This is a genomic window from Paractinoplanes maris (assembly GCF_023544465.1).
GTDB classification, from domain to species: domain Bacteria; phylum Actinomycetota; class Actinomycetes; order Mycobacteriales; family Micromonosporaceae; genus Actinoplanes; species Actinoplanes maris.
Window position 1 is genome coordinate 339,639 of sequence record NZ_JALPVL010000008.1, and the last position, 57,671, is coordinate 397,309.

The 57,671-nt window shown below is 71.3% G+C and carries 45 protein-coding genes and 1 tRNA gene (1 of these 46 only partly in view); 25 read left to right on the forward strand and 21 right to left on the reverse strand.

Translation table 11 applies throughout. From position 1 onward, the window contains the following. On the forward strand, nucleotides 1-1,955 hold the 3' portion of the coding sequence (gene thrS / locus NAG42_RS24520) for a threonine--tRNA ligase (RefSeq protein ID WP_250033325.1). The gene continues 58 nt to the left of window position 1, outside the view; 1,955 of the gene's 2,013 nt are visible here — the last part of the coding sequence; its start codon lies beyond the left edge, outside the window; it ends in the stop codon at nucleotides 1,953-1,955. A gap of 407 nt (nucleotides 1,956-2,362) precedes the next feature. On the opposite strand, the gene NAG42_RS24525 is transcribed toward thrS, so the two are convergent. The 4 genes from NAG42_RS24525 to NAG42_RS45045 all read right to left on the reverse strand — a co-directional run bounded on the left by NAG42_RS24525 (nucleotide 2,363) and on the right by NAG42_RS45045 (nucleotide 8,291). Then, complete coding sequence (locus tag NAG42_RS24525) at nucleotides 2,363-2,917, reverse strand: nucleotidyltransferase family protein (RefSeq protein ID WP_250033326.1); 555 nt, start codon at nucleotides 2,915-2,917, stop codon at nucleotides 2,363-2,365. A gap of 157 nt (nucleotides 2,918-3,074) precedes the next feature. Beyond that, nucleotides 3,075-5,234 carry a TerD family protein gene (locus NAG42_RS24530; protein ID WP_250033327.1) on the reverse strand — a complete coding sequence of 720 codons (2,160 nt, stop codon included), beginning with the start codon at nucleotides 5,232-5,234 and terminating at the stop codon, nucleotides 3,075-3,077. Between the two features lie 51 nt (nucleotides 5,235-5,285). Then, nucleotides 5,286-5,413: transfer RNA gene (locus NAG42_RS24535), tRNA-OTHER, on the reverse strand. Between the two features lie 61 nt (nucleotides 5,414-5,474). Further along, nucleotides 5,475-8,291, reverse strand: a complete 2,817-nt coding sequence (locus NAG42_RS45045) for a LuxR C-terminal-related transcriptional regulator (protein ID WP_250033328.1) — start codon at nucleotides 8,289-8,291, stop codon at nucleotides 5,475-5,477. Nucleotides 8,292-8,375: 84 nt separating this feature from the next. On the opposite strand from NAG42_RS45045, the gene NAG42_RS24545 reads away from it, so the two are divergent. Further along, nucleotides 8,376-8,624, forward strand: a complete 249-nt coding sequence (locus tag NAG42_RS24545; protein WP_250033329.1) for an SCO4226 family nickel-binding protein — start codon at nucleotides 8,376-8,378, stop codon at nucleotides 8,622-8,624. Here NAG42_RS24545 and NAG42_RS24550 read toward each other — a convergent pair. Beyond that, nucleotides 8,600-9,334: a nicotinamide mononucleotide transporter family protein gene (locus NAG42_RS24550; protein ID WP_250033330.1), complete on the reverse strand. Its 735-nt coding sequence runs from the start codon at nucleotides 9,332-9,334 to the stop codon at nucleotides 8,600-8,602. The genes NAG42_RS24545 and NAG42_RS24550 overlap by 25 nt on opposite strands. Before the next feature lie 40 nt (nucleotides 9,335-9,374). Between NAG42_RS24550 and NAG42_RS24555 the strand changes: the two genes are divergently transcribed. From NAG42_RS24555 to NAG42_RS24570, 4 genes are read left to right on the forward strand one after another with little or no spacing between them, the layout of a single operon-like run. Continuing rightward, nucleotides 9,375-10,376 carry a magnesium transporter CorA family protein gene (locus NAG42_RS24555; RefSeq protein WP_250033331.1) on the forward strand — a complete coding sequence of 334 codons (1,002 nt, stop codon included), beginning with the start codon at nucleotides 9,375-9,377 and terminating at the stop codon, nucleotides 10,374-10,376. A gap of 44 nt (nucleotides 10,377-10,420) precedes the next feature. Further along, nucleotides 10,421-13,438 (forward strand): FtsX-like permease family protein, encoded by a 3,018-nt coding sequence (locus tag NAG42_RS24560; protein ID WP_250033332.1) that lies wholly within the window; start codon nucleotides 10,421-10,423, stop codon nucleotides 13,436-13,438. Beyond that, the gene (locus NAG42_RS24565) at nucleotides 13,435-16,449 is read left to right on the forward strand and encodes an ABC transporter permease (RefSeq protein WP_250033333.1); all 3,015 of its coding nucleotides are present in this window, start codon (nucleotides 13,435-13,437) and stop codon (nucleotides 16,447-16,449) included. Before NAG42_RS24560 ends, NAG42_RS24565 begins: the two co-directional genes overlap by 4 nt. A 12-nt stretch (nucleotides 16,450-16,461) precedes the next feature. After that, on the forward strand, nucleotides 16,462-17,112 hold the full coding sequence (locus tag NAG42_RS24570) for an ABC transporter ATP-binding protein (protein WP_250033334.1): 651 nt from the start codon (nucleotides 16,462-16,464) through the stop codon (nucleotides 17,110-17,112). Nucleotides 17,113-17,125: 13 nt separating this feature from the next. Here the strand turns inward: NAG42_RS24570 and NAG42_RS24575 are convergent, their stop codons facing one another. The 3 genes from NAG42_RS24575 to NAG42_RS24585 are packed head-to-tail and all read right to left on the reverse strand — an operon-like array spanning nucleotide 17,126 to nucleotide 20,567. Next, nucleotides 17,126-18,985, reverse strand: coding sequence for a hypothetical protein (locus NAG42_RS24575; protein WP_250033335.1), 1,860 nt, complete (start codon nucleotides 18,983-18,985; stop codon nucleotides 17,126-17,128). Then, nucleotides 18,970-19,722, reverse strand: coding sequence for an ABC transporter ATP-binding protein (locus NAG42_RS24580; RefSeq protein ID WP_250033336.1), 753 nt, complete (start codon nucleotides 19,720-19,722; stop codon nucleotides 18,970-18,972). The genes NAG42_RS24575 and NAG42_RS24580 overlap by 16 nt, the downstream gene beginning before the upstream one ends. Before the next feature lie 2 nt (nucleotides 19,723-19,724). After that, entirely contained in the window at nucleotides 19,725-20,567 is an 843-nt protein-coding gene (locus NAG42_RS24585; protein WP_250033337.1) for an ABC transporter ATP-binding protein, read from the reverse strand. Nucleotides 20,568-20,636: 69 nt separating this feature from the next. Between NAG42_RS24585 and NAG42_RS24590 the strand changes: the two genes are divergently transcribed. Both NAG42_RS24590 and NAG42_RS24595 read left to right on the forward strand, forming a co-directional pair. Then, the gene (locus NAG42_RS24590; protein ID WP_250033338.1) at nucleotides 20,637-21,575 is read left to right on the forward strand and encodes a ribose-phosphate diphosphokinase; all 939 of its coding nucleotides are present in this window, start codon (nucleotides 20,637-20,639) and stop codon (nucleotides 21,573-21,575) included. Continuing rightward, on the forward strand, nucleotides 21,572-22,492 hold the full coding sequence (locus NAG42_RS24595; RefSeq protein WP_250033339.1) for a glycoside hydrolase family 88 protein: 921 nt from the start codon (nucleotides 21,572-21,574) through the stop codon (nucleotides 22,490-22,492). Before NAG42_RS24590 ends, NAG42_RS24595 begins: the two co-directional genes overlap by 4 nt. Nucleotides 22,493-23,182: 690 nt before the next feature. Here the strand turns inward: NAG42_RS24595 and NAG42_RS24600 are convergent. Next, the gene (locus NAG42_RS24600; RefSeq protein WP_250033340.1) at nucleotides 23,183-24,271 is read right to left on the reverse strand and encodes a lytic polysaccharide monooxygenase auxiliary activity family 9 protein; all 1,089 of its coding nucleotides are present in this window, start codon (nucleotides 24,269-24,271) and stop codon (nucleotides 23,183-23,185) included. Between the two features lie 185 nt (nucleotides 24,272-24,456). Between NAG42_RS24600 and NAG42_RS24605 the strand changes: the two genes are divergently transcribed. From NAG42_RS24605 to tuf, 4 genes are all read left to right on the forward strand, one after another. After that, entirely contained in the window at nucleotides 24,457-25,293 is an 837-nt protein-coding gene (locus NAG42_RS24605) for an SIR2 family NAD-dependent protein deacylase (RefSeq protein ID WP_250033341.1), read from the forward strand. 68 nt (nucleotides 25,294-25,361) lie between these two features. Next, nucleotides 25,362-27,389, forward strand: coding sequence for a response regulator (locus tag NAG42_RS24610; RefSeq protein ID WP_250033342.1), 2,028 nt, complete (start codon nucleotides 25,362-25,364; stop codon nucleotides 27,387-27,389). A gap of 112 nt (nucleotides 27,390-27,501) precedes the next feature. After that, nucleotides 27,502-29,460 (forward strand): serine/threonine-protein kinase, encoded by a 1,959-nt coding sequence (locus NAG42_RS24615; RefSeq protein WP_250033343.1) that lies wholly within the window; start codon nucleotides 27,502-27,504, stop codon nucleotides 29,458-29,460. Nucleotides 29,461-29,754: 294 nt separating this feature from the next. Further along, a complete protein-coding gene (gene tuf / locus NAG42_RS24620) occupies nucleotides 29,755-30,945 on the forward strand; it encodes an elongation factor Tu (RefSeq protein WP_250033344.1) in 1,191 nt (396 codons plus the stop codon). A gap of 43 nt (nucleotides 30,946-30,988) precedes the next feature. On the opposite strand, the gene NAG42_RS24625 is transcribed toward tuf, so the two are convergent. Further along, nucleotides 30,989-32,155: an MFS transporter gene (locus NAG42_RS24625; protein ID WP_250033345.1), complete on the reverse strand. Its 1,167-nt coding sequence runs from the start codon at nucleotides 32,153-32,155 to the stop codon at nucleotides 30,989-30,991. A 106-nt stretch (nucleotides 32,156-32,261) separates the two neighbouring features. Here NAG42_RS24625 and NAG42_RS24630 point away from each other — a divergent pair, with 106 nt between their 5' ends. Then, complete coding sequence (locus tag NAG42_RS24630) at nucleotides 32,262-32,861, forward strand: HAD family hydrolase (protein WP_284045862.1); 600 nt, start codon at nucleotides 32,262-32,264, stop codon at nucleotides 32,859-32,861. Between the two features lie 117 nt (nucleotides 32,862-32,978). Here NAG42_RS24630 and NAG42_RS24635 read toward each other — a convergent pair whose 3' ends face one another. Next, nucleotides 32,979-35,171 carry a carbohydrate-binding protein gene (locus NAG42_RS24635; protein ID WP_250033347.1) on the reverse strand — a complete coding sequence of 731 codons (2,193 nt, stop codon included), beginning with the start codon at nucleotides 35,169-35,171 and terminating at the stop codon, nucleotides 32,979-32,981. 137 nt (nucleotides 35,172-35,308) lie between these two features. On the opposite strand from NAG42_RS24635, the gene NAG42_RS24640 reads away from it, so the two are divergent. Together NAG42_RS24640 and NAG42_RS24645 are read left to right on the forward strand one after the other, a co-directional pair. Next, entirely contained in the window at nucleotides 35,309-36,250 is a 942-nt protein-coding gene (locus tag NAG42_RS24640) for a hypothetical protein (protein ID WP_250033348.1), read from the forward strand. Nucleotides 36,251-36,254: 4 nt separating this feature from the next. Next, complete coding sequence (locus tag NAG42_RS24645) at nucleotides 36,255-37,481, forward strand: hypothetical protein (protein WP_250033349.1); 1,227 nt, start codon at nucleotides 36,255-36,257, stop codon at nucleotides 37,479-37,481. Between the two features lie 9 nt (nucleotides 37,482-37,490). Here NAG42_RS24645 and NAG42_RS24650 read toward each other — a convergent pair whose 3' ends face one another. Next, entirely contained in the window at nucleotides 37,491-37,799 is a 309-nt protein-coding gene (locus NAG42_RS24650) for a PLD nuclease N-terminal domain-containing protein (protein WP_250033350.1), read from the reverse strand. A gap of 110 nt (nucleotides 37,800-37,909) precedes the next feature. Further along, nucleotides 37,910-38,710 (reverse strand): SGNH/GDSL hydrolase family protein, encoded by an 801-nt coding sequence (locus NAG42_RS24655; RefSeq protein ID WP_250033351.1) that lies wholly within the window; start codon nucleotides 38,708-38,710, stop codon nucleotides 37,910-37,912. Nucleotides 38,711-38,929: 219 nt separating this feature from the next. On the opposite strand from NAG42_RS24655, the gene NAG42_RS24660 reads away from it, so the two are divergent. Beyond that, a complete protein-coding gene (locus NAG42_RS24660) occupies nucleotides 38,930-39,310 on the forward strand; it encodes a hypothetical protein (RefSeq protein ID WP_250033352.1) in 381 nt (126 codons plus the stop codon). A gap of 293 nt (nucleotides 39,311-39,603) precedes the next feature. Here the strand turns inward: NAG42_RS24660 and NAG42_RS24665 are convergent, their stop codons facing one another. The 5 genes from NAG42_RS24665 to NAG42_RS24685 are packed head-to-tail and all read right to left on the reverse strand — an operon-like array spanning nucleotide 39,604 to nucleotide 44,660. Then, the gene (locus tag NAG42_RS24665) at nucleotides 39,604-41,376 is read right to left on the reverse strand and encodes a HelD family protein (protein WP_250033353.1); all 1,773 of its coding nucleotides are present in this window, start codon (nucleotides 41,374-41,376) and stop codon (nucleotides 39,604-39,606) included. A 2-nt stretch (nucleotides 41,377-41,378) separates the two neighbouring features. Further along, nucleotides 41,379-41,636 (reverse strand): DUF6510 family protein, encoded by a 258-nt coding sequence (locus NAG42_RS24670; protein ID WP_250033354.1) that lies wholly within the window; start codon nucleotides 41,634-41,636, stop codon nucleotides 41,379-41,381. Between the two features lie 23 nt (nucleotides 41,637-41,659). Further along, nucleotides 41,660-42,415, reverse strand: a complete 756-nt coding sequence (locus NAG42_RS24675; protein ID WP_250033355.1) for a ferredoxin reductase — start codon at nucleotides 42,413-42,415, stop codon at nucleotides 41,660-41,662. After that, on the reverse strand, nucleotides 42,385-42,984 hold the full coding sequence (locus NAG42_RS24680) for a sulfite oxidase-like oxidoreductase (protein ID WP_250033492.1): 600 nt from the start codon (nucleotides 42,982-42,984) through the stop codon (nucleotides 42,385-42,387). Before NAG42_RS24680 ends, NAG42_RS24675 begins: the two co-directional genes overlap by 31 nt. A gap of 41 nt (nucleotides 42,985-43,025) precedes the next feature. After that, nucleotides 43,026-44,660, reverse strand: coding sequence for a S8 family serine peptidase (locus NAG42_RS24685; RefSeq protein WP_250033356.1), 1,635 nt, complete (start codon nucleotides 44,658-44,660; stop codon nucleotides 43,026-43,028). Between the two features lie 166 nt (nucleotides 44,661-44,826). Between NAG42_RS24685 and NAG42_RS24690 the strand changes: the two genes are divergently transcribed. Further along, a complete protein-coding gene (locus NAG42_RS24690) occupies nucleotides 44,827-45,540 on the forward strand; it encodes a hypothetical protein (protein WP_250033357.1) in 714 nt (237 codons plus the stop codon). A 51-nt stretch (nucleotides 45,541-45,591) separates the two neighbouring features. On the opposite strand, the gene NAG42_RS24695 is transcribed toward NAG42_RS24690, so the two are convergent. Next, on the reverse strand, nucleotides 45,592-47,358 hold the full coding sequence (locus NAG42_RS24695) for a S8 family peptidase (protein ID WP_250033358.1): 1,767 nt from the start codon (nucleotides 47,356-47,358) through the stop codon (nucleotides 45,592-45,594). A 133-nt stretch (nucleotides 47,359-47,491) separates the two neighbouring features. After that, nucleotides 47,492-48,727 carry an IPT/TIG domain-containing protein gene (locus NAG42_RS24700; protein WP_250033359.1) on the reverse strand — a complete coding sequence of 412 codons (1,236 nt, stop codon included), beginning with the start codon at nucleotides 48,725-48,727 and terminating at the stop codon, nucleotides 47,492-47,494. Nucleotides 48,728-49,035: 308 nt separating this feature from the next. Here NAG42_RS24700 and NAG42_RS24705 point away from each other — a divergent pair, with 308 nt between their 5' ends. After that, a complete protein-coding gene (locus tag NAG42_RS24705) occupies nucleotides 49,036-49,785 on the forward strand; it encodes a hypothetical protein (protein WP_250033360.1) in 750 nt (249 codons plus the stop codon). 597 nt (nucleotides 49,786-50,382) lie between these two features. Then, on the forward strand, nucleotides 50,383-50,685 hold the full coding sequence (locus NAG42_RS24710; protein ID WP_250033361.1) for a hypothetical protein: 303 nt from the start codon (nucleotides 50,383-50,385) through the stop codon (nucleotides 50,683-50,685). Nucleotides 50,686-50,790: 105 nt separating this feature from the next. On the opposite strand, the gene NAG42_RS24715 is transcribed toward NAG42_RS24710, so the two are convergent. Next, nucleotides 50,791-52,815 carry an IPT/TIG domain-containing protein gene (locus tag NAG42_RS24715; protein WP_250033362.1) on the reverse strand — a complete coding sequence of 675 codons (2,025 nt, stop codon included), beginning with the start codon at nucleotides 52,813-52,815 and terminating at the stop codon, nucleotides 50,791-50,793. A gap of 7 nt (nucleotides 52,816-52,822) precedes the next feature. Here NAG42_RS24715 and NAG42_RS24720 point away from each other — a divergent pair, with 7 nt between their 5' ends. The 6 genes from NAG42_RS24720 (at nucleotide 52,823) to NAG42_RS24745 (ending at nucleotide 57,603) form a co-directional block, all read left to right on the forward strand. Next, entirely contained in the window at nucleotides 52,823-53,035 is a 213-nt protein-coding gene (locus tag NAG42_RS24720; RefSeq protein WP_250033363.1) for a hypothetical protein, read from the forward strand. A 382-nt stretch (nucleotides 53,036-53,417) separates the two neighbouring features. Next, nucleotides 53,418-54,149: an NUDIX hydrolase gene (locus NAG42_RS24725; RefSeq protein ID WP_250033364.1), complete on the forward strand. Its 732-nt coding sequence runs from the start codon at nucleotides 53,418-53,420 to the stop codon at nucleotides 54,147-54,149. 107 nt (nucleotides 54,150-54,256) lie between these two features. Beyond that, nucleotides 54,257-55,036, forward strand: coding sequence for a serine/threonine-protein kinase (locus NAG42_RS24730; protein WP_250033365.1), 780 nt, complete (start codon nucleotides 54,257-54,259; stop codon nucleotides 55,034-55,036). A gap of 14 nt (nucleotides 55,037-55,050) precedes the next feature. Then, nucleotides 55,051-56,007: a hypothetical protein gene (locus tag NAG42_RS24735; RefSeq protein WP_250033366.1), complete on the forward strand. Its 957-nt coding sequence runs from the start codon at nucleotides 55,051-55,053 to the stop codon at nucleotides 56,005-56,007. Beyond that, nucleotides 56,004-57,206 (forward strand): adenylosuccinate synthetase, encoded by a 1,203-nt coding sequence (locus NAG42_RS24740; protein ID WP_250033367.1) that lies wholly within the window; start codon nucleotides 56,004-56,006, stop codon nucleotides 57,204-57,206. The genes NAG42_RS24735 and NAG42_RS24740 overlap by 4 nt, the downstream gene beginning before the upstream one ends. A gap of 103 nt (nucleotides 57,207-57,309) precedes the next feature. Beyond that, nucleotides 57,310-57,603, forward strand: a complete 294-nt coding sequence (locus NAG42_RS24745) for a DUF1540 domain-containing protein (RefSeq protein WP_250033368.1) — start codon at nucleotides 57,310-57,312, stop codon at nucleotides 57,601-57,603. The last annotated feature ends 68 nt before the right edge of the window (nucleotides 57,604-57,671 follow it).

The window sequence follows — 57,671 nt, forward strand, 5'->3', positions numbered from 1 at the left end:
CGGCCGCCGATGCGGTGGCCGCAGCCGGCCTGCCGACGACCGGCCCCAAGGCGATCGTGGTCGTCCGCGACGCCGCCGGCCGCCTGCGCGACCTCGACTGGCGCCCCGAGCTCGACACCGACGCCACCCCCGTCTCGATCGACGAGCCCGACGGGCTGAACGTGCTGCGCCACTCGGCCGCGCACGTGCTGGCCCAGGCCGTGCAGGACACGTTCCCCGAGGCCAAGCTGGGCATCGGCCCGCCGATCGAGAACGGCTTCTACTACGACTTCGACGTATCCAAGCCGTTCCAGCCGGAAGACCTGCAGAAGCTCGAGAAGCGGATGCAGGAGATCGTGAAGGCCGGGCAGACGTTCCGCCGCCGCGAATACAAGTCGCTGGCCGAGGCCAAGGTGGAGCTGGCCGACGAGCCGTACAAGCTCGAGCTGGTCGACCTCAAGGGTGACGTGGACGCCGACGAGGTGATGGAGGTCGGCCACGGCGAGCTGACCCACTACGACAACCTCGACAAGGAGGGCAAGCGCGTCTGGGGCGACCTGTGCCGCGGCCCGCACCTGCCGACGACCCGGCTGATCCCGGCGTTCAAGCTGATGCGCTCGGCCGCCGCCTACTGGCGCGGATCGGAGAAGAACCCGCAGCTCCAGCGCATCTACGGCACCGCGTGGCCGTCCCGGGACGACCTGAAGGCGTACCTGAACCGACTGGCCGAGGCCGAGCGCCGCGACCACCGCAAGCTCGGCACCGAGCTCGACCTCTTCTCGTTCCCCGACGAGATCGGCTCCGGCCTGGTCGTGTTCCACCCCAAGGGTGGTGTGATCAAGCGCGAGATGGAGGACTACGTCCGCGCCCGCCACATCGAGGAGGGCTTCCAGTACGTCAGCTCGCCGCACATCACCAAGGAGGGGCTGTTCCAGACCTCCGGGCACCTGCCGTACTACAAGGACACGATGTTCCCCCCGATGCAGCTGGAGGGGGCCGACTACTACCTCAAGGCCATGAACTGCCCGATGCACAACTTGATCTTCAAGTCGCGCGGGCGGTCCTACCGTGAGCTGCCGCTGCGGTTCTTCGAGTTCGGCACGGTCTACCGTTACGAGAAGTCGGGCGTGGTGCACGGGCTCACCCGGGTCCGCGGGCTGACCCAGGACGACTCCCACTCGTACGTGACCGCTGACCAGGCCCCGGGCGAGATCAAGCACCTGCTCGAGTTCGTCCGATCGCTGCTCGACGACTTCGGTCTCGACGACTACTACCTCGAGCTGTCGACCCGCGACCCCAAGAGCGACAAGTTCATCGGTACGGACGAGCAGTGGGCCGTGGCGACCAAGGTCCTGGAAGACGTGGCCACCGAGTCCGGGCTCGACCTGGTGCTCGACCCGGGCGGGGCGGCCTTCTACGGCCCGAAGATCAGCGTCCAGGCCAAGGACGCGATCGGCCGCACCTGGCAGATGTCGACCATTCAGTACGACTTCAACCAGCCGGCCCGCTTCGGCCTCGAATACCAGGCGGCCGACGGCACCCGCCAGGAGCCGGTGATGATCCACTCGGCCAAGTTCGGTTCGATCGAGCGCTTCTTCGGCGTCCTGGTCGAGCACTACGCCGGGGCGTTCCCGGCCTGGCTGGCTCCGGTCCAGGTGGTGGGCATCCCGATCCGCGACGACCACGCCGATTACCTGACCGGCTTCGTCGACGCGTTGCGCAAGGCCGGGATCCGGGCCGAGGTCGACTACTCCGACGACCGTATGCAAAAGAAGATCCGCACCGCCCAGCAGCAGAAGATCCCCTTCATGGCCATTGCCGGTGACGACGACGTGGCCGCGGGGACCGTCTCCTTCCGCTACCGCGACGGCTCTCAGCGTAATGGTGTTCCGCTGGACGAGGCTGTGGCGCACGTGGCCGAGGTCGTCCGGTCCCGGACCAATGTGGGGCCGTCGGCTCCGGTTGTCGCGGAGTAGGTCGCTCGCTCTCTGGCCCGGGTGCGGCGTGCTGTGCCCGGGTTTCGGCTTTGTGGGTTGGGCTTTCTTGCGCTGGACGGGCGGAGGCGGGGGGGTGCACCCCCGGCCGGGAAGAGACGCGACGGCCATGCGATCTCACCCCCGCCTCCGCCCTTGCGGGCGAGCTCGCCGGCGGCTGAAGACCTTGGTCACCGGCTGCTGGATGCTTGGTCGCGGTGGCGGTCACCTGACGGGTGAGGGGATCTGGCTGCCGCGCTGGGGACGAAACCAGGCGGTCAGCTTCAGCAGGCCGGGCTGGGTGGTGGGGTGCGGGAACTTAACAATGCCGGTCGCTTCCGCCTTCGGCATACGTGGTTAGGCGCGCTTCAGGCGGATGCGTCCTGGTCGCTCCGCACTCACGCCGGAACCTAGATCTCCAGTCGTAGTCCGGGCCACCGGTTGAGCCAGCCCTTGGTTGTCATGCGGTGCCGTATTTTGGCCCGGCCTGCTTCGTTGTCGAAGGTGGGGGACGGGCGGACCACCATTGTCACCAGGTCGTCCAGGCCGTGACAGGCTACGAGATGGACAGCGTCGCGTTGGAGAGTCACTCCCACGCACGTTGCTGTCTCGGGCCACCGCGCCATCGCGGCCAGGGTGGACGGGTAGGGAGCCTCGCCATTGCGCAGGTGCATGCGAGCTTGATTACGGATCTCCCACGGCGTTCCCGGCAAGGCCAGCCGGGCGCGCGCTTCGGCGCTTGTGTCCTGGTGAGGGTCTGGTTTGTCCGGGTTGAAGTAGGCGACATCCACGTCGCGGTCCGGTCGGGGCGGCAGATCGCTGATCGCATCCCAGACGCGGTTGCGGATGAAGCCGGCACCGATCCACCAGTCCGGTAGGTCCAGGCCGGCCGTGACCCGGAGGACTCTCATGGCTCCGGGGTCCGACTCGATCAGGTCCACGACGTCCTGCGTGCTCATGACCATCTTGAGGAAGCTAGACCAAACCGGCGTTGGTTGGTGGTGGGGCCGAGGAGAGCGCGGGCGCTGATTACCGATCCCCCGCTTGCGCGGAGGTTCCCGAGTTGAACGGAAACAGGAGGAAGCGCTCGCATGGCCTCGGCCCCGGTCCGGGGGCCGGCGGTCAGGCCGGGATCAGCTCGTGAAGACGGTCCACAGTGTAGATCTCTGATCCTTCCGGCAGGGTGTCGGGAGCGTGGATGCCGATGTAGGTGACCGGTGACTCCGGGGGGCGGCCATCCCAGGCGCGCACCTCGGTGTGCGGGCGCCACAGGTTGATCAGGTAGGAGACGGTCAGGTAGCGGCGTTCCATCAGGGCCCGTACCCGGTCGGCGGTGGTGGCCTTGTGGTCCTCCACCCGGTTGAAGGTGGGGTGGCCCTGCTGGTAGAGGTGCAGCCAGACGGCCTGCCAGCCGTCGTCGTTCTGGACGAAGACCAGGGGCAGGGCGACCCGGCCGGCGCCGCGCAGGGCTGAGCGGGCTCGGACGGTGCGGGCGTCGAACGGGGCGCCGCGCTGGTCGGGGTCACGCGTCTGGTAGCCGAACATCGACTCGGTCACCTCGTCGAACGACTCGCCGGTGAAGATGTGGACCTGCGGCACCACGTACTTTCCCGGCAGGGCCAGGGGCACGTCGATGAACTCGGTCGCGCCGTCGGGGGCCTCGGTGAGGTCGCCCGAGTGGACCACACCGCCGTGGTGGTAGTTGGTCCAGGAGACCTGACCGGCGGGGGCGAAGTCGTCGTCGAGCAGGAGAACCGACAGGTCGTAGTCGGTGCGCCGGACCGTCTGCCGCCAATACATGAAGAAGCGCAGCAGGCTGCCGGTCACCGAGGCCCGCGAGCCCCGGGGCAGCACCGTGAAGCCGTCCTCGGCCGCCTTGCCGGACAGTGGCAGGGCGACGTCGAGTACCGCGGGATCCACCAGCAGCGGGAACTCCCATCGCGGCCGGCGGGCGCTGATCTCAGTGTCCAGGCGGGCGGACAGCTCGGCGATCAGCTCGGCCGGCAGCGGAGGACGGGTGTCGCGGCCGACCCACGAGCGGCGGGAGCGGTTCGCGTAAAGACGGGCGGATGCGGGCGTCGCGCGGTTGCCGACGTGTTCCCGCAGCGAGCACAGCACCCGGCCCGACGCGGAGCCGAGCGCGTCGGTGACGGCGTCGATGACGGTGCCGCGTTCCGGCCCGGTCGCGGTGCGCAGCAGCCGGTCGGCTGAGCGCAGCAGCAGGCCGGGCGCGGCCGACAGCATCGACGCGGCGGCACCGATCTGCCCGGCGCCGACCGCCGCCTCGGCCCGGCCGGCCAGGCTGCGCACGCGGAGCTCGCCCCGGGCGACGGCGAAGACCTTCTGGGCGTACGGCCACTGGTCGTACTCGTGGGGGTGCAGCCGCTCGCCGAGCCGCTTGAACGGCTCGGCGTGACGGCTGATGTCGCCGAGCTTGGCCGGGTTGGACCGGGCGACCTCGTTCAGCGCGGCCAGCAGGACGCGGCGCTCGGGCCGGCGGAAGGCCCGGAACCGGGTCGGCGTACGCAGGGCGACGTCGCCGCCGGAGACCTGACAGGCCAGGCGGAGCACGTCGATGGTGGTGTCGACGGCGATCAGCGGCCGGCCCAGGACGAGCCGGATGCCGTTGAGGACGGCACGGTTCTCCCGCACCGGAATCTCCGTCGGCTGTGGACCGTCGGCGCAGGCGACGGCGAGTTCACCCAGGATCGCCAGGTTCGCCTCGCCGTGCGGCGTCGTGCTGCCGGCCAGGGCCAGATAGAGCCGGGACGCCTCCACCTCGCCCGGGTCGCCGAGATGCAGGACGGTCACCCGGTCACCGGCCGCGGCGATCAGCTCGTCGTGGGCGGCCAGCAGTTCGGCGTACGTGTGCTGATAGGTGCCGTAACCGGGCAGGCCGAGCAGATCGATGTGCCCCGAGGCGACCGCGTCGCGCAGTTGCTCGCTGGTCGCCGTGCCACCGCCGAGGAGCACGGCCGCCCGGAGCCGTTCGGCCCAGAACTCGACGGTGTCGGGCACGTCGTGCGGGAAGCCGATGAAGTACGCGTTGTGCCGCACGTGATCGCCGACCAGCTCGCGGACCGCGGCGACGACCGTGGCGGCGAGATCCATGGCCGGGCCGTGCGCCAGCGCGCCCACGTGATCGAGCAGGGCTCGCGACGCCGAGAAACCGACATCGAGCAGAGCCGCGTCGAACTGCCGGGCGACGGGTGTGCTGTCTCCGGCCGCGCCGGTGCTCGCCGGGACGCGCAGCGTCTTCTGAATGATCAGGTTCTCCAGCATGCGGTCCTCCGTTCGGGTGGGTGTGGCTCACCGGGGGAAGGCGAGCAGGAGTGGGCCGCCGGGGACTCGAACCCCGAACCCTTCGATCCCGGAAAGAGAAGGAAGCGCCCCCATGGCCGCGCGGGCGGAGGGCGGACGCGCTACTTAGCCGAATGCTCTGCCAATTGAGCTAGCGACCCGGGATCGATCTTCGCACGGGCTCTTCCACCAGGCGATCGAGTTTCCGCTGCCGGCGGCCGGTCAGCCGGCGGTGACGCGGTCGTTGGTGGTCATCCAGGCGGCTATCTGGGCGCGGCGGGAGACGCCGAGCTTGGTGCGGATGTGTTCGACGTGGGCGGCGGCGGTCTTGGGGGCGATGGTCAGCGCGGCGGCTATCTGCGGGTTGGTCAGGCCCTCGGCGACCAGGCGGGCTACCTCGATTTCGCGCGCCGACAGCAAGGGGCCGGCTTGTGCCGGTCCGGCCGCGGCGATCTCCCGGGGCGGTGGGGCGCCTGCTTTCGCGTACGCGTGGAGGGCGGCCGATCGGTAGGCGGCGGCCTCGGCCGGGCGGCGGGAGCGGTGGGCGCAGCGGGCCTGGTCGAGCAGCGCCGCGGTGCCTTCCCAGAAACGGCGCCGGGCCGCCCAGAACGTGGCCGCGGCGGCCAGCGCGTCGCGGGCCTTGCCGGTGTGGCCCTCGTGCAGGTGGATCAGGCCCTCGGCGTGGTCGAGGGCGCCCAGGGTGCCCGGGATGGCCCGGGAGCGCAGCAGCGCGGAGGTGCGGTCGAGCCAGTCGCGGGCCGCGGTCGGGCCGGAGCCGGTCAGGTGGGCGCGAACGCCGGTGACCACGTACGGGAAGAGGTAGGCCGCGTCGCGCACGGCGGCCGACGCGGCGTAGCCCTGCTCGCAGCGGGCGATCGCCGTGGTGGCGTCGCCGCGGGCCAGGGCCACCTCGGCCTGGCCCCACCAGGCGGGGGAGAGGCGTTGGAGCTCGCGCATGCCCGACGCCAGACTCTCGGCCCGGCTCAAGTGGTCCGAGGCTTCCTCGTACGAGCCGCGGCCCAGAGCCAGATAGCCGAGCACATGCCGAGCGGTGATGTCGGTGGTGATCCCGCCGCCGTCGGCCAGGGCCTGCTGGGCGGTCGTGGTGGCGGCGGTCCAGTCGCCGGTGGCCCACTGCACGTGGGCCAGGTGGGCGGCCATGTAGTGGCGGTCGTTGAACTGCTCGACCCGATCGGCGTAGGCGATGCCCTCGTGCAGGGTGTCCTCGGCGCCGGCGTAGTCGACCAGCACCGACATCGACGTGCCGAGCATCCGGTAGGAGCGGGCCGCCTGCGTCTCGAAGCGCAGGGACGACGCGCGGGTGATCGCGTCGCGCAGCAGCCGGGTGCCCTCAGCCGTGCGGCCGGCGAAGAGCAGCACCGAGCCGACGGTGGCGTCGACGTGGCAGCGGGCCTGATTGTCGACGCCCAGCGCGCGGGCCCGCTCGCCGCTGGCCAGGGCCTCGTCGAGGCGGCGGTCGAGCATGTAGGCGGCGGCCAGCTCGGCGTGGAGCTCGGCGCACGTCCGGGGGTGGCCGGCGGCGAGCGGCAGGGCGGCCCGCAGCGCCTCGGTCCGCGTCTCGAGGTCGGCGCCGAGCAGGTGGCGCACGGCCACCCAGTCGCCGACCAGCGCGGCCGCGCCGACCTGGTCGCCCAGTTCGAGCCGGACGGCGTAGGCCTCGGCGTAGCAGGCGGCGGACTCCTCGATCTCGTCGATCGAGGCCAGCTCGCGGGCCAGGGCGGCCAGCAGCCCGGCCCACTCCGACCGGGGCAGCCGGGCCGGCCGGGTGCGCCGCGCCCGCCGGTAGAGCTCGGCCGCCTCGCGGTGGGCGGACAGGGCGGCCGCCTCGCGGGCGGCGGCCCGGGCGTGCCGGAACGCCGCATCGGCCCGGCCCGCTCGCTCGTAGTGGTCGCTGGCGAGCGCGTCGGGCAAGCCGGCGGCCGCCGCCTGGGCGTGCAGCGAGCGACGGCGCAGCGGCGAGATGTCGGCGTAGAGAGCGTCGCGGATCAGGGCGTGGCGGAAGTCGTAGCCGGTCCGATCGGGCTGGGCGCGGATGAAGAACTGCTCGGAGAGCTCGCGCAACTGCTCGTCCACGGCGTCGGCCCCGGCACCGGTCATGGTGGTCAGCAGGTCGAGGTCGAACGAGCGGCCGAGCACCGAAGCCACCTCGGCCAGGCGGCGGGACGCCGGGCGCAGGTGGGCGGCGCGGGCGAGCACGGCGTCGGCCAGGGTGTCGGGCACCGGGTCGGCCGCGGCGCCGGCCAAGGAACCGGTCGGGGGAGCGACGGGCGGGCCGGCGGCGAGGAACTCCTCGACGTGCAGCGGGATGCCGTCGCTGCGCGCGTGCAACGCCGTGGCGGCCGCGGTGGGCAGGCTCGACCCGGTGATGGCGGCGGCCATGGTCGCGGTCTGGGCGATGACGAGGCGGGGAAGCCGCACCTCCTCGGCCAGCCGCTGGGTGAGCAGGCGGGCGCGCCACTGACGCATCGGGACGCGGGGGTAGAGCTCGTCGCTGCGGTAGGTGCCGACGACCAGCAGGCGGGCCGACCGGGCGTGCCGGGCGAGACGGGCCAGCACGTCGAGCGTCAGGTCATCGGCCCAGTGCAGGTCTTCCAGCGTGATGAGCGTGCCGGGCCGGTGCCCGCTCTCCGGCGCGCCGGGCGCCCCGGATACGGCGATCAGGTCGGCCAGGTCGGCCACGAGCAGGCGTCGTCGCCGGGCCGCGTCGCCGTCGGTCAGCTCGCGCAGGCGCTGCCCGAGCCGTTCGCCCGCGGCGGCGGTGGAGGGGTGGCGGCGCAACTCGGCGCCGAGGTCGGCCAGCGGGCCCCCCGCGATCTCGGTGTCGCCGGGCGAGGCGCCGGCCGCGAAGACCTCGTACCCCAGCAAGCGGGCCCGGACGACGATCTCGGCCAGCAACCGGGTCTTGCCGATGCCGGCCTCGCCGGCGAGGAACAGCACCTCGCCGGTGGGCGCGGCGAGCCGACGGTCGGCGAGGGCGAGCAGGTCCTCCCGGCCGACGAGCACGGGGCTGGCCACCACGCCCGCGACTTTAGGTCAGGACCCCGGGCCTTCGTAGGTGCTCTGACCGATGTCCGACGCTGCCGGGACGGCCACTCTGGGGCCATGGCGAAGTTCATGGACGTACACAGCGGATTTCACGGGGTCACGCCGGAGCAACTGGCCGCGGCCCACGACGCCGACCTGAAGGTCGAGGGGGACGAGGGGGTCCATTTCGAGCGGGCCTGGCTCGACCCGGAGCAGGGCAAGGTGTTCTGCCTCAGCAGCGGGCCGAGCAAGGAGGCCGTGCTGCGCATCCACGAGCGGGCCGGTCACCCGGTGACCGAGATCTACGAGCTCACGTCGGAGGTCTGAGCGGACGGGGCCGCCTGCCCGGCGGGTGGCCCCTGCTCGGTCCGCGAGATGCGCAGCCACACCACGAAGCCCCAGATCACGAAGACGGCGTAGACGCCGTAGAGGATCGCCGAGGGGTAGTAGCGGAAGTGCAGCAGCTCGGGGACGCCGACCAGGTCGACGGCGATCCAGCAGAGCCAGAACTCGACCCAGCCGCGGGCCAGCGCGTACGTCGCCAGCATCGACCCGACGAAGATCCACGAGTCGGCCAGGTAATACCACCACGGGACCTCGAAGCCGGCGCCGACCGCGCGGAACACGTAGAAGCAGAGAACCACCGCGAACAGGGCCAGGCTGCCGTAGACCAGGCGCTGCCGCGCCGTCGCCCAGTGCGGCCGCACCGCGGCGCCGTCGTGGTTGCGCCGCTTGTTCTGCTCCCACCGCCACCAGCCGTAGACGCTGGCGATCACGAAGAAGACCTGCCGGGCGGCCTGCCCGAACAACGGCGTGCCCTGGTCGTTGCCGATGGCCTGGCCCGCGAAGACGGTGAACAGCAGCACGTTGCCGACGATGCCGACCGGCCAGGCCCAGACGCTGCGGCGCATGCCGAACAGCGCGGACCCCAGCCCGAAGGCGTTGCCGACGATCTCGCGGTAGTAGATCGCCTGGTCGGCGGTCACCTGCCACTTGGCGTCGTAGAACGCGGTAAGAATGTGATCGGCCCAGGACACGGCTCATCGTAGGCACATGCGGGCGAGGCATAGTGGTGGCGTGACCGAACCCACCTGCCCGATCGAGACCCGGCTCTATGAGAACGGGAAGGCGATCGCCGAGGATTTCGCGTACGACCAGGTGGCCGGACTGCTCGAGAAGCATCCCGACGCGGTGCTGTGGCTCGACCTGTTCGACCCCGGCACCGACGACCTCGGCCTGGTGGCCAAGGATTTCCACCTGCACCCGCTGGCCGTCGAGGACGCCGTGGTCGACCACGAGCGCCCCAAGATCGACCGCTATCCCCAGCACGTGTTCCTCAACGTCTATGCGGTCGACATCGCCACCAAGGACTCGACGACCCAGTTCGGCAAGACCGAGATCAGTGTCTTCGTCACGCCACGAGCCCTGATCACGGTCCGCAAGTCGGCCAGCGACACCTCGAAGTTCGTCACCCGCTGGGACGCCGACGCCGAGCTCGGTGCCGACGGCGGCGGCGTCGGTTTCCTGCTCTACGGCCTGCTCGACGCGGTGGTCGACGGGCAGTACGCGGCGACCCAGCGGCTCGACACGTCGATGGACGAGGTCGAGGACAGGCTGCTCGAGGAGGGCGGCGCCCCGCGGGCGGTCCGGCTGCAGGGGGTCGAGCAGCGGAAGCTGCTGGCCGCGCTGCGCCGGGCGGTCGCGCCCATGCCCGAGATGGTCGGCCAGCTGATGCGCGCCGACCTGGGCCTGGTCGACGCGAGCATGAGGCCGTACTACCGCGACGTCGAGGATCACGCCCAGCACACCGTCGACGACGTCGACCACCTGCGCGACCGGATCGAGTCGCTGCTCCAGGCCGACCTGGCCGAGCAGGGCAACTCTCTCAACGACACCACCCGCAAGCTGGCCGCCTGGGCCGCCATCATCGCCGTGCCGACCGCGGTCACCGGCTACTTCGGTCAGAACCTGCCCTATCCCGGGTACGAGAAGCTCTCCGGTTTCCTCGTGAGCACGGCGGTCATCGTCTCCGTCTCGGTTCTTCTCTATCTCTATCTGAAACGGCGCGGCTGGCTCTGATCGGCGGGACACCGCGGGTCCGGCGGGTGGCGTAGCCTCCCGGCATGGTCGGGCTCATCTGGGGTGCGGTGCGGACCCGCACCGCCCAGGTGCTGACCGTGCTGGTGCTCACCGTGCTCGCCGCCGCGGTGGCCGCGGCCGGGCCCTGGTATGCCTACGCGAGCATCAACCGCGCGGCCGCCTCCGACGTGGCCGCCGCCCCGGCCGAGCAGCGCAACGTGTCGGTGCAACAGGTCTCGGACACCGGCGGCGACCCGCAGTCGGCCATCAGCGAGCTCGAAAAGGTGGCGCGGGCCCAGCTGTCGCTGCCGCTGGCCGACCCGGTCACCGGACTCGCGTCGCCGCTCACCACCATCGCCGGCGGCGCCACCACCGGCATCAACGTCGCCTACCGGGACGGTTTCTGCGCCCACGTCCGCCTCGACGGGCCCTGCCCCGATCAGGACGGGCAGGCGGCGATCAGCGTCACCGCCGCGCAACAGCTCGGCCTCGGCCCCGGCGACACCCTCACCGTCCGGTCGTCGCCCGGCGCCGACCCGCTCGACCTGACCGTGGTCGCGCTGTTCACCTATGTCGATCCGGCCGGTCCTTATTGGAGCAACACGCTCTTCAAGGCCGACCAGGGGCTCGACCCGGCCTTCACATCGGTCCTGACCTTCCGCACCGGGGCACTGCGCCAGCCGACCGTCACCTTCGACCTCACCCTGCCCGACGAGCTGCTCCGCGGCGACGGCGGGTTCCGGCTGGGCCGGGTGCTGCGCAACGCCGAGGCCCGGCTGGCCACCTCGGGGCTGCGGCTGGTCAACCCGACCGCCCCACTGCTGGTGGCGATCGACCGCGACCGGACCGAGATCCGCCTCGGGGTGGTGATCGCGATGGTGCAGACGCTCGTGCTCACCTGGTTCGCGATCGGGCTGGCCGGCCGCTACACCGGGCGCGACCGGCGCGGCGACATCGCCCTGCTCAAGCTGCGCGGCAGCACCCGATCGTCGATGCTGCGGCTGGCCTGGGGCCAGCACCTGCTGCCCTTGGGGGCCGGCGCGCTGATCGGTCTGCCGCTCGGCTGGCTGCTGGCCCGGTGGATGGCCGGCCCGGTCACGGCGGCGGCCCAGCAACGCGAGGCGTTGCTGCTGTCGCTGGCCGCGGTCGGTGCGGTGCTGCTCGGTGGGCTGGTCGTGCTGGCCGCGGTCGAGGCCGTGGTGCTGCGCCGTCCGGTGGCCGACCTGCTGCGCCAGGTCGGGCTGGGGCGGGGCGACTGGCGGGCCGGTCTGACCGACCTGCTGCTGCTGGCGATCGCCGTGGCCGCCGTCTATCAGGCCCGGTCGAGCGCGCCCGACAGCGGGCTCGCGCTGGCCGCACCCGCGCTGGTCGCGCTGGCCGTGGCGCTGCTGCTCGCCCGGCTGCTGGGGCGGGTGGCCGATCGGGGTGGCGGGGTCGCGATGCGGGCCGGCCGTCTGCGGCTCGGCCTGACCTCGGTGCAGGTCTCCCGGCAGCCCGGCGGCGATCGCGTGTTCGCCCTCATCGTGGTGGCCGTCGCGCTGTTCGCCACCACCCTCGGCCTCACCATCGGTGACCACCGGGCCCGCGCCCAGCGCGCCGCGGCCGAGCTGGGCGCCGACCGCGTGCTCTCGGTGCAGGCGCCCAACCGCACCGCGCTGCTCAACGCCGTGCGCCGGGCCGATCCGGAGGGCCACCGGGCCATGGCCGTCGTCGTCGAACGCGAGGGTGACCTGCCGGTGCTCGCGGTGGACAGCTCGCGGCTGGCCGCGGTGGCGCGCTGGCAACCCGCCTACGGTCCGGCCGGTCTGCTGGCGGCGGCCACGGCCGGTGATCCCGGTCCGGCGCCGGTCCCGGCGATCACCGGCGACCGGCTCACCGTCCGGCTGCGCTACGAGGGCCGCGACCCGGCCGAGGTCGCTCTCTCGTTGCAGCACGAAGGCACCGGGTCGCCCACACAGGTGCGCTTCGGCCCGCTGCGCCCGGGTGAGCAGACGCTCACCGCGCCCGTCGACGGCTGCGCCGCGGCGCCCGGCTGCCGCATCCTGCGGTGGCAGCTGAGCAGCCCGCGCGAGCCGAACGGCAACGTCGGACCCGCCTCAGTCGGCAGTGCGGCGACCGTGCGCGGGCTGACCCAGACGGGTCCACCGGCCGAGATCCTCGGCGCCGGGCAGCTCGGCGACGTCGCCCGATGGCGGCCGGGCACAATCGGGGCGGCGCTCGACCTGGCCACTATGGACGGTGCGCTGCGCCTCTCGGTCGACCGCAACATCTCCGGCGTCCCGGACATCGGCACCCAGGTGTACGCCGTCGACAGCCCGCTGCCTCCGCCGGTGGTGACGGCCGGGCCGCCACCGGAGGGCTGGCGCTTCGGCGAGCCCGCGCTCGACCTCGACGGCCGGCCGGTTCCCGTCCGGGTCGGCGGTGTCGCCGGCGTGCTGCCGGTGGTCGGCCGCAGCGGGGTGCTCATCGACCTCGACACCACCCGCCGGATCGGGGGTGACGTCACCGCGCCCGGCGAGTTCCAGGTGTGGCTGGCGCCCGATGCGGGCGCCCCGGTGGTGGACGCGCTGCGCGCGGCGGGACTGACCGTCAGCGGCGAGGACACGGTCGCCCGCCGCTCGGCCCGGCTGGCCGAGCAGGCGCCGACCGCGATCGCCCGCTTCGGCCTGGTCGGCGGGGTGGTCGGGCTGCTGCTGGCCGCGGCCACCATCGCGGTGGCGGGCGCGGTCGACCGGCGCAGCCGTCTCGAGCAACTGCGGGCGCTGCGATTGCAGGGGCTGCCGCTGCGGGCGGCGCTCGGAACGGCGTACGCGGGAACCTGGGTCCTGATTCTGATCGGCCTGGTGGCGGGGCTCGTGGCCGCGGCGATCGCCGATCCGCTGGCCCGGGTCGCCGTGCGCGGCTTCACCGACGGGTGGAATGTGCTGCCCCCGCCGGACGCCCTCGGCTGGGCCGCGCTGGGTCTGGCCGGCGGGATCGCGGGCGTGGTGCTGGGGCTGGTCGGGTGGCTGTCGGTGCTGCCGCTGGTGCGCGGCCTGCGCGGTGGGGTGGCCGGCCGATGATGTCCCTGGTGCTGGCCATGATCTGGACCAGGCGCGGGCAGTCCGTCACGCTCGCGCTGCTGGCCCTGTTCGCGGTCGCGTCGGCGGTGGCGTCACCGGCCTACCTCACCGCGATCGACCGCGCGATCGCCGCCGGCCAGATCGAGACGTCCGCCCCCGGCGAGCGTAGCCTCGTCATCTCGACCACCCAGGACCTGCGGCAGGAAACCGGCGCCCCCGATTTCGCCAACGTCGGCGCCGCCCTGGTCGAACTGCCCGGCTTCACCTACGTCTACGGCTCGTCCTACCCGACCGTCGGGCTCACCAAGGACGACACCTACGCCGACCGGTTCGTGTTCCGCCAGGATGTCTGCACCCGCGTGCGCATCGTCAGCGGCCGCTGCCTGGTCGGCGAGGACGACATCCTGGTCGGGGCGGCGACGGCCGAACGGGCCGGACTCACGGCCGGCGACGCGGTCACGCTGACTTTCGCGTCCTTTGTGGAGAGCGCGCAGGACCCGCACTGGGAACCGGACGGCGAGCCCAAGCGGCTGGTGATCGCCGGCACCTACGAGGTCGGCGACCCCACCGACGTCTACTGGGGCACGCACGGCTACTTCACCGCCATGCCCGGCATCGGTCCCGGCGAGCCGGTCTTCACCGGCGCGACCACGTTCGAGACGATGGACCACGGGATGACCGACCTGTCGATCGACGGTGTGGCCGGCCCGGAGGCGCTGAACGCCGACCGGCTCGACGACCTGCGGGCCGGCCTGCTCGCGCTGCGCGGCAAGGCCACCGAGATCGGTCCCAACTTCCAGGTCGACACGGCCATCCCGGCCCTGCTCGACCGCGTCGAGTCGGGCCGGTCGGCCGCCCATCTGCTGGTGCCGGTGCTCGCCGTGCCGCTGGTGCTGCTGGCCTGTTACAGCATCTTCCTGGCGGTCAGCTACGGCACCCAGGGCCGCCAGCCCGAGCTGGCCCTCGTCGCGCTGCGCGGCTCACGCTGGTGGACCCGCTGGTGGCTGGCCACCGGGGAAAATCTGGTGGCCATCCTGGCCGGCGCCGTGGCCGGCTGCGTCGCCGGGCAACTGCTGGTCAACGCGGTGGCCGCGGCCCGGTTCCCCGGCGTCGGCGTCGACCCGGGCTGGGCTTCCCTGCGGTACGCGCCCTTCGCCGCCCTGGCCGCCCTGGGCGCGGCGATGCTGGCCCAGCGACGGCACCTGCTCAGCCCGGTCGCCGGTCTGCTGCGCCGCAACCCGGCGGTCGCCGGTGGCCCGCGAGCGCTCGCCGTCGAGGCCGTCGTCGTCCTGCTGGCCGCCGTCTTCGCGGTGCAGCTGGTGATCTCCGACGGGTCGCTCACCGGCGTCGGCCTGCTCGCCCCGGCCTTCGTCATGCTCGCGCTCGCCCTGCTCGCCGCCCGGGCCGTGCTGCCGCAGGTCACCCGATATGCCTCCCGTGCGCTCGCGGCCGGCGATCTCGGCCCCGCGCTGGCCGGTTTCCAGCTCTCCCGGCGCCCCGGCGCCCAGCGGCTCTTCGCGCTGATGGTGGCGACCGTCGCCGTGGCGGGCTACGCGGCCTGCGCGATCGACGTGGCCGCCCGGGGCCGGGTGGTGCAGGCCGAGCTGGGTGTGGGGGCGAGCCGGGTGCTCGAGGTGGAGCCGGTCTTCCGCAGCCAGTTGCTGCACGCCGTCCGCCAGGTCGACCCCGAGGGCGCGTATGCGATGGCGACCGTCCGGCTGCGCAACAGCGACGGCCGTGAGCCGCTCGGCCTGGCCGCCGACACGTCCCGGCTGGCCGCCGTGGCGTCCTGGCCGGACGGCGCCGACGACGCCCGCGACGTCATCGCCGAACTGCATCCGGAGGCCGCCGCCCCGCCGATCATCGGCGGCGAGAACCTGACGGTGCGGGCGAGCGCGTCCGGCGTCGTGAAGAACAAGGAGGTCCGGCTCAACGTCGCCCTGTCGTCGCTGACCGATCTGGGCGAGACCGTGGTGCGTCTGGGCGACCTCCGGCCCGGGCCCGGGGTGTACTCGCAGGAGGTGCCCGTCTGCGACGAGGGCTGCCGCATCAACGGGTTCCAGTTCGCGGTCAACGACAACGTGGTCGGCGTGACCGAGGCGGTGACGATCTCGGGCGTGACCAGTGGCAGCGAGGACGACACCGTCACCGCGGCCATGCTGGCCGACCCGAACCGCTGGCGCATGCCCCGGTCGGGCCGGCTCAGTCCGGCCCCCGACGGTCTGCGGGTCGACATCGACGTGGCCGGCAGCCTGCCCGACGGAGCCTGGGTGCGGCCGGCTGACACACCGTTCCCGCTGCCGGTCGCCTATGCCGGGGCCTCGCCGCCGGGCGACGTGCTCACCGGCCTCGACGGTTACCCGATGACCGTCGACGGCGGCACCGAGTTGCCCGCCGTTCCCCGACTCGGCCGGCACGCCAGCCTGGTCGACCTCGAATACGCCGACCGGATGGCCGTCGACGCGTCGCCCGCGTTGCTGCCCGAGGTGTGGCTCAACTCCCGGGCCCCGGCCGACGTGGTCGACCGGCTCAAGGAGCAGGGCATCACGGTGCGCTCCGACACCCGCTCCGAGCAGGTGCGCCGCCAGCTCGACGAGCAGGGGCCGGCGCTGTCGCTCTGGTTCCACGTGCTGGCGGGCGGGCTGGCCGTGCTGCTCGGCGCGATCGCGCTGGTGCTGGCGGCCGCGGTCGACCGGGGCCGCCGGGTCGAGGACCTGTCGGCGCTGCGCGTGCAGGGGCTGAGCCGGGCCATGACCGGCCGGGCGACGCTGTGGACCTATCCGGCGCTGGTCGGCATCGCCGCGCTGGCCGGCATGCTGACCGCGCTGGCCGGGTGGGCGGTGACCGGGTGGGCGCTGCCGCTGGCCGGGGTCAACCCGGTGGACCTGCCGTTGCCGTCGTGGCCGCGGGTCCTGGCCGTGGCCGGCGTGACCGCTCTCGTACTTTTACTGCTGGCCGCCGTGGCCCTGGCCACCGGCCGCGACCTGCACCGCCGCATAACGCCATCCTGAGGGGACCACCACATGAAGACACTCAGCGTCGCCCGGGCCGACCTGGCCTGGGACAGCGACCGTACGGTCCTGCGGGGAGTGTCGGTGGAGGTCCGCCCGGGCCAGATCCTGGCCGTCACCGGCACGTCCGGCGCGGGCAAGACGACGCTGCTCAGCGCCATGGCCGGCCTGCTGACCCCGGTCGCGGGCGAGGTGACCGTCGACGGTGAGCGGCTGACCGGCCGCGACCAGGCGGTCAAGCTCGGCGTGGTGCTGATCCCGCAGGACAACGGCCTGGCCGCGATCCTGACGGCGGCCGAGAACATCTCGGTCGCGGTCATCGCCACCGGCGGCACCGCGGCCGAGGCGCGGCGGCGCACGGCCGAGGCGCTGGAGCCGCTCGGCCTCTCGGGACAGGCCAACCAGCTCATCGAGGAGCTCTCCGGCGGCCAGCAGCAGCGCACGGCGATCGCCCGCGGGCTCGCCTTGCGGGGCGACATCCTGCTGGCCGATGAGATCACCAGCGAGCTCGACGCGGCGAACCGGCAGCGCGTCATGGAACTGCTGCGCGCCGAGGCCGACCGCGGCGCGGCCGTCGTCTTCGCCACCCACGACCCCGAGGCCGCCGCGGCCTGCGACCGCGAACTCCACCTGGGCGACGGGGAGGCGGTCTGGGCGGTCTGAACGGCCGCGGATGTCACTTGGGCGGCGGCGAGGTGGGCTGGGCCCGCTGAGGCTTGCCGCGCAGGAGGCGGACCGCCCGCGCCAGCAGGAGGGCGCCGGTCAGCGTGCAGAGGGCGGCCAGGGCCAAGCCCCAGCCGACGGGGAGGTACATCGCCAGGAACCAGACCTTCGCGTCCACCCCGGCCAGCAGGAAGACGAGCGGCACCAGGCCCTGCGGGAACAGCAGAAGGGTGCCACCGACCAGGCTGGCGACGGTGGCTCCGGCGGGGCGTTCTCCTTGGCCCGGCGCAGGCGCAGGCGCAGGCCCCGGCGCCGGCTCAGTGGCAGCGGGCGCGTGTCCCGTACGCAGATGGCTGAGCATTTCGGGGCCGCGGGCGGTCAGGCGGGTGACCGCCGCATGGCCCAGCCACCACGCGAGGGCGATGCCGGTGGCCAGTCCGACCGGCGCCCCGGCCCACCGCAGTGCGGTGCTGTCCAGCCATTCGCCCAGCAACACCACGGCGAACGCCGGGACGGCCGGCAGGAGGCCCAGCCAGAACAGCACCTGGGCCGGGCCGGTGGTGTCCGCCCGCTCCAGCGGATTGTCCGGGCGCTGGTGGGCGTCCGGGCCAGGCACCATCGCGGCCACCGACGCGTACGCGATCAGGCCCGCGCCGCCGCCCAGCAGTGCCGGCACGGTGGCCGCGATCCACGGCCACGTCCACAGGTGTCCGCTCCACAGCGTGAAACCGATGCCCAGCACGACCGCGATCGGGCCGACCACGACCAGGTAGGCCCACTGCCGCCCGCGGACGTCGGCCCGCTGGCTGGCGGTCGTCAGGGTGAGCCACAGTGCGGTGCCGTCGCGGCCGTACAGATTGCCGAGCGAAGGGATGGCGAACAGCGCGATCGCCGGAGCGACCCAGGGCAGCTGGAGCCAGGCGTCGAAGGTCAGCGGAAGCAGGACGGTGAGCAGAGCCCACGACACCGGCAAGGCGACCGCCGTCCACTGCTGGGGGTCGCGGAACCAGGTGCGCAGCTCCTTGCGGAAGACTGCTCCGGTGGGACCGGCGAACACGCCGCGGGCCGGTGCGCCGCCGTGCGCCGAGCCGCGGATGGTCAGCCGTCGGCGTCGCGGCCTGCCGAGGGACGCCACAAAGGCGAGCCAGAGCAGCGCGATCAACCCGGCCAGCCCGGCGAGCGCCCCGGCCGCCCGTACGCTGTCGCCCTGGCCGGCGGCCTCGACGGCGACCACACCCCAGCCGGAAGGCACAGCGCGCAGCACCGTGGAGAAGCCCGTGGGGAAGCCGTCGTCGAGCACGTCGGAGGAGACGAGGCCGACGACGACCATCCAGCCCGACTGGGTGGCGGTGAGCAGACCGCCGAGCAGGACGCCGGTGATCGCGGCGCCGGTCCGGGACCGGGCGACGGTACCGAGCAACGTGTGGGCGACGCGGGACAGGAGCACCACGAAGATCAGCAACAGCGTGGCCGCGCTGACGGCGGTGAGCGCCGCCCGGGCTCCGAGTCGGAGGCCGTACGCGATCAAGCTGGTGAAAGCGACGGCCGTGACCAAGGTCGTGACGCCGGCGAAGGCGGCGCCGAGCAGACCGGTGGCCAGCCGGCGGCGAGAGATCGGCACGAGCGCGAAATGATCGCCCCGCAGCACGGCGGAGCCGCCCAGCAGCGGCCCGGCCACCCAGCCGAGCGTCCAGATCGCGAGGGCGCAGGCCAGCAGGTCGCCCCGGACGCCGCGGCCGGTGAAGGTCAGCGCGATCGTCGCCGCCGCCGACAGCAGGCCGAGGACCCCGCCGGTGATCATCCACGCGGCCGCGCCGCCGGTCATCGAGTTGCGCAGGACGGCCAGCTTCATCCGGATCAGGACGCCAGCCACGACAGCCCTTTCCAGCGGCGAACGTCACCACCGACCAACCGGACGAAGGCCTCCTCCAACGTGCCGTCGCCGCGCACCTCGGCCAGCGGCCCGGCCGCCACGACGGCGCCCTCGGCCATCACCGCGACGGTGTCACAAAGCTGCTCGACCAGCGCCATGACATGGCTCGACAGCACCACCGAGCCCCCCGCCGCGACGAAGCGGGTCAGGATCGTCTTGAGCGCCGCCGCCGACACCGGGTCGACCGCCTCGAACGGCTCGTCCAGCACCAGCAGCCGCGGCCCGTGCAGCAGCGCGGTGGCCAGGCCGATCTTCTTGCGCATGCCGGTCGAGTAGTCCGTGATGAGCGTGGTCTCGGCGCCGTCCAGCTGCATCACGTCGAGCAGTTCCCGCACGCGGCCGGCCAGCACCGCCGGCTCGATACGTTGCAGCTGACCGAGGAACGTGAGCAGCTCACGCCCGGTCAGCCGCTCGGGCAGTGCCAGGCCGTCGGGCAGAACGCCGATCAGCGCCTTCGCCTCGACCGGCCGCGCCCAGACGTCGAGGCCGAACACCTGGGCCCGGCCGTCGTCGGGACGCAGCAAGCCGGTCGCCATGGAGAGCGCGGTGGTCTTGCCGGCACCGTTCGGGCCGACCAGACCGAAGAACGAGCCGACCGGCACCGTGAGATCGACGCGGTCGGCCGCGACCTTGCCGCCGAAAGACTTGTGCAGGCCTTCGAGCCGCAAGGCGTCCATGGCTACAGGACGTGCTCGGTGCCGCCCGGCACCAGGGTGACCTCACCGTCGATGTGCTGGACGGTGAACAGCGTGCCCGGCGGGTAACTGCCGAGCACCTCGGGCGGCAGCTGCACCGTGCCGTCGCCCGCGACCACGGCGAAATCCTGCCCGTCGCGGCCCTCGGCGCCGACCCGGCCGTCGCGGATCGTCACCGCGCGGCCCAGGCGGGCACCCACCTCGTTGTCGTGGGTGACCACGACGATGGTGGTCTGGCGCTCCGCGTTCACCGTCTCCATCGCGGCCAGCACCTCGTCGCGGCCGGCGGTGTCGAGGCGGCTGGTGGGCTCGTCGACGAGCAGCAGGCCGGGGCCGGTGGCGATGCCGACCGCGAGTGCGGCGCGCTGGCGGCCGCCCGGGGTCAGGTCGGCCAGGCGCTGACGGCCCTGACCGGGCAGGCCGACCAGGTCGAGGATGCGGTCGGGGTCGTCCAGCGTGATGCCGCGCGTGTGCGCCGCCCGGCGCTGGGCCAGCCAGATGTTGCGGTGCAGAGACGCGTACGGCAAGAGATTGCGCGCCGCGCCCTGCAGGACCACACCGATCTCGGTGCCCCGCAGGCGGGAGATCTCGCCGTCGGAGAGCTTGCCCATGTCGTACGTCCCGATGTTGATCCGCCCGGCCGAGGGGCGCATCAGACCCGCGAGCAGCGCGATGAGCGTCGACTTGCCCGAGCCCGACGGGCCGACCAGCGCGAGTGTCTCACCGGGCGCGATGGAGAGATCGACACCGGCCAGCGCGACCACGTCGCCCGCCTCGGCCCGATAGATGTGCACCACGCGGCGGCAGGCCACGGCGAGTCCGTTCATGCCGGTCACGCTAGCGCTTTTCCGTGCCCGGTGAGGACCCGCGGACCGGTCGCATTCTAGGCTGGAAGCGTGCGCGACATCGCCGTTTTCTCCGGATCCGCCCATCCTGACCTCGCCGCCGAGATCTGCGACCACCTCGGAGTCCCGCTGCTGCCGATCCGCACCTCCCGCTTCGCCAACGACTGCATCGAGGTGCAGCTGCAGGGCAACTGCCGGGAGCGTGACGTCTTCCTGATCCAGCCGCTCGTCCCGCCCGTCCAGGAAAACCTCGTCGAACTGCTGTTCATGCTCAACGCGGCCCGCGGTGCCTCGGCCGGGCGGATCACCGTGGTGCTGCCGCACTACGCGTACGCCCGGAGCGACAAGAAGGACGCGCCGCGCATCTCGATCGGCGGCCGCCTGGTGGCCGACCTGCTGACCACGGCCGGGGCCGACCGGGTGCTGGCCATGACCCTGCACTCGCCGCAGGTGCACGGCTTCTTCAACATCCCGGTCGACCACCTGCACGCGCTGCAGGAGCTGGCCAAGCACTTCCGGCGCTACAACCTGGAGAACGCCGTGGTCGTGTCGCCCGACCTGGGGAACGCGAAGGAGGCGGCGGCGTTCGCCCGGCTGCTGGGCATCGGGGTGGCGGCGGGCGCCAAGCAGCGCTACGCCGACGACAAGGTGGTGATCAGCACGGTGATCGGCGACGTGGCCGACAAGGACGTGATCGTGCTGGACGACGAGATCGCCAAGGGCAGCACGGTTTTCGAGCTGCTGGACCGGCTGCGCGAGCGCAACGTCCGCAGTGTCCGCGTGGCCTGCACGCACGGGTTGTTCGCGGCCGACGCGATCCGGCGGCTGTCGGCCGAGAAGGAGATCGAAGAGATCGTCAGCACCAACACGGTGCCGATCCCGGCCCAGGACCACACCGAGAAGCTGACCGTGCTGTCGGTGGCGCCGGCCCTGGCCGAGGCCATGCGCCGGATCCACAACGGCGAGTCGGTCAGCGCTCTGTTCGCATGAACGCCGACGGCTTCGCTGCAGGCGGTGCTCGGGTCGGGCGGGTTCTCGACGCGTTGCTGGCCATGCAGCGGCAGAGCTGGGAGCAGGGGGTCGCCTCGCAGGCGGCGCTCGATCTGGGCCGGGACGATCTGGCTTTTCTGATGGCCGAGTCGGCGGTCGCGCGACAGACGCCGGACGGCCGGCTCGGCGGCCCGGACGACAACGCGGTCAACGGTGCGGCGTGCGGGGAGGCGGCGCTGCGGGCCGGTTTCGCGGACGCCGCCCGGCGCCAACTCGAGTTCCTGCTGCGGGAGGCCCCGCGCCGGCCGGACGGGACGATCTGCCATGTGCTCGGCTCGTCGCAGGTCTGGGCGGACACCGTCTACATGGTGGTGCCCTTCCTCGCGCTGAGCGGTGAACTGGACGAGGCGGTGCGCCAGGTCCACGGGCATCGGGAGCAACTGTGCCGCGACGGCCTGTATTCGGCGATCGCACCGGACCGGCCGGCCCGCTGGGGTGGCGGCAACGGCTGGGTGGTCGCCGGGATCGCCCGCGCGATCCGGCTGGCTCCCGCGCTGGGCTCGACCGACCTGCCCGGGCACGCGCGCGAGGTGCTCGACGCATGCCTGGCCCTGCGCCGCGACGACGGTCTCTTCCACGACGTGCTGGACGACGCCACGACCTTCCGCGAGACCAACGCCGCGCAGATGTTCGCCTACGCCGCCCTGACCGGCGTCGCCGACGGCTGGCTCCCGGATGCCTACGCGGACGCGGGGCGGGAGCTGCTGGCCGCGGCCACCGGAGAGGTCGACGGGCGAGGACTGGTCCAGAACGCTTGCGGCACCCCCTCTTTCGACCGCCCGGGCACGTCGCCCGAGGCTCAGGCTTTCCACTTGCTGGCGACGGTAGCGGCCGAGCGGTTGGGCGCGCATCCGTGAGGGGCGCAGCCTGTGGACAACTCCGCAGTGTGGATAACTCCGGCGACCTGCTGATCAAGTCATAGGCTCGGTTGAGGACGGGCGCTGATCCGGCTTTGGCTCAGCGGGCGAACCGGAATGTGGAGAACGGCCGTGCCGGCACGTCGTCCGCCGGCCGGTTGGCCAGATCGATGTGGTGTTGCTGAAGTGCCAACTGCTGGGTGAAACCGGGGGACGGGGAGGGCAAAACACCGTCCCCCGCAGCTTCGGGTAAACCGCCGGGTCGAGCAGTGCTCCTTTCGCTGAGGGTGTTTTGGGAGCGCTCCCAAACGACTGTAATGGCTTGGGTCGCCGGGCGCCAGAGCGCAGTTGGCGGCAGTCGACGGTGCTTGGCGTGCCGACACGGTCTGCGGTGTGAGTGGTGCGGGGCGCGGGGGCGGGCCGAGCAGGGCGGTGAAGGGCGAGCGCTGCGGGACCAGTAGGGGCGGTGCGGGGCGAGCAGGGGCGGGCCCGAGCAGGGCGGGGCCGAGCAGGGCGGGGCCGAGCAGGGCGGGGCCGAGCAGGGCGGGGCCGAGCGGGGCGGGGCCAGCGCGGCGGGGCGAGCGGTGCGGGGCGAGCGGGGCGCGGCGAGCGGGGCGCGGCGAGCGGGGCGGGGCGAGCGGGGCGGGGCGATGTGGCCGGCCGTGGAGGGGCCGGCCACATCGCGACCGGTCAGGTGGTGGCGGTGCAGGTCACCGTGGGGGTAGTGGCTGTGCCGGAGCCTATGAAGCCGAAGCTGGTCGTGCCGCCCGACGACAGGGCGCCGTTGTAGGCGGCGTTCTTGGCGACCAGCGAGCTGCCGCTGGCCGTGACCGTCGAGTTCCACGACTGCTGCACCGACGGCGCACTGCCGTAGCCCAGCGTCACTGTCCAGCTCTTGATGGCCGCCGAGCCCGCGGTCACCTTGACCTCACCCTGGAAGCCGCCCGACCACTGGCTGCTGGTCGAGTAGGCCGCTGAGCACGCACCCGAGGCCGGCGGCGTGGTGGGCGGCGTGGTCGGCGGGGTCGTGGGCGGCGTGGTCGGAGGAGTAGTCGGCGGCGTCGTAGGAGGCGTGGTCGGTGGGGTCGTGGGCGGCGTGGTCGTGCCACCGAAGTTCACGTCGCTGCAGAAGTAGTAGGACTGGTCGAGGTGGCTGGCCTGCCAGATCGTGTAGACCATGGCCCGTCCGCTGCGGCCCGACACCGACACCGGGACGTCGATCTCGACGCCGTCGCTGCGCTGTGTCCACTGCGCCGCCGGGGTGTTGCCGATCTGGGACACCTGGTCGAGATCCGACCACTTCAGGGCCTGGGTGACCGGGTTGAAGCCGGGCTTCGACACGTACACCCGGATGTAGTCGGCGCCGTGCCGCGCGCCGTCGAACAACTTCACGTTGAAGTTGTTGCCGACGTTGGTGGCCTTCCAGTCGCCGATGGCGTCCATCGCGTTGTAGCGGCCGCTTTCGGTGCGCCCGCCGCTGCACAACTGGCCGTCGGGGATGGCGCCCTGGTGGTTGCCGGCCACGTTCTCCCGGAACAAGCCGTTCCAGTTCCACATGGCGCTCGGGTTGGCCTGCCAGGCCTGCCAGCACATCGGGTCCTCGGTGGCCATGGCCGGGTCCTGGAATTTGCTGCCCCAGCGCTCGAAGCAGCCGTAGTTGCGCGAAGCCGGGCCGGTGACGTTGCCGTGGGCGCTCGCGGGGGAGACCGGCGCGAACAGGACGGTGAGGCCGGCGAGCAGGAGGCCCGCCAGCGCGCTGAAGAGGATTCTGAGTTTCATGAGGGCATGAGCTCCGCATGGTCGGTGGCCCGGTGGACAGGCCAGGGGGATCCGGCCAGAGCTGCCCTCAGCTCTGCGAATCAGGACACCGGCGGGTGTCGTAACAACCTCGCACAAAATCGACGATTGTCAATAGCAAGAGAAGACCCGCGATTCCGGTACGCCGTGACGGGCACACTCGGGCGATGGACTCCCTGCCTACCGCGGCCGATCTGATCACTCGCGCCGAACGGCTCGTCGTGCTCACCGGGGCCGGCATGTCGGCCGAGAGCGGCGTGCCCACCTTCCGCGACGCGTTGACCGGGTTGTGGGCCCGCTACGACGCCGAGGCGCTGGCCACCCCGGAGGCCTTCGAGCGGGACCCGGCCCTGGTGTGGGGATGGTACGAGTGGCGCCGCGAACTGGTCGAGCGCGTCCACCCCAACGCCGGTCACCGGGCCGTCGCCCGGCGCGACTGCACCTTGATCACGCAGAACGTCGACGACCTGCACGAGCGGGCCGGCTCGAAGGACGTGATCCACCTGCACGGCAGCCTCTTCGCCCCACGGTGCTCCGCTTGCCACCAGCCCGCGGCAGACGTGCCGGGCGGCACGGTGGAACAAGAGGCGGCCGACGGCGCGGCGATAGGCGTGGCGAATCGGGCGGCTGGAGGGGTGGCCGACGGCGCGGCGGATCGGAGGGCGGGAGAGGCGGCAGGCGGCGCGGTGGGGGAAGGTGGGCCTCGGACACCGCCGGCGTGTGTCTACTGCGCTTCGCCCGTACGGCCCGGGGTGGTCTGGTTCGGGGAGCAGTTGCCGGTGGCCGCGTTCGAGCGGGCGGTGGAGGTCGCGGCCCGCGCCGACGTGCTGATCACCGTGGGGACGTCGGGTCAGGTCTATCCCGCGGCCGAGATCCCGCAGGTGACGGCCAAGAGGGGTGGCGCCGTCATCCAGGTCAACCCGCAGCCCACCCCGCTCGATCCGTTCTGTGCGATCAACCTGCGGGGCACCGCGGCGGAGGTGCTTCCCGAGATCATCAGATGAATGGTTGCAAACCTGGCGAACCGGCACCACGCACCCCTCGAGACGCGGATCATGTCGTCATGGGTGTCATGGCTTACCCCCTCCGGTACGCGCTCGCCGATCTTGCCCTGGCTCTCAGCCGGGTCTCCCACGAACCTGCCCTCGTCCAGTCCACGGCGGCCCGCGCCGCCGCCGACATGATCGGTGACGGCGCCGGCGTGCAGTTGCTGCGCGACGACGGCCGCTACGACTCGATCACGTACCACCACATCGACGACGGGCGGTCGGCCTCGCTGGCCCGGGTGCTCGACCACGTCGACCAGCTGCCCGACGACGACTTCTCGACCGCGCTCGCGGCCAGCCGCCGCCCGATCGTGCTGGCCGGCGACGGCGTGGAGCCGCTGGCCGGCGAGGAGCACGAGATCCACTCGGCGGTCCTGTGCCCGGTGATCGTCGACAACACGTACGCGGGGTATCTGGTCCTGACCCGCGAGACGCCGGGCTCGTTCTATTCGACGGCGGAGGTCGAGCTGGCCCGGGACATCGCCGGTGAGCTCGCCCTCGCCTGCTCCAGCGCGCGGGCCTTGGAGCGGCTGCGGGCCAGTGAGGAGCGCTACCGGCGGGTCCTCGAGACGATCCCCGAGGGTGTGCTCCAGATCGACCCGGATGCCGTGGTGACGTACGCGAACGAGCCGATCGGGGTGGTGCTCGGCATGCCCCGGTCGCAGCTGGTCGGGGTCTCGTTGCGGGGTTTCCTCAACGACCAGGGTCAGAAGGAGCTGAACCGGCGCATCACCGAGTGCCGGGAGGGCCGCTCGACGGTCGGCGGCACCCGGCTCATGCGGGCCGACGGCTCGCAGCGCAGCGTGCGCATCAGCATGATGCCGCTGATGGACGATCACGGCGCGTTCAGCGGCGTGGTCTGCATGGTCACCGACACCACCGACCACATCGACGCCCGCGGTCTCAAGCGCCAGCTCGACCACCTGCGCCGGCTCGACAGCCTGGGCCAGCTCATCGGCGGCATCTCGCACGACTTCAACAACCTGCTGACCGTGGTCGGCGGCTCGGCCGAGATGATCACGGCGTCGGCCGAGCCCGGCAGCCAGCACCACAAGCTGGCCACCGACATCCTCGACGCCGTCGGCACCGGCCGCTCGCTGACCCACCAGCTGCTCGCGTTCGGTCGCAGCGACGGCAACCGGCCGGAGATCATCCCGATTCCCGACCTGCTCACCGACGTGCAGTCCCTTTTCAGCCGTACGCTCGGCGAGCACATCGGTCTCGACCTGGCGTTCGGCCCGGACGTGTGGGCCGTGCGGGCCGAGCGCGGCCCGCTCGAGCAGGCGCTGGTCAACCTGGCCGCGAACGCCCGCGACGCCATGCTGCACGGCGGCATGTTGCGGGTGGCCGCGATGAACGAGCTGGTCGAGGCGGGCAAGGGCCCCGAGGGCGTACCGCCGGGCCGGCTCGTGCACATCGTGATCACCGACACCGGGGTGGGCATGACCGACGAGGTCCGTCAGCGGGCCCTCGAGCCGTTCTTCACCACCCGCCCCACCGCCGCCGGGCTCGGCCTGGCCACCACCGCCGGCATCGTGCAGGGGCTGGGCGGCCACATCGAGCTGGAGTCGGAGCCCCGGATGGGTACGACCGTCCACCTCTACCTGCCCGCCGCCGAGGAGAAGCCGCTCGCCGCCAGCGGCCGCCAGGGTGCGCCGGCGGTGATCGGCCGGGTCCTGATCGTCGAGGATCAGCCCGAGGTGGCCCAGCTGGTGCAGCGCCTGATCGAGCCGGCCGGCTACGCCATCACGGTCGCGACCGACGCGTTGCAGGCGGTGACCCAGGTGGCTACGGGGGCGCATCCCGATCTGCTGATCACCGACGTCGTGATGCCGACGATGACCGGGCCGGAGCTGGCGGCGGCACTGCGGACCCACCATCCGCACCTGCCGGTGCTCTTCATGTCCGGCTACACCGCGGCGTCGCTCGGCCCGCAGCTGCACCTCGACGACAACAGCATGCTGATCGAGAAGCCGTTCACCCGGTCGACGCTGCTCGGGGCGATTCGTACGCTGTCCGGTACGACTTCGAACGAGACCGCCACGTCCAAGTAACGGCGTTTCCACGACTCCGACCGAAGGTGCGAACTCGGGCGGAGGGGCTTGCCTTTCGAAGCGGACAAACAGCAATATTCCGGGGCATCGTCCGCTCCGGAAGGACCATCGAGTGACTCAGCATGGCACGCGGGACCGGTCGAGCGCCGGATCACGCGCCGACACGCACGGCACGTCGACCATGGACCTGAGCGGACGCTGCGTCGGCAGTTCGTACGTGCTTCAGCGCCCGATCGGGCAGGGCGCGACCGGCACCGTGTGGGAGGCGCTCGACCGGGCCACCGGTGAGCCGGTCGCGGTCAAGCTGCTGCACGAGAGCCTGCTGCGGCAGCCCAAGCTGGTCACCCGATTCGTGCAGGAGCGCACGATCCTGCGGATGCTGCGCCACCGCAACGTGGTGCGGGTGCACGACCTGTTCAGCGTGGGCGAGACCCTGGGCCTGGTGATGGACCTGGTCAGCGGGGGCAGCCTGCGCGACCTGCTGCGCGAGCGGCCGACCGTGGCCCCGGGCGAGGCGGCCCGGCTCACCGCGCAGGTCGCCGCCGCGCTGGCCGAGGCCCACGACCTGGGCGTGGTGCACCGCGACCTCAAGCCCGACAACATCCTGCTGGCCACGGTCGGCGGCCGCCTCGACACCCGGCTGACCGACTTCGGGGTCGCCCGCATCCTGAACACGCCCAGCATGACCACCCCGAACGCGGTCGTCGGCACCCCGCACTACATGTCACCCGAGGCCTTCCACGGCGCGACGGCCAGCCCGGCGACCGACGTCTACGCCCTCGGGGTGCTGCTCTACGAGCTGGTCTGCGGCCGCCCGCCGTACGTCAGCGACTCGATCCCCGACCTCATGCGCCAGCACCTCGAGGGCAACCCGGCCCGTCAGCCGGGCATCCCGGCGCCGCTGTGGGACGTGATCGCGGTGTGCATGGCCCACAAACCCCGCCTGCGCCCGACCGCCGCCGAACTGGTCGCCGACCTCTCCGACGCCGCCCGCCGCCTGGCCGACGTCCCCGCGCTGCCCCCACCGGCCGGCGGGCCCGCGGCCGTCCCCTCCCGGTCCGAGCCCTTCCTGCTGCTGCCACCGCCGGCCGGTGATCCCCGCCCGGACGAGGGGCTGTGGTCCGACGACGGGCCCGGATGCCCGGACGGGCAGCGAGCAGCCGATCTTTCCCCGCTCGCCCGTCACGAGGCCGACGTTTCCCCGCTCGCCCGTCACCAGGCCGACGTTCCCTCGCTCGCCCGTCACCAGGCCGATGTTCCTCCGCTCGCGGGGAGCAAGCCGGCCGAATCTATCGTCCCGCCGCAGCGCCGGCCGGAGAAGCGCAACGCCGTCCCCAGCTGGCGGTGGGCCCGTCCGGGGGCCACGCTGGCGCTGGTCGTCGCGGCCATGGTGGCCTCGGCGGTGGCCACCACGGCCTGGAACGACGGCCGGGCGAAGGACGAGCCCCGCGATCTGGCCGCCCCGCAGATCGTGGTCGCCCCCCGGTCGGCGCCGGCCTCCAGCGCTGCGCCACCCCCGGCCCAGCGCCGCACGAACGTCGCCGCGACCAAGCCGGCCGCCCGGGCGTCGGCCACCTCGCCCCAGGCCACCACGTCGGTGGGCGCGCCGGCTGCTCCGGCGGCGGCTCCTTCCCGCGTACGCCCGAGGGAAGCGCAACCACCGGCCCAGCCCCGGCCGCGCCGGTCACCGCGCCTCGAGGCCCAGCCGTACGGCCCGTGGCAGTGCAACCAGAGCTTCGCGATCGACTTCCGCACCCGCACCGCCGCCCGGGTCCAGCCCTGCCACATGCTCGGCCGTGACGTGCGCTACCAGGCCTCGGTGACCGCGGCCGGTGGCGGCCGGGGCCGCATCACGGTGTCGCTGAAGGACGCCGGCACCGGCCGGCTGATCGGCACCCCGCGGACCTGCGACAACCTGACCTTCGAGGGCGACGCCGCCACCCGCACCTGCGGCCCGGCCGCCACCAGCCCGTCCCGGGGCCGCAGCTACGCCGTAGTCATGTCGTTCAGCTACGACCGCGACGGCCGCACCCTGACCAGCGAAGCCAAGGGCGCCACCTTCACCTGGTGAGCCGCCCGGCCCCGGCAAACCGTCGGCCGGCGGCCGGGGAATTCGGTGGAGGGGGCCGGCGTTCTGGCCTACCGTGATCCGCATGTTCGCGCTCGGTCTGCAGCTGCCCCCAGGGGCGGCTCCCGTGTGCGTGCTTTCGCTCAGCGGCGCCGATACCCGAATCTGACCCTTCCCCACCAGCAGCAGAACCGTAGGGGGAGGGTGGTCCCGCCGTGCGCGGTTCTGGCGCGCTCTGCCTGGCAACGGGCGCGCTCCCCCCATTGCCCTTACATCCAGTGAGGACTGAGAAAAACCATGGCCAAGAGCCAGTTCATCCGCAGCAAGCCGCACGTCAACATCGGCACGATGGGGCACGTCGACCACGGGAAGACGACCCTGACCGCCGCGATCACCAAGGTTCTCGCCGACCGCGACCCGGCCGCCAACCGGTACGTCGCGTTCGAGGGCATCGACAAGGCCCCGGAGGAGGCGGCCCGCGGCATCACCATCACCATCGCGCACGTCGAGTACGAGACGCCGAACCGGCACTACGCGCACGTCGACATGCCGGGCCACGCCGACTACGTGAAGAACATGATCACGGGCGCGGCTCAGGTCGACGGGGCGATCCTGGTCGTGTCGGCGCAGGACGGCTCGATGCCGCAGACCCGGGAGCACGTGCTGCTCGCCCAGCGGGTCGGCGTGCCCTACCTGGTGGTGGCGCTCAACAAGAGCGACGCGGTCGACGACCCGGAGCTGCTCGACCTGGTCGAGCTCGAGGTGCGGGAACTGCTGACCGAGTACGGGTTCCCCGGTGACGAGGTTCCCGTCGTACGGGTCAGCGCGCTCAAGGCACTGGAGGGTGACCCGAAGTGGGTCACGTCCATCGTGGACCTGCTCGACGCGGTCGACAGCTACGTGCCGGTGCCGCCGCGCGAGCTCGGTGAGCCGTTCCTGATGCCGATCGAGAACGTGCTGACGATCAGCGGTCGCGGCACGGTGGTGACCGGCAAGGTGGAGCGGGGCACGCTGCGCGTCGGTGAGCCGGTCGAGGTTGTCGGCCTCGGCCCGACCATCGCCACGGTGGCCACCGGTCTCGAGACGTTCGGCAAGTCGCTGGAGTCGGCCGAGGCCGGTGACAACGCGGCGATCCTGCTGCGCGGCATCAAGCGCGAGCAGGTCGAGCGTGGACAGGTGGTGGCGGTGCCGGGAACGGTGACGCCGCACCAGAAGTTCGAGGCGCGGATGTACGCGCTGACCAAGGAGGAGGGTGGCCGGCACACGCCGTTCGCGACGGACTACCGGCCGCAGTTCTTCTTCCACACCACGGACGTGTCCGGCGGGCTCGACCTGGGCGACGTCGACCTGGTCATGCCGGGCGACACGCTCGACAAGGTCACGGTCACGCTGGGCAAGCCGGTCGCGCTCGAGGTGGGCGCCGGCTTCGCGGTGCGCGAGGGCAACCGTACGGTCGCCGCGGGCACCGTGACGGGCCTGCTCGACTGACAAGGTAGGTAGGGACGGGTGGCCGGTGCGAACCGGCCACCCGTCACTGTTCCGGCCGCGGCACCAGGATCACCAGCAGCAGCAGCGGGATCACGACGGTCATGGTGGCGGCCAGGCCGACGAGTCCGGCGACCCAGCCGATCAGGGCCGGGCCGAGCAGGATCCCGGTGTAGGTGAACGTGGTCAGCCGCGAGACCAGGGCCGCGGTGGACGCGCCGGGCAGCCGGCCGACGGCACTGAACGTCAGCGGCAGCAGCACCGACGAGCCGAGCCCGGCCACCGCGAACCCGGCCACCGCCACTCCGGGGTGCGGCGCCAGGACGGCCACCGAGAAACCGCCGGCTGCGACCACCGCGCCGATCCGGAACAGCCGGTTGCCGCCGCCGCGGCCGGTGAGCCGGTCGCCGGCCAGCCGGCCGAGGGTCTGCCCGCCGGTGTAGGCGGTGATCGCCACGGCGGCCAGGCTCAGCGAGGCGCCGCGCACCTCGTGCAGGAAGATGCCGCCCCAGCCGAGCGCCGCACCCTCGCAGATCATCAGCGCGGTGGCGGTCAGGCCGAGCAGGATCAGCGGACGGCTCCAGCCCGACCGTACCGACACCGGCGCGCCCGGCTCGGCTGCGGCGTGCCCGTTGTCCGGCAGCCGGCGGGCGACGACCGGGCCGGCCACCAGCAGCAGGGCGCCGGCCGTGACGAGGTGCGCGCCCAGCGGTACGCCGAAGTGGGCCAGGGCCGCCGTGGACAGCGACGCGACCACCGCGCTGACACTCCAGGCCGCGTGACAACCGTTGAGGATCGGGCGCCCGGCTGCGCGCTCGACGGCGACCGCGCTCGCGTTCATCGCCGCGTCGGTCGCGCCGTGCGCCCCGCCGAGCACCGCCGCGCCGAGCAGGAACCAGGCCGGGCCGGGGGCGACGGCCAGGCCGGCCAGCAGGAGCGGCATCACGGTGAGAGCGCCGCGCAGGATCACGCGGGTGCCGATCCGCGCGGCCAGCGGACCGACGGCTTGCATGCAGGCCAGCGCGGCCGCCGCGAAGAGCAGCCCCGACAACCCGAACCAGGCGTCACTGAGGTCGTGGGCGGCCTTGAACGAGGGGGCCCGCACGATGTACGTGGACAGCGTCAAGCCGTTGAGCAGGAAGACGGCGGTGACTGCCCACCGGTCGTGCTCCGCCCGGACACGATGCTGCGGGTCGAGGTGGCTGAGGGTCACGCGGGCCTCCCGGTCTCGGACACGGACCCCGTTTCGGTGGTCCATGTCTCCGACGAACGGCGCCGCCACGAATCGGACAGCGGCCGGGATTATCGTGACGGGCGTGATGTTGCCGCTGCCTGAGGGCGAGTTCGACGCCTACCTGTTCGACTGTGACGGCACCATCGCCGACTCGATGCCGATCCACTTCCAGGCCTGGCAGCTGGCGCTGAAGGAGTGGGGCGCCGAGTTCGGCGAGGAGCTCTTCTATGCCTGGGGCGGTCGCACGCCGGTCTCGGTGATCGCCGATCTGAACGCCCGGCAGGGGCTCGCGATGCCGGTCGCGGTGGTGGACGAACGGCGCGAGCAGATCTTCCAGGAGCTGCTGCCCACCGTCGCGGCGGTGCCCGAGGTGCTCGAGCACATCGAGGACGCGTACGGGAAGCTGCCGTTCGCCGTCGTCTCGGGGAGCAGCCGGGAATCGGTGACCGCGTCGCTCACCACGTTGGGGCTGCTCGACCGGTTCGAGGTGATGGTCTGCGCGGGCGACTACCTGAACGGCAAGCCCGACCCGGAGTGCTTCCTGACCGCCGCCAAGCTGCTGGACGTGGCGCCGGAGCGCTGCCTGGTCTTCGAGGACACCGATTTCGGCATGCAGTCGGCGGCCGCGGCCGGCATGGCCGCCGTCCGGGTGCCGCCGCCGTGGCAGCGGCACCGGGACGGCTGAGTTTTCGGGTGCCGCCGCCATCGCAGCGGCGCTCGACCGGCTGAGCTTCCGGGTGCCGCCGCCGTGGCAGCGGCTGAGTTTCCGGGTGCCGCCGCCGTGGCCGCAGCACCCGGTGCGTCAGGTCAGCTGCAGGTAGTCGATGTTGAAGCCGCCGGTCTCGCAGAAGACGGTGACCAGCTGGTCGCCCGCCGCGAGGGTGACCGGCACGTGGACCGACTGGTAGGACGCCCAGCCTCCGGTGTCGGGCACCGACACCGTGGCCAGCTTTTCGCCGGCCGCGTTGCGGAACGAGATGGCGTCCGCCGCCACCGCGCCCGTGCCGTTGGCGACGCGCAGCTCCAGGTCGTACGTCCCGGCCTGGGCGACGTCGGCGCGGTAGCTCAGCCAGTTGCCGGGGGCGGTCCAGCCGATGTTCTTGCCACCGCTGGCTCCGGCATTGCTCTCGACGAAGTTGGCCCCGCCCTCGGTCCAGCCGTTCTGCGCCGCATAGGACTCGGCTTCGACCCGGACGCCGATCGGAGCGCCCTTCGGCACGACGGTGACCGGGACCGTCACCTCATCGCGGGACGCGCCGTCGGTGACGAAGAAGGTCAGCTGCTGGGTGCCCGCGGTGGTCGGGCTGAGCGTGACCACACCGGTGGTCGCGTCCAGGGACACGCCGGCGGGCAGGTCGGTGGCATAGAACGAGAGCCGGTCCCGGTCGCGGTCGGTGGCCGACAGGCGGAACAAGGTCGTCGCGTACTGATCGACGGTCAGCGCGGGCACGGCGCGCAGGACCGGGGCGTGGTCGCGGCGGGGAGGATCGGCCTTCCACCGGTACGTGGCGTAGGCGTCGGCCGGGACGCCGACCACAAAGGACTGGCGGCCGAGGGTGATCCGGACGTTTCGTGCGGTCGCCGCGGAGTTGGCCAGGATCGCCGTGAACCGGTTGCCGTCGCGGTAGACGACGTTGCTGACGCCGGCGGCCGGGGCGCTCGACTCGACGCGGACGTCGGCCGGCGACAGGTAGCGGGCGAACTGCCCCAGGGGGTAGAGCTCATCGCGTACGGAGAAGGTCTTGGTCTCGGTGTTGACCTTGACCAGCCGATCGGGCCACTTGGTGGTGCGGCCGACCTCCTCCCAGTCGACGTTGTTGTCGCGCTGGTCGGTCCAGTGCAGCGTGCCGCCGGTCTGGTCGGTCGCCTGCGCCCAGAGCGTGTAACTGCTCGCGTCGAGGCGGAAGTAGCTGAGCACGGTGGCCGGGTTGAGATCACTCGTCTCGGTCATGTGCACCGGCTTGCCGAACTCCTGATAGGCCTCGCGCATGACCGCGGGGTCACCCCAGTACGGGTGGAAGGCGATGGCGTCGGCGGCCCGGCGGGTGGCCGGGTCGTTCATGATCCGGTGGTAGTTCTTGGTCGCCGTGCTGTTGGGGTCGCGCCAGTCCCAGAAGTTGAAGTCGTGCACATACAGCTGCGTGCCCAGGCCGGCCCGGCGGAATTCACGCTTGATCGCGACCGCGAGCTTCTGCTGCTGCTCGACGCTGATGTCCATGGCCGGGTAGACGACGTCCATCCCCGGCTCGTTCAACATGGTGATCGCGTCAATGTTGATTCCATGTTGACGCATTGACTGTATGTACTTGACGTAATAGCGGGCGAACACATCGATGCAGTCATCACGGAGCTTGCCCACCTGATAGTGCTCGGTGGTGCTGCCCGGTTTGAGCGCGACCTCGCCGGTGAACCGGTTGTTGGTCTTCATCCAGGCCGGCGCGCTCCACGCCGACGCGAAGAACGTGGCCTTGGGGTTGTACTTCTGAATCAACTTGACCGCCTCGACCATGTGCAGGTCGATGTCGCGCTGGATCGAGAAGTGCTTCAGCGCGAAGTCCTCGGTGACGCCCGCGGGCAGCTCGTCGTAGGACCAGAACGGCAGGTGCTCGATGAGGTCCGGGCTGCCGATGGTGAGCCGGAACCGGTCGAAGCCGGCCCCGTTCTCGGGGTCGACGAGCAGGCGTACGGCCTTCTCGCGCTCGGCCGGGGTCAGCTTCCACAGGTTGGAGACGCTGGTCTCGTCGATCGACATGCCGATGCCGCTGTAGTGCTGCCGCTGCCGGCCCGGATCGACGACCACGGTCGCGTCGACGGCCCGGCCCGTGCCGTCCCCGACCCGCGTCGTGGGCAGCGACGCCCAGGCGTTGGCCGCGCCGGTCGAGTACGTGCCCGTCACCAGCTCGCCGCGCGGCTTGTGGGCCGTGGCCGGCTGCCCCGCCAGCAACGTCACGGCCGTCGATGCCACGGCGAGGGCCGCGGTCAGTGGTCGCTTCACCAGACCTCCCAGAGATAGATCAAGCGCGATTCGTTCAGGAGTTTATTAAGACCCTTAACTAATAAGCAACACTCCGGAAACGCGCGCGCCGACGATCTTCGGGCTACGTTGGACATTCATCGTCGTGAGGGGTCTCGATGGTGTGGTTCCGGTGGGTGGTCGCAGTCGCGCTGCTGGCTGCCCTGGCCGGATGCTCAGGCCCGTCACATCTGTGCGACTACGCCGCCGGCCTGGTCGACGATCACCACCTGACCGAGGCGGCTCGTGCCTACGCCGAGGCCCAGCGGGTCGGTGAAGGCTCCTGCGCCGACGACGGCCTCGACGAGGTGGTCGAGCAGCAGGCCGCCGGGCGGCGATCCTATGAGCAGGGAATGGCGGCGGCCCGGGCCGGGGACCTGCCCAAAGCCAAGGCGTCACTGCAGGCGGCGCTGCGCACCGACCAGGGTGACGTGCAGGCCGCGGTGGAGCTGCGTCGCCTCGGCCAGACTCCGTCGATCCGAGCCGTGCCCTCGTCAGTGACTGTCACCAACGGAGGCTCCGGCGGTCCCGGCGGCCCGCTCGTCTGGGCGGCGGTGGCCGGCGCGGCGCTCGCGTCCGCTCTGGTCCTAGCGGCGTGGTTCCGACGCGAACGGTGGGCGGCCGAGATCGTCGCGAGCGTTTCCGGTCCACTGAGGACCGACATGTCGGTTTTTGGGCGGAAGGTCACCGACATCGATGCCGACGACCTCCGGCGGCGACTCGAGGAGACGAGACAGCAGCTCGCCGGCATCGATGCCGGCGGCCTTCGGCGACGACTCGACGAGACGAAACAGCAGCTTGCTGACCTTGGCATGAGGCTAGGGGCGCTGGAGAAGAACTCGCCGTCGGGGGCGCTGTCGATGCTGCGGACGGCCGAGGCCGACCGTGTGGTGCGCGGCCTCATGGCGCAGCTGAAGGCGCATGAGCTGGCTCTGGACCGGCTGGCCGGAAGCGACGAGTCGGCTCGGCGGCTGATCGCGGGTCTCGCCGAGATCGTCCGGGCGGAGGAGCGCTTTGTCGACGAGCACTACGGGACGAGATCGGAGGGGCATGGAGACTGATCCGTTGACCGTGCAGCTCTTTTGGGCCCGCAGCGGCGACGGCGGGAGCCTCCTCGTGCGCCGCCGGATGCCTGAGCCATCGCCCTACGACGAGTTCTGGAGATCCGATCACCTGGTCGAACACGATCTGGCCGGTGGTGACCCGGCCCAGGTGGTCAGCGGATCCTGGCGGTCGCTGCTGGAAGGCCTGGAAGTCGGTGAAGTCGTGCAGATCGATCTCGCCGGCACTCCGCGGCCGGTCACGCTGACCACGTCGGACAAACCGGCGGATCCCGGTGCGCTGCTGTTCGACGCCAGCGTCTGGTGGACCGAGGAAGCCCACCGGCTGGTGACGCGCCGGGCGGGCCTGCGCACGTCCGAGCGGGATCTGGTGGCCCGCTACTTCCGGCCCGGTATCCAGTCGGCGCTCGCCGGCCTCGGCCGCCGGCTCGCGCTGGAGGTGATCGAGTGGCGCTCGGCCGACCAGGTCCACGCAGGACTGGGTGAGACCCGGACCGGCCGGCGCGGCGATCACAACGTCCCCGCATATCGGTTCCTGTCGGACGGGGAGCTCCTGCGCGACGGCGCTGAGGCGCTGCGCCGGCCCGAGATCAAGTCGGCGATCGACCACCTGCTCGACAGGCCTCAGGACCGCACCCGCGCCGAGGGGCTGACCGGCCGGCTGAAGCCGATCGACCCGAGCGTGCAAGCGGAGCCGGTCCTGTTCGCTCCGGGTCCGGAGAACGAGATGGTCAGCCGGGTAGTGCTGTTCGGATCTCGTGGGGTCCAGATCGGCGACCAAAATGTTCAGATCAACGGCGAAGTGAACGTTGAAATCAACATCGTGCTCTGTACGCACGATCCCGAGGTGGCGGAGGCGTTGCGGAACGACGAATCGCTCGGCCCGTGGATCGCCGACCGGATGAACGGCGTCGGCGACCAGGGAGTGAGCCCATCAGTGATTCGGGCGCTGGGACTGGGCGAGCGGATCAGCGGCGATCTGGCCGCGTTCCGGGTTGAGCGCGGCGATCAGGGCCGAGGGGTGAGCGAGATTTCCCTCCGCCATGGACCTGACGAACCGGGCCGAAATCCCCGTAGCCCGGCTGAGGGCCCACGCCACGCTGGAGACGATGTGCGTCACCCGGGAGACGATCTGCGGCAACCGGGGGACATCACGCGCCTGCCGGGTGACTGGCCGGGGCGCGGTGGCGGCGGGTTCGGGCGGGACACCGGTCGGCCCGGACGATTCTGACGTGAACGGTCACGGCTGCTGCTGGTGCCCGGCGTCCGGGTTGTTGTCGCGGATGGCGGTGGCGAGGGACTTCAGGAAGTCGGGGTTGTCGTCGGGGGCCACGAAGACCGGGCGGGGGCGCAGGACGACCTGGGGGACCGGGCGGCCCTTGACGAACCAGGCGATCGCGCCGAACGGGGAGAGCAGCAGGATGGCGAACATCCAGGCGGCCCAAGGGGCGGTGCGGATCTCGTCCTCGTGGGCGCGGAGGCAGTCGACCAAGGCGATGATCACCAGCGCGAGGTCGAGCAGGAGCAGGAGAACGAAGACGCTTGCCATGCCTGCAGACGATCCCCGGCGTGGGGGCCGCCGGACGGTCGCGAACAGGTGCTTTCCGGTGGCGGCCGGGCGGGTGCTGGGGACGGCACCCGCCCGGGGGCGTTGTGGGGCTAGAGCGCGCTCGCCAGGGCGGGCAGGTAGCCGTACGTGTAGCCGTTGACGTTGGGGTGGAAGGAGTTCTGTGGGGGGACGACGGTGAGGCCGTTCAGGTAGGGGGTGGGGGCGCAGATGCCGTGGCCGGCGAACTCGTCCCGTACGTCGGAGAACGTGAAGCCGGCGGCCTGGGCGCGGGCGGCGATGACGTCGTTGAGGGTTTGCGCACCCTCGTTGAGCGCCCGGCGTTTGGTCAGGCTCATGCCGGTGAGGCCGCACGACGCGGACGAGGTGTCGAAGAGGATCGGGTAGCCGAGCACGACGACCTTGGCCTTGGGTGCTTTGCGCTTGATGGCCGCGTACGTCGCGTCTAGCTTGCCCGGCAATGAGCCGGTGATGTCGGTGCGGGCGGTGGCTACCTTGTCGAGGCAGGCCGCGTCGCTGCCGACCTGGCAGCCGAGCACCGTGGGGGCGAAGCCGGCGTCGTTGCCTCCGATCGTGATGCTGATCAGGTCGGCGCCGCTGCTCAGGAACGGGACCTGCAGGTTGCGGACGTCGCTGGTCACGGCGCCGCCGCAGCTGAGGTCGGTGAACGACTTGGGCTTGTTGCGCGCCGTCCACTGACCGGGGTAGCCCTGCTTGCTGCGCAGGCAGAACACGCTCTGGCCGGGCGCGCCGACTCCCGAGGAATAGGAGTCGCCGAGCGCGACGTAGTCGGTCACGGCAGGGTCGACCGCCGCGGCCGCGGGTGCCGCGACGGCCAGCGAGAGTAGTGATGTTGCTATGAGACAGCCGAGAAGGGATAGACGTCTGCCCATGGAGTGGCCTCCGGTCCGTGGGGGAGAGGAAGCCGGAGCGCTCCGGTTACTGAACGGTAAGTCAGCGTGCCGAGAAAAGAAACACGGTGACATTCCTGTTACGGAGTAGTAACGTCCATCGATGTGACCTGGGTCGATGTCAGTGGGTGACGGCATTTTCACAAGACCGGCACAGCTGATCCTCAGGGTGCCTTCAGACGGCGTGACTACGGTCCTCACATGGAAGAAGAACGGGCACGGCGGATTGTCGACACGCTGCGGACGCGCAATGTCTTCGCCCATGTGAAGCTGCCCCAGGCCGGCATCACGCAGTACGGCATCCGCGTCGTACTGCCCGACGGCCGTGAGGCGATCTGGGACAACGACGGCACGGCCGGTCTCGAGGCGCAGATCATGCGTAACGGCATCCTGGTCGGCTTCGTCGCCTCGATCCCCGACTCGGAGAACTTCGGCGACGGCCAGATCGTCGAGTCCATCGCCACGGCCGATTACGACCGTCCGGTCGGCCGATCCATCCCGTCCAAGCCCCGGCCCGCGGCCACCCGTCCGCCGTCGCCGGTCACCCTGGCCCAGCGCCTGCGGGGCGGCTTCCGCTCCTGACTGTGCGGCGCGGATCAGCTCGGTGAGGTGGCCCTGCCGTGGGCTGGTCAGCTGGGTGAGGCGGCTCTGTCGTGGGCTGACCGCGCTTTGTGGGGCGGCGCGGGTGTGAGCTGACCGCGCTTTGTGGGGCGGCGCGGGCGTGGGCTGACCGCGCTTTGTGGGGCGGCGCGGGCGTGAGCTGACCGCGCTGCTTGGGGGCGGCGCTGTCGTGGGCTGGTCGGCAGGGATAAGTCGGTGCGGTCGCGGCTCTATCGCGCTTGGAGAGCCGGGGCTGCTCGGCTTGGCGTGTGGTCCTACTCCGGGCTGATCAGCTCGATGAGGCGGTCGAGTGCGACCGGCCACAGCTCCGGGGTCAGGTTGCTCAGCAACGTCTCGGCCAGCGTGTGCGCCACCACGTTGATCTTCTCTTCCACGGCCGGATCGAGCGCGACAGGCGGCGGCAGAAGTACTGGGGCCGGGGCGACGGGTTCCGGAGCGGGTGCTTCCGGTTCGGGTGCGACCGGCAGATCCTCGGGCGCCTCCGACGGGTGGCCCAGCGGCGCGGCTGTCAGTTGGCCCGGTGGCGCGGCCGGCAGGTCCTCGGGTGCGCCGACCAGGTGCAGGTGGGCGGTGGCCCGGGTCAGGGCGGTGTAGAGCAGCCGATGCCCGCGCGGGTCGTCGTCGACGATGAAGCCCGGCTCGACCACGATCGTCGCGTCGAACTCCAGGCCCTTCGCCTCGTGCGGGCTGAGCAGGGTGATCGCCGGGCCGCGCTCGTCGCCCGGTGCTGTGCCCCAGGGCAACTCCTCCGCGCGCAGCGCCGCCTCGATCTCGTCTCGGCAGCGCGCCGGGCAGATGACCGCCACCGAGCGCCCGTCCGCGGCGTGGTCGGCGGCCGCCGCGACCACGACAGCCGCACGGCCGGCCGGCTCGACCGGTGAGATCGCCGGGTCGGCCGGCCCTTCCCGTACGGTGGTCGGCGGCTGGACGCTCGGGGCTGCGGTGGGCAGCAGCTCGGCCGCCAGGTCGAAGATCTGCCGCGGCACGCGGTAGCCGAAACGCAGCTCCCGGTGCACGTGCGGCATCTCCGACGGCAGGTGGGCGAGCACGTCGTGCCAGTCGTCGCGGGCCCACGGGCCGGTCGACTGGGCCATGTCGCCGACCACGGTCAGCGAGCCGTTCGACGAGCGGCGGGAGATCGCGCGCAACTGCATGGGCGAGAGGTCCTGGGCCTCGTCGACCACCACATGGGCGTACGTCTGGGGTCCGGCCCCGGACAGGTGCTCGGCCTCGTCGAGCAGGGGCAGGTCGGCGTCGCTGAACGGCGGGTCGGCCGCCGCCATCCGCTGCAACGCGTCGATCTCGCGGTCGGTGAACTCGCCCTCGGCCGCCTCGGTCAGCAGGGCCCGCGACGAGAAAAGCTCGGTCAGGAACGTCGTCGCCTCGAACTCGGGCCACAACCGGTCGGCCAGCTGGTCGGCCGCGTCGAGGATCAGGCGCGGATCCTGGGTGCCGGCCACCAGCGCCGCCCGCAGCAGCCGCCGCCGGTCGCCGGCCGGCGCCTCGCTGGCCTTGGCCGTCGTGATCACCCGTTCGATCTGCGCCGGGTCGAGCCGGACGACCCGGCCCCGCACGGTGATCACCGAGGGCACGAGGGCCTGCCGCTTGCTCCGTTTCTCGAGCGCCCGGGCGAGCAGGCCGGCCATCCGGGCCTCGCCCTTGAGCCGGGTCACGTGGGGCGCCTCGGGACGGCCGGTGACCGCCTTGGGCAGCAGCCCGTCGATCGAACTGTGCGCGACGCCCTCGTGGCCCCACTCGGCGAGCAGTGCGCGGGTGCGCCGGGCGAACGCGTGGGACGGCCCGACAACCAGCACCTCACCGTCGGTCAGACCGAGCTCGGGGTCGTCGAGCAGCCAGGCGACCCGGCGCAGGGCCGTGTCGGTCTTGCCGGTGCCCGGACCGCCCAGGATCATCAGCACGCTCTCGGGGGCCGCGCGGATCAGCTCGTCCTGGGCGGTGCGGATGGTCGCCGCGAAGTCGCCGGCCTCGGCCAGCAGCGGATCGTCCGGCGCCGCGACGCGGGTCAAGGTCAGCTGCCTTCGAGGGGCACTTCGAGGCGTACGCTGCCGCGCAGATCCAGGTAGACCCGGTCGGGGGCTCGAACGACTCGGATCACCACGTCGTCGCAGTTGGGGCAGCGGGCCACCAGCCCGGGGGACTGGTGCCACACCATCAGCGTGGCCACCGCGTCGGTGTGGGTGCAACCCGCGCACATGTAGCGGGCCGCCGTCACGTCGACCGCGAAGATCTCGCGGAGGTCGCCGGCCATGGAGTTGCCGTCGAGCATCGGCCCCCTGTGCCCGGGTTGTGTCACGACGTCCCTCCGAAGCGTTCGGTGCGGATCCGGCGCGGGTCGTGGCCGAGCGCGACCAGGATGTCCGCGGCGGTCTCGACGAACGTGGTGGGGCCGCACACGAAACAGTCCGGTGTGAAGTCCGGCGGCCAACCGTACGTGTTCACGGCGGCCACGTCGATCCTCTTCGGGGCCGAAGGCCAGTTGTCCGGCGTTTTCCGCGTGTAGACGTAGTGGACGTCGAGCCCAGCGTCGTCGCGCACGCGGCGCCGCAACTCGTCGGCGTAGAGCACGTCCTCCGGCGTCCGCACCGAATAGATCAGCCGGAACGGTTGCTTGGAACCGGCGATGGCCCGGGCCCGCACCATCGCCATCAGCGGCACCACCCCGGAGCCGCCGCCGAGCAGCACCACCGGTGCCGTCGACTTCTCGCGCCAGACGAACCAGCCGCCGACCGGGCCGCGCAGCTCGATCTGGTCACCGGCCTGCACGGTGTCGGTCAGATAGGGCGAGACCTCACCGTCGTCGAGCCGCTGAACGGTCAGCTCGACCTTTCCACCCGGCTCGGGCCAGGCCGAGGCGATCGAATAGCTGCGCTGCGCGCTGTATCCGTCCTCGGCGGTCAGGCGCACGTCGACGTGCTGGCCGGGCAGGTGACCCGGCCAGTCCGGAACGTCGAGCACCAGCGTGCGTGCCGTCGGCGACTCCCAGCGGGCTTCGGCAATCGTCGCCGCCCGCCAGATCAGTCGCCCTGATACCGCTGTTCGCGCCATGGGTCTCCGTACATGTGATAGCCGGCGGCCTCCCAGAAACCAGGCTCATCCTCGGGCATCAGCTGAATGCCGTTGACCCATTTCGCCGATTTCCAGAAATACAGGTGCGGAATGAGAAGCCGGGCCGGGCCGCCGTGCTCAGGCTCGAGATCCTCACCATCGAACTTGTACGCCACCCAGGCCTTGCCGTCGAGAAGATCTTCCATCGGGACGTTGGTCGTGTAGCCGCCGAAACTGTGGACCATCGTGTAGTCGGCGGCCGACTCGACGCCGGCCAGCAGGGTGTCGAGCGAGACGCCGCGCCAGGTGGAGCCGAGCTTGGACCACTTGGTGACGCAGTGGATGTCGACCGTGACGTCCTCGGCCGGCAGCGCCTGGAACTCCGTCCAGTTCCAGCTCGTCCTGTCGCCGGTCTCCGTGGTGACGGTGAAGCGCCAGCGATCGAGCGGGACGCGCGGGGTCGGCCCGGCGGAAAGCACCGGGAAATCGTGGGTGAGGTACTGACCGGGCGGCAAGCCGGGCACCGACTCTCGTCGGCGGCCGCCGAATCCCCTGGAAATGATGCCCATAGGTGATGAGTAAACCGGATGATCTTGCACCTGGACAGCGCTCAGAGCCGGATCACGCCGCTTGTGGTGCCCGACACGACAACGCGGTGCTCCAGGCCCGGGACGAGATCGACGAACCGGGTGATAAGGGTGGCGGGGTACGTGCGCACCGTCCGCCACTCCTCGCCGGCCTCCTGCTGGATCTCGACCGGTACACCTTCGGCCCCCTTGATCACTACGGTGAGCTCGCCGGCCCCGGTGCGGACGAGCCGGATGATCGGCTTGGCCGAGGCGCTCGGCGTCGGGGTGGCCGGAGCGCTGGGCGTCGGGGTGGCCTGGGTGCTGGGCGTCGGGGTGGCCGGGGTGCTGGGCGTCGGGGTGGCCGTCGGCATCTCGCTCGGGACGGGCGAGCTGGTGGTCGGCTTCGGCTGGTCGGTCGGTGTCGCGGGCGAGCTCGATGACGCCGCCGGTGACGGTGTCGCCGCCGGAGCCGGAGTCGTGACGATGGCCGGGGCGGTGCTCGGCGGGACGATGCGCGCCAGGGCGGCGGCCGCGTCGAGCAGGCCGGCGCCGAAGTCGTCGTCGCGGCCGGGCGCGCCGAGGTCGACGGCCGAAGTGGTCAGCGCCTGCTCGACCTGGTCGGGGGTCAGTGCGCGGTCGGCCCCCTTGAGCAGCGCGGCCACCGCGGCGACGTGGGGCGCGGCCATGGAGGTGCCGTTCATCCGTACGTATCGGTTGCCCGGAAAGGTGCTGAGGATGTCGCTTCCGGGGGCGGCCACGTCGACGTACCCGCCGCGGTTCGAGTAGCCGGCGACATCGTCGTTCGAGGTCGTCGCGGCCACGGCGACGACACCCGCGTCGGCCGCCGGGTAGCTGACCGGGCTGCCCTGGGCGCGCGCGTTACCGGCCGCCGCGACGACGACGACACCCTTGCTGCGGGCGTAGGCGACGGCGTTGCTCACCGCGCTGACCTGCCAGGTCGAGCTGATCGACATGTTGATGACGTCGGCCCCGTGGTCGGCGGCGTAGGCGATGCCGTTGGCCACGTCGGACATGTAGCCCGAGCCGTCGGGCCCGAGCACGCGTACGGGAAGGATCCGGGCCTGGGGAGCCATGCCGGCGACGCCCTCGCCGTTGCCGGTGAGCGCGGCGATCGTGCCGGCCACGTGGGTGCCGTGGCCGTGCGGGTCGACCGACGGGCCCTCGGTGCGGGTGATGAAGTCGGCGCCCGGCAGCACCTGCCCGGTGAGATCGGGGTGCGTGGCGTCGACACCGCTGTCCACGACGGCGACCGTGACGCCGGCGCCGGTCGACCGCGGCCAGGCGCCGTCGACCCGCACGCGGGCCAGGTCCCACTGGGCGGGCAGGTACGGGTCGACCTGGGCCACCGTGACCGGGGCGTCCAGCTCGACGCTGACGGCGCCGGGCGCCTGCTGGCCCTCGGCGACCAGAGCCTCGGCGGCGTTCCGGTCGGTGACGGTGCGGGCGGCGATCACCGGACGGCCGTCCCGGCCGACGCGGGTGCTGACCACCCGTACGGGAAGGGTCTGGGAAACGACCGGCGGAAGAAGCCCGGCCGGGCTCGCCGAGAGGTTGTGGGTGATCGGCCGCCAGGCCGGCTCGTCGAACTTCAGGGTCAGCGCGGCCCCACCCGCGACGGCGGCCAGGACGACGGCACCCACACTCAGCTTCTTCATGTCAGACCGATTCGGCTGCGGGGGTTGGCGGGACGGGAAGCGAAGCGGTGCAACTCGGTTCCGACGAGTCTTCGGTGGTTTTAGAGCGCTTTGTCCGTCTCGGTGACACGATCGGATCGAGGTCGCCTCGCGGCCGATCCGCTAGTCGACAGGGAACCGCGCACCGATGACAGTGCAGGACGAGAACGGCGTCTACCGATCGCTGGCCCGTGAGCGCCGCAACCAGCGGCGCAAGCAGCTCGGGGTGGGACTGGCCGGGGTGGCCGTGTTCGCCGGGGCGGGCTCGTTCGTGATGCAGAGCCGGCTGATCGATCTCTCGCGCCACACGGAGACCCGGGAGCCGCTGGCCGTCGCGCCGCGTCCGGTGCCGGCGCCGTCCTCGTCCTCGCCCTCGCCCTCGCCGTCGGTCTCGTCGGGGCTCGCGGCCGGGCCCGGACGTGTGACCCGGGACGGCGCCCGGCAGCGGGTCAGCCCGGCGCCGCCACCCTCGTCGACGGCGGCCACCTCGGTGGCGTCGCCCAGCATCGCGGCGGCCACCTCGGCGTCGTCGCCCAGCATGGCGGTCGCGGCGTCGCTGAACCGGCACGAGGAGACCACCCGCTCGAGCAGGATCCGGGTGACCTCGGCCGGGTTCGACCTCACCGGGAAGCCGGAACTTTCCATCGTGGGTGACCCGGGCTGGGAGGTGGGGGCGGCGCGGTGCACCAAGACCGTGCGCTCGGCCACCGGGGAACAGGTGCGGGTGATGCCGTCGGTGCTGGTGTGCTGGCGTACGTCGCCGCGCCGCAGCGTGGTCACGGTCGCCACGGCGAAACGAGGCCGTCCGTCGTCGGGCGAGAGTGTCGCGGTGATCGATCGGGAATGGGCGCGGCTGCGGTGATGCGCCGGACCCCGAGGCTGGGGGCGGCCTCGGGGTCCTGTTCTCGCGGTTCTACTTCTTCTTGACCGTGGCGTTCTTTCCGGTCGCCTGTCCCTGGACGGAGAAGGTGGTGACCGGCGAGACGACCTCGACCGAGGTGGCGGTCGCGGGGACCACGAGCTTGATCTGGAATCCGCCGTAGGCGGTGACGGAGAGGTTCACTCGGCCGTTGCCGTCGGTCTGGACGGTCTTGTAGTCGAACTTGGCTGAGCCGGTGGCGGCCAGACCGACCTGCACGGTCTTACCGGCCCAGGGGGCGCCGGCCGCGGTGACCGTGTAGAGGACCGAGGCCGGGCGGCCGGGGGCGACTGTGGTCGACGGGGTCGAAACGCTCACCGTGGGGGTGAGCTTGGCGGGCGTCGTGGTCGGTGCCGCGCTGGGCGTGCTGCTCGTGGTCTTGCTGGCTGACGGGGTGGGCGTGGGCGTGCTGCTGGTGGTCTTGCTGGTCGACGGGGTCGGGGTGGGCGCGCTGCTGGTGGTCTTGCTGGCTGACGGGGCCGGGGTGGGTGTGCTGCTGGTGGTCTTGCTGGCTGACGGGGTGGGGCTGGTGGTCTCGGTCCGGGTGACGGTGGCGAGCGCGGCGGCGGCGTCGATGCGGCCGGCGCCGAAGTCGTTGTCCCGGCCCTTGGTGCCCAGGTCGACGGCCGAGCTCTTCAGTGCGGCCTCCACCTGGTCCGGCGTGAGCGACGGCTGGTAGGCCTTGAGCAGTGCGGCCACCGCAGCGACATGCGGGGAGGCCATCGAGGTGCCGCTCATCGACACGTAACCGGTCTTGCCGCCGAGCGCGGTGGGGTAGGTGCTGAGGATCGACGTGCCGGGCGCGGCGATGTCGACGTAGCTGCCCGCGTTGGAGTAAGTGGCGACCTTGTCGGCCGAGTCGGTCGCGGCGACGCCGATGACACCCGCGTCGGCGGCCGGATAGCTGGTCGGGCTGCCCTTGGCCCGCTCGTTGCCGGCGGCGGCGACCACCACGACACCCTTGCTGCGGGCGTACGTGATGGCGTTGGTGACCGCACTGACCGCCTTGGTGGCCCCGAGCGACATGTTGATGACGTTCGCGCCGTGATCGGCGGCCCAGATGATGCCCTCGGCCGCGTCGGACATGAAGCCCGACCCGTCCTTGGCCAGAACCCGTACCGGAAGGATATTGGTGTGGGGCGCGATGCCGCTGATCCCGACGCCGTTGCCGGTGACCGCGGCGATGGTGCCGGCGACATGCGTGCCGTGGCCGTGGGGGTCGCTGCTGGCCTCGGCCTTGTCGGCGATCGCGTCGTAGCCGGGGAGCACGTTGGCCGCGAGGTCGGGGTGCTTGGCGTCGACACCCGAGTCGAGCACGGCGACGGTGACGCCGGCACCCGTGGACTTCGTCCAGGCGGAGGCGGTGGAAATCTTGCTGAAGTCCCACTGCTGGCTGCGGTACGTGTCGCTGCCGGTGGGCACGTCGAGCGCGGTGGTGACGGCGTCGAGCTCGACGCCGACGGCGTTGGTGGCCGACTGGCCGGCCTTGACGGCCTTGGCGGCGGCGGTCTTGCTGGTAGCGGTGGTGACCTTGATGACCGGCTTGCCGCTCGCGTCGAGGCTCGTGGTGACGACGCGTACGGGCGCCTGGGTCGACACGGTGGTCGGCAGGATCTGCTCGGGCGTCTCGGTCAGGTTGTAGGTCGCGGGCTGCCACTCACTCGCCGAGGTGACAGTCGCGGGCAGGGCGATCGCGGCGCCGCCGGCCACCGCACCGACAGCCAGGGCGCCAATTGCGTACCGGCGCAGATGCTTCTTCATCGTCGTCCTCCCCTTAGGTGGTCGACGAGAACGGTCGGCGGCCCGGCAGCAAATGGGCAGACCTTTGCTTGGTGCAGTTCGGGAGCACAGCAAAACGGCCCGGGGCGCGCCCCGGGCCGTCATACGTGGTGGATCAGAAAGGCCCGACCGTGAAGGTGGCCCCGCTGCTGAGCGCCGTCGGACTGGCCAGCTCTCCGGCATCGGTGGCGCCGTTGGCGACCACAGTCACCGTGTAGGTGCCCTCGGGCACGGGACCGTCCGCCGCCGTCCCGTCCCCAGGGTTGAGGCGCGTACCCAGCAGGTCGAATGTGCAGATCAACTCGGTGTTGCTGACCACCATGACCTTCTTGCACTCCTGCACGCCACGGTTGGACCCCGGAACGTACGCGTCCTTGACCAGGAAGACGTGGGCCGTGGTGTCGGTCGGCGCGGCCGACTCCTTGAAGGTCAACGACTGGAAGCCGACGCCCTTGAGCGACACATCGACCTTCGACCCCGCCGGTGCGGTGTCCGGGGTCACGGCGACGGCGTTGCGGTAGGTGAAGAAGAGGGGCTCGTCCGCCGTGTCGGCTTCGGCGTCCTGCTCGAGGCCGTTGTTGTCCGGATCCGAGCTGATGACGGTGCCACCGGGCGTGTTGACGGTCAGAGTGAGGTTGGCGGCCGCTGAACGAGACGAGGTGACGGCGGTGAAGCTGTTGCCGTTGATCGCCACCTTGATGCCGGTCAAGGTGGCTCCTCCGATCGAAGCCGTGGTGGTGTTGGCCGCACCGAAACCCACGCCGGTCACCGTGATCAACTGGCCGCCGGAGGAGGGGCTGCTAGCCGGGATGATCTTCGCGATGCGGGGCCGGACGGCCAGCGTGTACGCCGCGGTGGCAAGCAGGGTGCTGGTGGTCGTCGACGGGTCGTCATAGACGCAGACGTTCCACTTGGCCGTGGTCTGAGTCCCGGCGAGCACCAGCCCGGTCGTGTTGATCTCCGCATCGGCCGGATAGGGCCCGCTCGGCACCCGGAAGGCGATCTTGTTGGACGCCACTCGTTTGACGTCCTCGGGGTTGACGGTCAGCACGCCGGCCGTGGTGGCAGCGCCCGTCGCCTCGATGTTGGCGTCGGCCTTAGCCGTCGCGGCGCAGGCGGTGACTCCCTTGCCCGTGAACTGGAACTGCACGGTGGGTGTCGTGCCCGCCGGGAACGGATTGAGGTTCGCGGCGGTGACCGTCGCGGTGATCGAGTTACCGCCGCCGCTGGGCCCGTTGGCGCTGCTGAGCGTCATCGTCGGGGGTGCGGCGCCGGCGGCCACCGCCGTGCCGGTCAGAACGACCGCGCTCACAGCGAACGTGGCCAGGCCGCCGCGAACGAGCTTGCTCATGGATTCGCCTCCCGTGGACCGCTCATGGTCGCCTGCCCAGGAGCGTATCGGCGCAAGAGCCGCGGAACTGGCCAAAGGTTCATAAGTGCCTGAGAGCTTGTTGGATCAGACCACTGTCCGGATGTTGGTGCCATGAAGAATCTGGGCCGTCATACGACGTCCGTGGCCGGCCTGACAGTTGACCGTAAGGGCCGAAGTGCCGGTCTCATCCACTGATTAGGCCATTTTGCTGTTCTATGTCCCCTCTGTTGCCACCATGAAATTGGGAAAGGTGTGCCGTTCAGCGGCACGTCGAGCAGCAGCACTAGGTGAGCGAGGTTATCGAGATGAGCACTCACGACGATGACCGGGAGACACACGCCGCGCAGTCGGCGACCGAGGCGATGCCGTGGTGGCGCCGGCGCCGGACCGCCGTCGGGGCGGTGGGTCTGCTTGCGCTATTGGGGGGCGGGACTTATGCGCTGACTACGGAGCTCAGCGAGCCGGCCGCGGTGCGGCCGCCCGATGCCGGAGCAGTCGGAGCGCTCGTGCCGGCGCCGACCGAGCCAGGCGCGACCTCGACCGGACCGTCGACTCCACCGGCCACGGAGGCGTCAACGTCCTTGGAGCCGAGCAAGCCGCCCGTGCCGGCGCCTGTGGCGTCCGCGTCCGCCAAGGTCGAAAAGGAGATCAAGAAGGCGAGAATTGCCGCAGCCAAGGAGGGCTATCCGCTGGTGCGTCCGTTGCCGACCAGCACCGCACGTCCGGCGCCGCAGCAGCGCGAGACGCAGAAGCGCGACAAGAACGGCTCGGTGCGGATCATCACCGCGAAGGGCGACCTGACCGGCCAGCGGGAATTGCGGTGGGTGGCGGACAAGGGGACGCCTGCCGGAGACGCCCGGTGTTCACGGAAGATCCGGCTCAGCAATGAGCAGGCACCCAACGTCCTGCCGAACATGCTGATGTGCTGGCGTACGTCGGCGGCCAAGAGCGTGGTCATCATCAACGTGCGCTACCACGGCAAGCCGACGCCGGCCGACACAGTGGCGGTTCTTGACAAGGAGTGGGCGAAACTCTGATCCCGGCGTCCCGGGTGACGAACGCGGCGTGCGCACAATCGCGCACGCCGCGTCTTTCATTGCGACGGCACGATAACGCACGTCCCCGTATGTCAGGGCTGGATCGGCAGAACTGGGACAACGGCGTCGTCGCCCGCGCGAGCATGGGCTTCCGGTCGGGCGGTTGCCTGGGTGCGCCCTGGGCACTGCCACAACGCCAGCCTGGGAGGAAGCACTATGACGGGACGAGAACGCGACGGCGGCTTTGAGCCGCGCACGCATCGGTCTGCCGGCCGGCGGCAGGTGTATGCCGCGGGAGGCGTAGGTGTCGCTGCTGTGCTGGGCGCCGGGCTGCTGGTGGCCACGGCCGGCCACGACGACCCGCCGTCGGTGGCCGTGCCCGCTGGACCTGCTCGATCGCTCGACCAGCCACGTACTGAAGCGGTGGCTCTGACCGAGGCGGCGACGCTTACCAAGGCGACACCGCCGAGTGCATCGCCGCCGTCCCTGACGCCGGCACAACAGCAGCGGGTAGCCGCCGTCGAGAAGGCAGCGAGGAGTCAAGAACCGATCACACGTGCGCTGCCGCAGACCGTGCGGGACTACCCGGAGGTGACCGTGACGAGCAGGCGTACCGCCGAGCGGACCCTGCGAGTCGTCTCGGGGCACGGGGACCTGACGGGTTACCGCGAGCTCGCGTGGGTCGCCGACCGGGGGCGCCAGGAGGCGCACGGTGTCCGGTGCTCGCAGACGATTCGGCTCTCCCTGGACGAGAAGCCGGCGCGGCACCCGACTCTGCTGGTGTGCTGGCGGACCAGCGCGCAGCGCAGTGCGTACACAGTCATGGTCGATCAGGACGGGCGGCCGTCCGCGAAGGTGAGTGTTGCCGCGCTCGACGCCGCTTGGCGCCGGCTCGACTGAAGGCGGAACCGCAGGCGGCGGCCGACTCGGTCAGCCGCCGTCGTATATGGGTCGGCGGCCCGGAGCAGATGCTCCGGGCCGCCGGTTAATGTGTCGGGGCGTCGGTCAGGACGGGGCCACCGTGAAGGTGGAACCGCTGCTGACGACCGACTGGGTGTAGGCGGGGTCCGACGTGGCCGCGCCCACGGCCGCGTTGCTCACCACGGTGAGCGTGTACGCGCCGTTCGGGACCGGCGCCGCCGCGCGCAGCGTGCCGCTGTCGCTCGCGTCGACAACCGCGTTGGTGGGCTGGTTCAGGTATGCCGTCTTGCCATCCGCCGAGACAGACAGGATGACGGTGCCGTCCGCGATGTCGCCAGTGGTGAACGCGTTGAAGGCTCGGCCGACGTCGGCCTGTGTGAACACGGCGCTGGCCGAGGTGACCGAGGTGGCGCCCGAGCTCGCCGTAAGGGTCGTCACGCCGGTGCGCACCGGTCCGCCGACAACGGCGTCGGTGACCGCGCCACCCGCGCCCGTTCCAACCTGCGACACGACAATGCGGGTCGGGCTCAGAACCGCGGTGATTGTGGTGCCGGCCGCGATGAGCGTTCCACCGTCGGAGATGGGCTGGCCCACATCGTCCTGGGAGAACGTGCCATCGGTGACTTCCCAAACGGTGCTGGTGGTGCTGGCGGTCACGTTTGGCTTGTTACCCGTGCCGGTCGTGTTCGCATATGTAAGCGGGAACGCTGCCTCGGCGCCCGCCGCCGCGGTAGCGGCGGCCCCGCCGAAACGGCGGTCGAGAACCAGGCTGCAGACCAGCGTCTCATCGTTGATCACGAGGACGTTCCAGCACTCCGACACCGGCGCGTTCGCCTTACGGTCGGTAGACACTGCCGCCGCACCGTTGTAGGTGCCTCGGACGAGGTAGACCCGCGAGTCGGTGGCGGTCGGGCTCGAGGTGCCGTAGGTCGTCGGGTTGGTCGGCCAGTTGTAGCTCAGGAAGCCGGTGCCGGTGACCTTGACGTCGAGCGAGCCGATCGTGTTGGGCGCGGTGCGCGGCGCGACGATGATCTCGTTCTGGAACGAGAAGGCGTTCGTCAGAGTCCGCACGCCCGACGAGGTGGTGACAACCAGCGGCGAGTTGGCCTGCACGCTGTGCGCCGGAGTCGTGGCCCGGAACGAGTAAGCGCTCAGCGGCCGGATGTTCTCCAGGGCGACACCGCCCAGGGTGGCGGTGATGCTTCCCGGGGTCGTCGGAAAGTCCGTGCCGGAGACGACGATCTCGGTGCCACCGGTCGCGGGTCCCGCCGAGGGCCGGATGGCGGCCGGGATCGCCGCGGCGATCGTCGTGTAATCCGCCGAGGCCACGACAGATCCGCCGCCGTCGTTGGTGGAGTTATAGGTGCAGACAGTCCAGCTGCCGACCCTGGCCACCGTCGGGACCGTGAACGCGACCTGCGTGTCGCTCAGCTTCCGCACCTTGGCGGTGGCCACGCGGTAGAGGTACGTCGGATCAGTCGTGTCATCCGTGGTCTCATAGGTGGCGTTGCAAGGCTGACCCGAGACCAGCAGGATGCCCGGCGTGAAGCCGGAGTAGGTGGTGGCGTCCGTCGCCGTGATCGTGATGCCGTTGCCGCCGGCCGACGGGCCGCTGGTGTTGCTCAGGTAGACCTTGCCCACCGTGTAGCTCGTGGACGACAGCAGCGTGGACGCGGCGGTGGCCCCGTTGTAGAGGCAGAGGGCGTAAGACTTCGGACCCACGCCGGTGGACGTGATGGCGGCCGGCACGGTCAGCGACGTCTGTGTGTTCGAGAGCCGGTTCACGTTCGAGGCGACCAGCGTGGCCCCAGGCGTGCCGTAGGCCGTCGGGCAGGTCGAGGAGGAGAAGTACGCTCCGACGGCGGCGACACCGGTGAAGATCGCCGCGGTGTCGGCGGCCGTGACGGTGAGGCTGTTGGTGCCGCCGGAGGGTCCTGCGGCGTTGTTCAGCCTGGGCGCCAGACCCACGTTGAACAGATAGCCGGCGGTGTTGGTGGTGGGCTGCAACGAGCTCGTGTTGACAGTGTCGCCGCCGTACACGCAAGCGCGGTACTGCTTGACGACACCGTTGGGGCCAGGGGTGGCCTCGGCCGGCACCTTGAAGGTCACAACGGTCGTGGAGCTGGTGGAGTCGGCGGCCGAAACCGGGAAGACGGTGCTCGACGCGGCCTGGTACTTGGCGTTGCACGTGGTGGCCGTCGTCACCTCAACCCGACTGCCGTTCGAGACGGTGAATGGCGCCGGGCTCGTCGTCGTGTCGGTGATCGTCACGGTGTCGCCCGGCATCACGAGGTCGGTGGTGACGCTGATGACGGCGAACGCGGGCTGAGGCGCGAAGAGAGCGGCGGCACCGACCGCTCCGACCGCCACACCGGCTCCGAGCAGCCGGCTTCTCGAACTGGATGTGGTCTTGCGCATGCGAGGTCCTCCTACGGGTCCGTCTGGACCACGTCGCTGATTGGTGAGGCCCGGGGGCTCGGTGAACCGTCGCGGGCCGTCTCGCCGGAAGCGTAACCAGTCGTAGCGGGGCAATTGCGTAGAGTCATAAATATCGTTGTCTAACAGTTTTTCGTGGCGTTTACCGGTGCGTATGTGCTGCGCGTCAGAGTGCGTGAGATCTAAGCGCGCTCGCTGTGGCCGGCCTTTGACAGCTAGGAAGCCCCGTTGTAAGTTATGCTCAAGTCGAGTTTTTCTCATAGGGAGAGTAACGAGTGGTGAACGAACGCGAGTTCTTGGCCGACTACCAGCCGGCGGCTTACCCGGCGGTTGCCGTCACGGTGGACATTGTCGCTCTGACCATTCGCGACGGCCGGCTCTGCGTGCTGCTCGTCGAGCGCGCCGAGCACCCCTACGCGGGGCGGCGGGCTCTGCCGGGCGGGTTCGTCCGGGAGGAAGCACTGGATGGTGCGGCGCTGCGGGAGCTCAATGAAGAGACCGGGTTGACGCGCGTTCACCTCGAGCAACTCAAGACCTACGGCGATCCCGGCCGCGATCCGCGCATGCGGGTGTTCTCGGTGGCCTACTTAGCGTTCGCGCCGCTTCTGCCCGAGCCGGAGGCCGGTTCGGATGCGTCCGGTGCCGCGTGGGTCCCGGTCGAGCAGGCCACCGGCTTGGCCTTCGACCACGACACGATTCTGGCTGACGGGCTCGACCGGGCGCGGGCAAAGCTCGAATACACCCCGCTGGCCACAGCTTTCGCGGGCGACGAGTTCACGATTTCGGAGCTTCGGCAGATTTACGCCGTGGTCTGGGGGGAGGAGCTGCACGCGGGCAACTTCCACCGCAAGGTGCTGTCCGTACCCGGATTTGTCGAGAGCACAGGCCAGACCGCGACGCGCGGTGGGGAGCGGGGTGGGCCCAAGCCGAAGCTTTATCGCGCCGGGGACGCCAAGCTGCTGCATCCGGCGTTGTTGCGGCCCGGGCGTGAGGAAGACGTCCGATGAGGTTCGCGGAGGCTGTGGCTCGGATCGAGCGGGCCGGCAGCTTTGCCGAGCTGGGAGACGGGGAGGCGGCCTACCGGGCGTACGCGAAGGCCGTACATCCGGACGCCGTGACCGACGCGCAGAGCGCGACCGCCAACCGGGCTTTCGCTCAGCTGTCGAAGCTTTACGAACAGCGGAGCCGGCGGGTGGCCGTCGGTGACATCGCCGATCTCGTCGCCGATCCGAAGGGGCTGCTCAAGATCCCGCGCAGCCCGGCCGACAGCGACCTCATGGAGGCCGAGGCCGTTGCGCTGAAAGCCTTGCGGGACAAGGGCGACCCGAAGTATCGGGCCTACGCGCCCCGGCTGATCGACAGCTATCTGCACGAGGACGGGGAGCGGAAGCGGCGGCGCGTCAATGTTTTGGAGCGGCTCGACGGTTTTGTTCCGCTCAGTGTGATCGGCGCGCGCCGGGATCCGCGGGACGTTGCCTGGATGTGGCGGCGGCTGCTGGTCGGGCTGGGGTGGGCTCATCGGGCCGGCGTCGTGCACGGGGCTGTCCTCGAAGAGCACGTTCTGATCCATCCCGAGCAGCATGGTGTCGCGCTGGTCGACTGGTGTTACTCGGCGACGCGCGTGAAGGCGGTGGTGGCCAAGCGTCGCGACGCCTATCCGCCCGAGGTTCTGCAGGACAAGACCGCGGGGCCGGCCACCGACATCTACATGGCGACCGGGCTGATGACCCGGTTGATGCAAGACCCACCGAAGGCGTTGCGGAGATTCGCCGACGGGTGCAGCTATGACAAGCCGCGCATGCGACCGCAGGACGCCTGGCGCCTGCTCGGCGAGCTCGACGACATCCTGCACAGCCTGTACGGGCCGCGGACATTCCGGCCCTTCGTCATCTAACGGGAGGTACCACCATGGGAAGCGGACGCTGGTCCACCGATGTCTACACCGCCGCCGACAACTACCGCCGGGCCACCGGGGCGAGCGCCTTCGCCTACAGCGACAGCGGCGCCCGGCAGGCCCACCCGGCTCTCGATCCCAAGGGCGTCACCCAGCGGGAGAGCCGGGACAACGACGAGCACCCCTTCAGTACGCCGATCGCCGTGCTCTTCGACGTCACGGGGTCGATGGGTGGGGTGCCGCGGGTGCTGCAGACCAAGCTCCCGCAGCTGCTGGGTCTGCTGACCCGCAAGTCGTATGCGACCGACCCGCACATCCTGTTCGGGGCGGTCGGCGACGCCAGCTGTGACCGGGTGCCGCTGCAGATCGGCCAGTTCGAGTCGGACAACCGGATGGACGACGATCTGGCCCGCATCGTGCTGGAAGGCGGCGGCGGTGGGCAGATGATGGAGTCGTACGAGCTGGCCATGTATTTCATGGCCCGGCACACCGCTCTCGACTCCTACGAGAAGCGTGGCCGGCGGGGCTATCTGTTCTTGATCGGCGACGAGATGCCGTACGCGAAGCTCAAGCCGCGGGAGGTCGAGAAGTTTCTCGGGGAGCGCGCCGAGCGGATGAGCACCGAGGCCATCGTGGCCGAGCTGACCCGTACGTTCGACGTCTACTACCTGCTGCCGACCGCGGCCGGGCACGGCGGCAACCGGGACGTGCTCAAGCGGTGGCGTGAGCTGCTGGGACAGAACGTGCTCGAGCTCGACGACCTGGATGCGGTGTGCGAGACGATCGCCCTCACGGTGGGTCTCGGCGAGGGCACGATCGACCTCGACGCGGGACTCGACGACCTGGTCGAGGCCGGGTCGGCGCACCGCCGCACGGTGGGCAAGGCGCTTGCTCCGTTGCAGCGTGGCGGCGTGGTCCGCAGGAGCGCTCTGCCGGTCGGGGACGCGCCGTCGGGGAACGAACGGCTGTGAACGAACACGTCGCGGTGGTCGACCTCGGCTACGGGGACGCCGGCAAGGGCACTGTGGTCGACGCTCTGTGCTCGTCCTCGCAACCACGGGCCGTGCTGCGCTTCAACGGGGGAGCGCAGGCCGCACACAACGTGGTCACCGAGGACGGGCGGCAGCACACGTTCGCGCAGTTCGGGTCGGGCACGCTGCGGGGGGTGCCGACGCACCTGACCCGGTTCATGGTGGTCGATCCGCTGGCTCTGGCGGCCGAGGCGGCCGCTCTGGGCAACCCGTTCGAGCTGCTCACGGTGGATGGGGACGCCCTCCTCGCCACGCCGTGGCATCGGGCCGCCAATCAGCGCCGGGAGGTCGCCCGGGGCGGGGCCCGTCACGGTTCGTGCGGGATGGGGGTCGGCGAGACCATGGCGTACGCGTTGAGTCACGTCGACGCTCCCCGGGTCTCCGACACCCTTTCCCGTACGAGGCTGAGGCGCCGGCTGGCGGCGGTGGAGGCCGAGCTGGGGCCGTTGGCGGTGGCGCTCGACGAGGTGGTGGACGCGTTCCTGGCGTTCGGTCGCACGGTGTCGATCGTCGCGCCGGGCTTCGAGCAAAGGTTGCTGCGGGAGGGGCCGTGTGTCTTCGAGGGGGCGCAGGGGGTGCTGCTCGACGAGTGGCGCGGCTGGCATCCGCACACGACCTGGTCGACCACCACGTTCGGCAACGTCTCGTCGATGTGCTCGTCGTTCCGGCGGCTCGGCGTGGTCCGCACCTATACGACGCGGCACGGGGCGGGGCCGTTCGTGACCGAGGACGAGACGCTCGACCTGCCCGAGGGGCACAACGCGACGGGGCGGTGGCAGGGCGCGTTCCGGGTGGGGCACTTCGACGCGGTCGCCCACCGGTACGCGGTCGAGGTGGCGGGCGGGGTCGACGGGCTGGCCGTCACCCACCTCGACGTGCCGGAGCGCTGCCCAGAGCTGCGGATCTGCGACTCGTACGCGATCGACGGCGAAGCCTGGACCCGGATCGTCCCGGGGCCGGCGCGCGACCTCGAGCACCAGGCGGCGCTGACCCGGCGGCTGAATCGGGCGCGACCGGGCCCGATGTGGCGGCCGGACGACTGGGCCGGCGCCGTCGGCGGACTGCTCGGCGCCCCCGTGGTGATCGAGTCACACGGGCCGTCGGCGGCGGACAAGAAAATCCTTCAATTGCATTATTAGGTGCGCCTAACCTAATCAATTAAATCGTGGTGTAGTTAGAGCAATTCTGGGAAATGGTTTATGGTCGACGTGACCGGGTGGAACTATAGGAGGCGACGAAGCCATGACTCAGATGCTCGAAATGCCGCGCGTACAGACCTGCACCGTCACCAGCTGTGGTTACAACCACGACGGGTGCACCGCGTTCGCGGTGACCATCGGCAGTGCGATCTCGGCCGAGTGCGACACCTACGTGCAGTCGGGTGACAAAGGTGGCATGGGTAAGGCGCTGGCCCAGGTCGGGGCGTGTAAGCGGTCCGACTGCGTGCACAACACCGACCTCGAGTGCCACGCCCCGGCGATCGTGGTGGGCGAGTCCGGCGAGAAGGCCGACTGCCTCACGTACGAAAAGGGCTGACCAACGCTCTGTAATGTGCCCGCCGTCGCCCTTCGCGACCGGCGGGCACATTTGTTTCAGGTTAGGCG

What these genes read in the sequence shown, in the direction of transcription:
- NAG42_RS24675 (WP_250033355.1), bottom strand. Translation starts at nt 42,415, where the DNA reads ATGGCGCGAACAGCGGTATCAGGGCGACTGATCTGGCGGGCGGCGACG.
- NAG42_RS24650 (WP_250033350.1), bottom strand. Translation starts at nt 37,799, where the DNA reads ATGGCAAGCGTCTTCGTTCTCCTGCTCCTGCTCGACCTCGCGCTGGTG.
- NAG42_RS24545 (WP_250033329.1), top strand. Translation starts at nt 8,376, where the DNA reads ATGGCGAAGTTCATGGACGTACACAGCGGATTTCACGGGGTCACGCCG.
- NAG42_RS24670 (WP_250033354.1), bottom strand. Translation starts at nt 41,636, where the DNA reads ATGCTCGACGGCAACTCCATGGCCGGCGACCTCCGCGAGATCTTCGCG.
- NAG42_RS24630 (WP_284045862.1), top strand. Translation starts at nt 32,262, where the DNA reads ATGTTGCCGCTGCCTGAGGGCGAGTTCGACGCCTACCTGTTCGACTGT.
- NAG42_RS24565 (WP_250033333.1), top strand. Translation starts at nt 13,435, where the DNA reads ATGATGTCCCTGGTGCTGGCCATGATCTGGACCAGGCGCGGGCAGTCC.
- NAG42_RS24640 (WP_250033348.1), top strand. Translation starts at nt 35,309, where the DNA reads ATGGTGTGGTTCCGGTGGGTGGTCGCAGTCGCGCTGCTGGCTGCCCTG.
- NAG42_RS24695 (WP_250033358.1), bottom strand. Translation starts at nt 47,358, where the DNA reads ATGAAGAAGCATCTGCGCCGGTACGCAATTGGCGCCCTGGCTGTCGGT.
- NAG42_RS24525 (WP_250033326.1), bottom strand. Translation starts at nt 2,917, where the DNA reads ATGGTCATGAGCACGCAGGACGTCGTGGACCTGATCGAGTCGGACCCC.
- NAG42_RS24530 (WP_250033327.1), bottom strand. Translation starts at nt 5,234, where the DNA reads ATGCTGGAGAACCTGATCATTCAGAAGACGCTGCGCGTCCCGGCGAGC.
- NAG42_RS24595 (WP_250033339.1), top strand. Translation starts at nt 21,572, where the DNA reads ATGAACGCCGACGGCTTCGCTGCAGGCGGTGCTCGGGTCGGGCGGGTT.
- NAG42_RS24680 (WP_250033492.1), bottom strand. Translation starts at nt 42,984, where the DNA reads ATGGGCATCATTTCCAGGGGATTCGGCGGCCGCCGACGAGAGTCGGTG.
- NAG42_RS24660 (WP_250033352.1), top strand. Translation starts at nt 38,930, where the DNA reads ATGGAAGAAGAACGGGCACGGCGGATTGTCGACACGCTGCGGACGCGC.
- NAG42_RS24570 (WP_250033334.1), top strand. Translation starts at nt 16,462, where the DNA reads ATGAAGACACTCAGCGTCGCCCGGGCCGACCTGGCCTGGGACAGCGAC.
- NAG42_RS24655 (WP_250033351.1), bottom strand. Translation starts at nt 38,710, where the DNA reads ATGGGCAGACGTCTATCCCTTCTCGGCTGTCTCATAGCAACATCACTA.
- NAG42_RS24690 (WP_250033357.1), top strand. Translation starts at nt 44,827, where the DNA reads ATGACAGTGCAGGACGAGAACGGCGTCTACCGATCGCTGGCCCGTGAG.
- NAG42_RS24580 (WP_250033336.1), bottom strand. Translation starts at nt 19,722, where the DNA reads ATGGACGCCTTGCGGCTCGAAGGCCTGCACAAGTCTTTCGGCGGCAAG.
- NAG42_RS24735 (WP_250033366.1), top strand. Translation starts at nt 55,051, where the DNA reads ATGGGAAGCGGACGCTGGTCCACCGATGTCTACACCGCCGCCGACAAC.
- NAG42_RS24585 (WP_250033337.1), bottom strand. Translation starts at nt 20,567, where the DNA reads ATGAACGGACTCGCCGTGGCCTGCCGCCGCGTGGTGCACATCTATCGG.
- NAG42_RS24685 (WP_250033356.1), bottom strand. Translation starts at nt 44,660, where the DNA reads ATGAAGAAGCTGAGTGTGGGTGCCGTCGTCCTGGCCGCCGTCGCGGGT.
- NAG42_RS24600 (WP_250033340.1), bottom strand. Translation starts at nt 24,271, where the DNA reads ATGAAACTCAGAATCCTCTTCAGCGCGCTGGCGGGCCTCCTGCTCGCC.
- NAG42_RS24700 (WP_250033359.1), bottom strand. Translation starts at nt 48,727, where the DNA reads ATGAGCAAGCTCGTTCGCGGCGGCCTGGCCACGTTCGCTGTGAGCGCG.
- NAG42_RS24610 (WP_250033342.1), top strand. Translation starts at nt 25,362, where the DNA reads ATGGCTTACCCCCTCCGGTACGCGCTCGCCGATCTTGCCCTGGCTCTC.
- NAG42_RS24745 (WP_250033368.1), top strand. Translation starts at nt 57,310, where the DNA reads ATGACTCAGATGCTCGAAATGCCGCGCGTACAGACCTGCACCGTCACC.
- tuf (WP_250033344.1), top strand. Translation starts at nt 29,755, where the DNA reads ATGGCCAAGAGCCAGTTCATCCGCAGCAAGCCGCACGTCAACATCGGC.
- NAG42_RS24605 (WP_250033341.1), top strand. Translation starts at nt 24,457, where the DNA reads ATGGACTCCCTGCCTACCGCGGCCGATCTGATCACTCGCGCCGAACGG.
- NAG42_RS24560 (WP_250033332.1), top strand. Translation starts at nt 10,421, where the DNA reads ATGGTCGGGCTCATCTGGGGTGCGGTGCGGACCCGCACCGCCCAGGTG.